Origin of the sequence: Methylopila sp. Yamaguchi, from assembly GCF_002897035.1 — a bacterium.
GTDB lineage: Bacteria > Pseudomonadota > Alphaproteobacteria > Rhizobiales > Methylopilaceae > Methylopila.
Window position 1 is genome coordinate 113,255 of the sequence record NZ_BAUX01000010.1, and the last position, 55,559, is coordinate 168,813.

At 69.9% G+C, this 55,559-nt stretch carries 54 protein-coding genes and 1 tRNA gene (2 of these 55 running past the window's edge); 38 read left to right on the top strand and 17 right to left on the bottom strand.

What is annotated here, in order from left to right; translation table 11 throughout:
• Positions 1-395, top strand: partial view of a DNA-processing protein DprA gene (gene dprA / locus METY_RS13125; RefSeq protein ID WP_103121851.1) — the 3' portion only. The gene continues 730 nt to the left of window position 1, outside the view; the window shows 395 of its 1,125 coding nt (coding positions 731-1,125); its start codon lies off the left edge, out of view; it ends in the stop codon at positions 393-395.
• A 189-nt stretch (positions 396-584) separates the two neighbouring features.
• On the opposite strand, the gene METY_RS13130 is transcribed toward dprA, so the two are convergent.
• Complete coding sequence (locus METY_RS13130) at positions 585-803, bottom strand: hypothetical protein (RefSeq protein WP_146035721.1); 219 nt, start codon at positions 801-803, stop codon at positions 585-587.
• A 191-nt stretch (positions 804-994) separates the two neighbouring features.
• Here METY_RS13130 and topA point away from each other — a divergent pair, with 191 nt between their 5' ends.
• Both topA and METY_RS13140 read left to right on the top strand, forming a co-directional pair.
• Positions 995-3,661: a type I DNA topoisomerase gene (gene topA / locus METY_RS13135; protein ID WP_103121853.1), complete on the top strand. Its 2,667-nt coding sequence runs from the start codon at positions 995-997 to the stop codon at positions 3,659-3,661.
• Positions 3,662-3,687: 26 nt separating this feature from the next.
• Positions 3,688-4,065: a hypothetical protein gene (locus METY_RS13140; protein WP_103121854.1), complete on the top strand. Its 378-nt coding sequence runs from the start codon at positions 3,688-3,690 to the stop codon at positions 4,063-4,065.
• A 48-nt stretch (positions 4,066-4,113) separates the two neighbouring features.
• Here the strand turns inward: METY_RS13140 and METY_RS13145 are convergent, their stop codons facing one another.
• The 9 genes from METY_RS13145 to METY_RS13185 form a co-directional block, all read right to left on the bottom strand.
• Positions 4,114-4,794, bottom strand: a complete 681-nt coding sequence (locus METY_RS13145) for a glutathione S-transferase N-terminal domain-containing protein (protein WP_103121855.1) — start codon at positions 4,792-4,794, stop codon at positions 4,114-4,116.
• 81 nt (positions 4,795-4,875) lie between these two features.
• Positions 4,876-5,673, bottom strand: coding sequence for an MBL fold metallo-hydrolase (locus tag METY_RS13150; protein ID WP_103121856.1), 798 nt, complete (start codon positions 5,671-5,673; stop codon positions 4,876-4,878).
• Positions 5,670-6,488 (bottom strand): TatD family hydrolase, encoded by an 819-nt coding sequence (locus METY_RS13155; protein ID WP_103121857.1) that lies wholly within the window; start codon positions 6,486-6,488, stop codon positions 5,670-5,672. Before METY_RS13155 ends, METY_RS13150 begins: the two co-directional genes overlap by 4 nt.
• Positions 6,485-8,041: a methionine--tRNA ligase gene (gene metG, locus METY_RS13160; RefSeq protein WP_103121858.1), complete on the bottom strand. Its 1,557-nt coding sequence runs from the start codon at positions 8,039-8,041 to the stop codon at positions 6,485-6,487. Before metG ends, METY_RS13155 begins: the two co-directional genes overlap by 4 nt.
• A gap of 30 nt (positions 8,042-8,071) precedes the next feature.
• Positions 8,072-9,130, bottom strand: a complete 1,059-nt coding sequence (locus tag METY_RS13165; RefSeq protein WP_103121859.1) for a DNA polymerase III subunit delta' — start codon at positions 9,128-9,130, stop codon at positions 8,072-8,074.
• Entirely contained in the window at positions 9,127-9,777 is a 651-nt protein-coding gene (gene tmk, locus METY_RS13170; RefSeq protein WP_103121860.1) for a dTMP kinase, read from the bottom strand. The genes METY_RS13165 and tmk overlap by 4 nt, the downstream gene beginning before the upstream one ends.
• Entirely contained in the window at positions 9,778-10,992 is a 1,215-nt protein-coding gene (locus METY_RS13175) for a D-alanyl-D-alanine carboxypeptidase family protein (protein WP_103121861.1), read from the bottom strand.
• Between the two features lie 103 nt (positions 10,993-11,095).
• On the bottom strand, positions 11,096-12,403 hold the full coding sequence (locus METY_RS21235; protein WP_200819674.1) for a septal ring lytic transglycosylase RlpA family protein: 1,308 nt from the start codon (positions 12,401-12,403) through the stop codon (positions 11,096-11,098).
• Positions 12,404-12,590: 187 nt separating this feature from the next.
• Positions 12,591-12,974, bottom strand: a complete 384-nt coding sequence (locus tag METY_RS13185; RefSeq protein ID WP_103121862.1) for a hypothetical protein — start codon at positions 12,972-12,974, stop codon at positions 12,591-12,593.
• 159 nt (positions 12,975-13,133) lie between these two features.
• On the opposite strand from METY_RS13185, the gene METY_RS13190 reads away from it, so the two are divergent.
• Positions 13,134-13,223, top strand: a tRNA-Ser gene (locus tag METY_RS13190).
• Between the two features lie 112 nt (positions 13,224-13,335).
• Entirely contained in the window at positions 13,336-14,166 is an 831-nt protein-coding gene (locus tag METY_RS13195; protein WP_103121863.1) for a TrmH family RNA methyltransferase, read from the top strand.
• Between the two features lie 33 nt (positions 14,167-14,199).
• On the opposite strand, the gene METY_RS13200 is transcribed toward METY_RS13195, so the two are convergent.
• Entirely contained in the window at positions 14,200-14,607 is a 408-nt protein-coding gene (locus tag METY_RS13200) for a hypothetical protein (RefSeq protein ID WP_160147356.1), read from the bottom strand.
• Positions 14,608-14,883: 276 nt separating this feature from the next.
• Here METY_RS13200 and METY_RS13205 point away from each other — a divergent pair, with 276 nt between their 5' ends.
• From METY_RS13205 to METY_RS13215, 3 genes are all read left to right on the top strand, one after another.
• On the top strand, positions 14,884-16,593 hold the full coding sequence (locus METY_RS13205) for an MFS transporter (protein ID WP_103121865.1): 1,710 nt from the start codon (positions 14,884-14,886) through the stop codon (positions 16,591-16,593).
• A gap of 166 nt (positions 16,594-16,759) precedes the next feature.
• Positions 16,760-17,671, top strand: a complete 912-nt coding sequence (locus tag METY_RS13210) for an ATP-grasp domain-containing protein (protein WP_103121866.1) — start codon at positions 16,760-16,762, stop codon at positions 17,669-17,671.
• A complete protein-coding gene (locus tag METY_RS13215) occupies positions 17,661-18,494 on the top strand; it encodes a triphosphoribosyl-dephospho-CoA synthase (RefSeq protein ID WP_103121867.1) in 834 nt (277 codons plus the stop codon). The genes METY_RS13210 and METY_RS13215 overlap by 11 nt, the downstream gene beginning before the upstream one ends.
• Here METY_RS13215 and METY_RS13220 read toward each other — a convergent pair.
• Positions 18,448-19,209, bottom strand: coding sequence for a HisA/HisF-related TIM barrel protein (locus METY_RS13220; RefSeq protein ID WP_346433157.1), 762 nt, complete (start codon positions 19,207-19,209; stop codon positions 18,448-18,450). The two genes, METY_RS13215 and METY_RS13220, sit on opposite strands and share 47 nt — an antisense overlap.
• Positions 19,210-19,343: 134 nt before the next feature.
• On the opposite strand from METY_RS13220, the gene METY_RS13225 reads away from it, so the two are divergent.
• From METY_RS13225 to folK, 4 genes are read left to right on the top strand one after another with little or no spacing between them, the layout of a single operon-like run.
• Positions 19,344-20,210 carry an ATP-grasp domain-containing protein gene (locus METY_RS13225; protein WP_103121868.1) on the top strand — a complete coding sequence of 289 codons (867 nt, stop codon included), beginning with the start codon at positions 19,344-19,346 and terminating at the stop codon, positions 20,208-20,210.
• Complete coding sequence (locus tag METY_RS13230; RefSeq protein WP_103121869.1) at positions 20,207-21,241, top strand: hydantoinase/oxoprolinase family protein; 1,035 nt, start codon at positions 20,207-20,209, stop codon at positions 21,239-21,241. The genes METY_RS13225 and METY_RS13230 overlap by 4 nt, the downstream gene beginning before the upstream one ends.
• A 35-nt stretch (positions 21,242-21,276) precedes the next feature.
• A complete protein-coding gene (gene folB, locus METY_RS13235; RefSeq protein ID WP_103121870.1) occupies positions 21,277-21,648 on the top strand; it encodes a dihydroneopterin aldolase in 372 nt (123 codons plus the stop codon).
• An 8-nt stretch (positions 21,649-21,656) separates the two neighbouring features.
• On the top strand, positions 21,657-22,154 hold the full coding sequence (gene folK / locus METY_RS13240; protein WP_103121871.1) for a 2-amino-4-hydroxy-6-hydroxymethyldihydropteridine diphosphokinase: 498 nt from the start codon (positions 21,657-21,659) through the stop codon (positions 22,152-22,154).
• A 16-nt stretch (positions 22,155-22,170) separates the two neighbouring features.
• Here the strand turns inward: folK and METY_RS13245 are convergent, their stop codons facing one another.
• Positions 22,171-23,100 carry a LysR family transcriptional regulator gene (locus METY_RS13245; RefSeq protein WP_103121872.1) on the bottom strand — a complete coding sequence of 310 codons (930 nt, stop codon included), beginning with the start codon at positions 23,098-23,100 and terminating at the stop codon, positions 22,171-22,173.
• Between the two features lie 136 nt (positions 23,101-23,236).
• Between METY_RS13245 and METY_RS13250 the strand changes: the two genes are divergently transcribed.
• The 4 genes from METY_RS13250 to METY_RS13265 all read left to right on the top strand — a co-directional run bounded on the left by METY_RS13250 (position 23,237) and on the right by METY_RS13265 (position 26,663).
• On the top strand, positions 23,237-24,259 hold the full coding sequence (locus METY_RS13250; protein ID WP_103121873.1) for a class 1 fructose-bisphosphatase: 1,023 nt from the start codon (positions 23,237-23,239) through the stop codon (positions 24,257-24,259).
• A 23-nt stretch (positions 24,260-24,282) separates the two neighbouring features.
• Positions 24,283-25,167, top strand: a complete 885-nt coding sequence (locus METY_RS13255; RefSeq protein WP_103121874.1) for a phosphoribulokinase — start codon at positions 24,283-24,285, stop codon at positions 25,165-25,167.
• Positions 25,168-25,248: 81 nt separating this feature from the next.
• Positions 25,249-25,917 (top strand): ribulose-phosphate 3-epimerase, encoded by a 669-nt coding sequence (gene rpe, locus METY_RS13260; RefSeq protein WP_103121875.1) that lies wholly within the window; start codon positions 25,249-25,251, stop codon positions 25,915-25,917.
• Entirely contained in the window at positions 25,917-26,663 is a 747-nt protein-coding gene (locus tag METY_RS13265) for an HAD-IA family hydrolase (RefSeq protein WP_200819675.1), read from the top strand. The genes rpe and METY_RS13265 overlap by 1 nt, the downstream gene beginning before the upstream one ends.
• Here METY_RS13265 and fhuF read toward each other — a convergent pair.
• Positions 26,660-27,409: a siderophore-iron reductase FhuF gene (fhuF, locus tag METY_RS13270; RefSeq protein WP_146035722.1), complete on the bottom strand. Its 750-nt coding sequence runs from the start codon at positions 27,407-27,409 to the stop codon at positions 26,660-26,662. The genes METY_RS13265 and fhuF overlap by 4 nt on opposite strands.
• A 328-nt stretch (positions 27,410-27,737) precedes the next feature.
• Here fhuF and METY_RS13275 point away from each other — a divergent pair, with 328 nt between their 5' ends.
• Genes METY_RS13275 through METY_RS13290 form a run of 4 tightly spaced genes read left to right on the top strand, consistent with a single transcriptional unit; the run spans position 27,738 to position 36,585 of the window.
• Positions 27,738-29,180: an efflux transporter outer membrane subunit gene (locus METY_RS13275; protein WP_103121878.1), complete on the top strand. Its 1,443-nt coding sequence runs from the start codon at positions 27,738-27,740 to the stop codon at positions 29,178-29,180.
• Entirely contained in the window at positions 29,177-30,385 is a 1,209-nt protein-coding gene (locus METY_RS13280; protein ID WP_200819676.1) for an efflux RND transporter periplasmic adaptor subunit, read from the top strand. Before METY_RS13275 ends, METY_RS13280 begins: the two co-directional genes overlap by 4 nt.
• A 16-nt stretch (positions 30,386-30,401) precedes the next feature.
• On the top strand, positions 30,402-33,500 hold the full coding sequence (locus tag METY_RS13285; protein WP_103121879.1) for an efflux RND transporter permease subunit: 3,099 nt from the start codon (positions 30,402-30,404) through the stop codon (positions 33,498-33,500).
• 13 nt (positions 33,501-33,513) lie between these two features.
• Positions 33,514-36,585 carry an efflux RND transporter permease subunit gene (locus METY_RS13290; RefSeq protein ID WP_103121880.1) on the top strand — a complete coding sequence of 1,024 codons (3,072 nt, stop codon included), beginning with the start codon at positions 33,514-33,516 and terminating at the stop codon, positions 36,583-36,585.
• Between the two features lie 22 nt (positions 36,586-36,607).
• On the opposite strand, the gene gnd is transcribed toward METY_RS13290, so the two are convergent.
• The gene (gene gnd / locus METY_RS13295) at positions 36,608-37,609 is read right to left on the bottom strand and encodes a phosphogluconate dehydrogenase (NAD(+)-dependent, decarboxylating) (protein WP_103121881.1); all 1,002 of its coding nucleotides are present in this window, start codon (positions 37,607-37,609) and stop codon (positions 36,608-36,610) included.
• Between the two features lie 278 nt (positions 37,610-37,887).
• On the opposite strand from gnd, the gene METY_RS13300 reads away from it, so the two are divergent.
• From METY_RS13300 to METY_RS13330, 7 genes are read left to right on the top strand one after another with little or no spacing between them, the layout of a single operon-like run.
• Positions 37,888-38,892: an AAA family ATPase gene (locus tag METY_RS13300; RefSeq protein WP_103121918.1), complete on the top strand. Its 1,005-nt coding sequence runs from the start codon at positions 37,888-37,890 to the stop codon at positions 38,890-38,892.
• 16 nt (positions 38,893-38,908) lie between these two features.
• The gene (locus tag METY_RS13305; protein WP_103121882.1) at positions 38,909-39,811 is read left to right on the top strand and encodes a DUF58 domain-containing protein; all 903 of its coding nucleotides are present in this window, start codon (positions 38,909-38,911) and stop codon (positions 39,809-39,811) included.
• Positions 39,798-40,253, top strand: a complete 456-nt coding sequence (locus METY_RS13310; RefSeq protein ID WP_103121883.1) for a DUF4381 family protein — start codon at positions 39,798-39,800, stop codon at positions 40,251-40,253. Before METY_RS13305 ends, METY_RS13310 begins: the two co-directional genes overlap by 14 nt.
• 4 nt (positions 40,254-40,257) lie before the next feature.
• Positions 40,258-41,217 (top strand): VWA domain-containing protein, encoded by a 960-nt coding sequence (locus METY_RS13315; protein ID WP_103121884.1) that lies wholly within the window; start codon positions 40,258-40,260, stop codon positions 41,215-41,217.
• A complete protein-coding gene (locus METY_RS13320) occupies positions 41,214-42,143 on the top strand; it encodes a VWA domain-containing protein (RefSeq protein ID WP_103121885.1) in 930 nt (309 codons plus the stop codon). Before METY_RS13315 ends, METY_RS13320 begins: the two co-directional genes overlap by 4 nt.
• The gene (locus METY_RS13325) at positions 42,140-42,976 is read left to right on the top strand and encodes a tetratricopeptide repeat protein (protein ID WP_103121886.1); all 837 of its coding nucleotides are present in this window, start codon (positions 42,140-42,142) and stop codon (positions 42,974-42,976) included. Before METY_RS13320 ends, METY_RS13325 begins: the two co-directional genes overlap by 4 nt.
• Complete coding sequence (locus tag METY_RS13330) at positions 42,976-44,247, top strand: BatD family protein (RefSeq protein WP_103121887.1); 1,272 nt, start codon at positions 42,976-42,978, stop codon at positions 44,245-44,247. Before METY_RS13325 ends, METY_RS13330 begins: the two co-directional genes overlap by 1 nt.
• 19 nt (positions 44,248-44,266) lie before the next feature.
• Here METY_RS13330 and METY_RS13335 read toward each other — a convergent pair whose 3' ends face one another.
• Positions 44,267-45,454 (bottom strand): pyridoxal phosphate-dependent aminotransferase, encoded by a 1,188-nt coding sequence (locus tag METY_RS13335; protein ID WP_103121888.1) that lies wholly within the window; start codon positions 45,452-45,454, stop codon positions 44,267-44,269.
• A gap of 140 nt (positions 45,455-45,594) precedes the next feature.
• Here METY_RS13335 and METY_RS13340 point away from each other — a divergent pair, with 140 nt between their 5' ends.
• The 6 genes from METY_RS13340 (at position 45,595) to trpD (ending at position 51,455) form a co-directional block, all read left to right on the top strand.
• Positions 45,595-47,013, top strand: coding sequence for a M48 family metalloprotease (locus tag METY_RS13340; protein ID WP_103121889.1), 1,419 nt, complete (start codon positions 45,595-45,597; stop codon positions 47,011-47,013).
• Positions 47,014-47,347: 334 nt separating this feature from the next.
• Positions 47,348-48,139, top strand: coding sequence for a DsbA family protein (locus METY_RS13350; RefSeq protein ID WP_103121891.1), 792 nt, complete (start codon positions 47,348-47,350; stop codon positions 48,137-48,139).
• Between the two features lie 114 nt (positions 48,140-48,253).
• Positions 48,254-48,757: an RDD family protein gene (locus tag METY_RS13355; RefSeq protein ID WP_103121892.1), complete on the top strand. Its 504-nt coding sequence runs from the start codon at positions 48,254-48,256 to the stop codon at positions 48,755-48,757.
• Positions 48,758-48,831: 74 nt separating this feature from the next.
• Complete coding sequence (locus METY_RS13360; RefSeq protein WP_103121893.1) at positions 48,832-49,581, top strand: arginyltransferase; 750 nt, start codon at positions 48,832-48,834, stop codon at positions 49,579-49,581.
• 223 nt (positions 49,582-49,804) lie between these two features.
• Complete coding sequence (locus tag METY_RS13365) at positions 49,805-50,425, top strand: anthranilate synthase component II (protein WP_103121894.1); 621 nt, start codon at positions 49,805-49,807, stop codon at positions 50,423-50,425.
• Positions 50,426-50,438: 13 nt separating this feature from the next.
• Positions 50,439-51,455, top strand: a complete 1,017-nt coding sequence (gene trpD / locus METY_RS13370) for an anthranilate phosphoribosyltransferase (RefSeq protein ID WP_103121895.1) — start codon at positions 50,439-50,441, stop codon at positions 51,453-51,455.
• A gap of 67 nt (positions 51,456-51,522) precedes the next feature.
• Here trpD and METY_RS13375 read toward each other — a convergent pair whose 3' ends face one another.
• A complete protein-coding gene (locus METY_RS13375; RefSeq protein ID WP_103121896.1) occupies positions 51,523-52,155 on the bottom strand; it encodes a LysE family translocator in 633 nt (210 codons plus the stop codon).
• A gap of 131 nt (positions 52,156-52,286) precedes the next feature.
• Here METY_RS13375 and trpC point away from each other — a divergent pair, with 131 nt between their 5' ends.
• The 5 genes in view from trpC to METY_RS13400 are tightly spaced (at most 27 nt apart) and all read left to right on the top strand, a layout consistent with a single transcriptional unit that may run on beyond the window.
• A complete protein-coding gene (gene trpC, locus METY_RS13380) occupies positions 52,287-53,093 on the top strand; it encodes an indole-3-glycerol phosphate synthase TrpC (RefSeq protein WP_103121897.1) in 807 nt (268 codons plus the stop codon).
• Between the two features lie 27 nt (positions 53,094-53,120).
• On the top strand, positions 53,121-53,684 hold the full coding sequence (locus tag METY_RS13385; protein ID WP_103121898.1) for a DUF1003 domain-containing protein: 564 nt from the start codon (positions 53,121-53,123) through the stop codon (positions 53,682-53,684).
• 4 nt (positions 53,685-53,688) lie between these two features.
• Complete coding sequence (locus tag METY_RS13390) at positions 53,689-54,066, top strand: hypothetical protein (RefSeq protein ID WP_103121899.1); 378 nt, start codon at positions 53,689-53,691, stop codon at positions 54,064-54,066.
• The gene (gene moaC, locus METY_RS13395; RefSeq protein WP_103121900.1) at positions 54,045-54,557 is read left to right on the top strand and encodes a cyclic pyranopterin monophosphate synthase MoaC; all 513 of its coding nucleotides are present in this window, start codon (positions 54,045-54,047) and stop codon (positions 54,555-54,557) included. The genes METY_RS13390 and moaC overlap by 22 nt, the downstream gene beginning before the upstream one ends.
• A protein-coding gene (locus METY_RS13400; RefSeq protein ID WP_103121901.1) for a molybdopterin molybdotransferase MoeA crosses the window boundary here: on the top strand, positions 54,554-55,559 show its 5' portion. It continues 212 nt past the right edge of the window; only the first 1,006 of its 1,218 coding nucleotides appear in the window; the start codon lies at positions 54,554-54,556; the stop codon falls past the right edge of the window. Before moaC ends, METY_RS13400 begins: the two co-directional genes overlap by 4 nt.

The following is a 55,559-nucleotide window of genomic DNA, read 5'->3' on the forward strand; positions in this document are numbered from 1 at the left end:
GCGAAGTGATGGCGGCTCCGGGCTCTCCGCTCGACCCACGCTGCGAAGGCTCGAACGGCCTGTTGCGGGACGGGGCCACCTTCATCACCCGCTCCGACGACGTCATCGAGGCGCTCCATCACCTGCTCGGGCGGGACCAGCCGAACCCGCCGCCGATCGGGCTCGCCCAGGCCGGAACGGCGGGCCTTCACGGCGCGGAGCCCGACGAGGACGAGCGGACGCGCATCATGGATCTGCTCGGCCCGACGCCGGCGGCGGTCGACGAGATCGTACGGCAGTCCGGCGGCGACGCCCGCGCGGTGCAGCTGGTGCTGCTGGAGCTCGAGATTGCCGGTCGGCTCGAGCGTCGCCCCGGCGGGGCCGTGTCTCTGCGCCAGCCCGAGCTCTGGCTCTGATCGTCCCGTCGACGGCAAGTCTGCGTCGCCACGATCCGGGTCTGTGATCCATCGTCGCTCTGGCGCCAACCCCCGGCGCCCACGAGATCGACGTCGCGTTGGCGTGGCTGAGGGTGCAGGAACCCGGCGCGTGGGCCGGGACGAGCAGGAGCGCGCTTGCGACGGACTGCCAATTGCCGCAAACGCGCTCTAGCGGCGGTTCGGGCGCTCCCCCTGCCGCAGTGCGGGCTCACGCGCTTGGGTCTCGGCTTCGAGCCTCGCCATGTCGAGGAGGTAGGCGAGCGTCGGAAGGGCGTTGGTGCGCGCGATCCGCGCGAGTTCGACCGTTATCGTGGCGACATAGTTGGCCGCCTCGGCGCGCGCCGCCGGATCCAGCCGCTGCAATGGGGCGCCCGCGGGGCTCGTCATGGTTCGACCGCTTCTACAGTGGGGATGCGTTAAACCTACACCGATGATTGCACGAAACGCAATATAGCGCTGACAGGTTGTATTCCTCGCTTGAGCGTTGTGACGCGGGGCGATTTGACAGGCTGAACCCGGTTCCCCATGTTCGCCGCCGCCGTCGCCCGGACTGGCGTCAGCTCAGAGACCCACGACTGATGAACAATGTCGTCATCGTCGAATCGCCTGCGAAGGCGAAGACGATCAACAAGTATCTTGGTTCCGATTATGAGGTTCTCGCCTCGTACGGCCATGTGCGAGATCTCCCTGCGAAGGATGGCTCCGTCGATCCGGACGCCGACTTCCGCATGCTGTGGGAGGTGGACGGCAAGTCCGCCCAGCGGCTGAACGAGATCGCGCGCGCCGTCAAAGGCGCCGACAAGCTCATCCTCGCAACCGACCCCGACCGCGAGGGCGAGGCGATCTCGTGGCACGTGCTCGAGGTTCTGCGCGCCAAGAAGGCCATCAAGGACCAGCCGGTCGAACGCGTGGTGTTCAACGCGATCACCAAGCAGGCGATCCTCGACGCGATGAAGAAGCCGCGCGAGATCGACGTCGGGCTGGTCGACGCCTACCTCGCCCGCCGTGCGCTCGACTATCTCGTCGGCTTCAACCTGTCGCCTGTGCTGTGGCGCAAGCTTCCGGGCGCCCGTTCCGCCGGCCGCGTCCAGTCTGTGGCGCTGCGCCTCGTCTGCGACCGCGAGATCGAGATCGAGCGCTTCGTTCCGCGTGAATACTGGTCGCTGATCGCCCAGCTCGCGACGCCCAAGGGCGAAACCTTCGAGGCGCGAATCTCCTCCGCCGACGGCAAGAAGATCGGTCGTCTGGACATCGCCGACGGCGCCACCGCCGCCGCGCTGAAAAGCGCGATCGAGGCGTCCGACCTCAAGGTCTCCAACGTCGAAGCGAAGCCCGGCCGGCGCAACCCGGCCCCGCCCTTCACCACCTCCACGCTCCAACAGGAAGCCAGCCGCAAGCTCGGGCTGGCCCCGAACCGGACGATGCAGATCGCCCAGCGGCTGTATGAGGGCGTCGACATCGGCGGCGAGACCACCGGTCTCATCACTTATATGCGGACCGACGGCGTCGACATGGACCCGAGCGCGGTCACGGCCGTGCGCTCGCTGATCGGCGCGGACTACGGCGCCCGCTACGTGCCGGGCAGCCCCCGCAAGTACACGGTGAAGGCCAAGAACGCTCAGGAGGCCCACGAGGCCATCCGCCCGACCGACCCGCGGCGGACCCCGCGCGAGATGGCCCGCCGCCTCGACGACGACCAGGCCAAGCTCTACGAGCTGATCTGGAAGCGCACGGTCGCGAGCCAGATGGAATCGGCCGAGGTCGAGCGGACCACCGTCGACATCCTGGCGACCGGCTCGGGACGGCCGATCGAACTCCGCGCCACCGGCACGGTCGTGACCTTCGACGGCTTCCTCGCCGCCTACCAGGAAGGCCGGGACGACGAGGAGGACGAGGAGGCCCGCCGCCTGCCGGCGATGGCCGCGAACGACCCGCTCAAGCGCGTGGGCCCCGTCGCCTCGACCCAGCATTTCACCGAGCCGCCGCCCCGCTACACCGAGGCCGCGCTCGTCAAGCGCATGGAGGAGCTCGGCATCGGCCGCCCCTCCACCTACGCCGCCACGCTCGGCGTGCTGCGCGACCGCGAATATGTGAAGCTCGACAAGAAGCGGCTGGTGCCGGACGACAAGGGCCGGCTTGTCACGGCTTTCCTGGAAAGCTTCTTCGACCGCTATGTGGAGTACGACTTCACGGCGGATCTCGAGGGGCAGCTCGACAAGATCTCGAACCACGAGCTCGACTGGAAGGAGGTGCTGCGCGCCTTCTGGAAGGAGTTCACCGGCGCAATCGACGCGACCAAGGAGCTGCGCGTCACGCAGGTCCTCGACGCCCTGAACGAGATCCTTGGACCCTACATCTTCCCGGCCAAGGCCGACGGCTCCGATCCGCGCGTCTGCCCGACCTGCGGCACGGGCCGGCTCTCGCTCAAGCTCGGCAAGTTCGGCTCCTTCGTGGGCTGCTCGAACTATCCCGAGTGCAAGTTCACCCGTCCGCTCGGCGGCGAGCTTGGCGGCGAGGACGGCTCGGCCGCCGGCCCTGACGGCGTGAAGGCGCTCGGCACGGATCCCGAGACCGGTCTCGAGGTGACGCTGCGCGCGGGACGGTTCGGTGCCTATGTTCAGCTCGGCGAAGGCGCGGACAAGGAGAAGCCGAAGCGCTCCTCCCTGCCAAAGGGGTGGTCGGCGGCGGAGCTCGATCTCGACGGCGCGCTCAAGCTCTTGTCGCTGCCGCGGCTCGTCGGGCTGCATCCGGAAAGCGGTAAGCCGATCGAGGCCAATATCGGTCGGTACGGGCCCTACGTCAGCCATGACGGCTCCTACGCCAACCTCGATTCGCCGGAAGAGGTCTTTACCGTCGGCCTCAACCGGGCCGTCACGGTGATCGCCGAGAAGAAGGACAAGCGCGGCGCAGGCCGCGGCGGCGCGCCGGCGGGGCGCACCGTCGGCGACCATCCCGACGGCGGCCCCATCACGGTCCACGCGGGGCGCTACGGCCCCTACGCCAAGCACGGCAAGGTCAACGCGACCCTGCCGAAGGGAGTCGAGGCCGACGCCCTGACGCTCGAAGAGGCGATCAAGATCATCGACGCCCGCGCGGCGATGGGCGGGTCCAAGAAGCCGGCGCGGAAGGCGGCCGCGAAGAAGCCCGCCGCCAAGGCGGCCACCGCAAAGGCCTCTCCAAAGGCGGCGGCGAAGAAGCCGGCCGCGAAGAAGACGGTCAAGCCGGCGAGCAAAGCCGCGGAGTGACCGCGGGGTTGAAGGGCGGAAGACCCATGGCGAGGACCACCACCAGCTTGACCGCGCTGGCTTTGGCCGCGGCCCTCGCCGCGGGGCTGGCCTCGAGCGCCGCAGCCCAGGCCTACGTGGTCTGGGGCCTCGGCGCGAAGACCTGCGGCGCCTGGACAGACGCACAGCGCACGGACGAGGCGAAGGCGGAGGCGTATCAGTCCTGGGTCCACGCCTTCCTCACCGGCGCCGCCTTCGGCCGGAACGGGCTCGCCCTGAAGCCGTACGCCGACATCAATCCGGAGGCGCTGACCAGATGGGTCGACGCCTGGTGTGAGGCGAACCCGCGGATGACGGTCGAGCGCGCCGCTGTGGCGCTGCTCGACCACGTCGCCGCCGCCGGCGTCCAATCCGGCGGCAAGTGACGGCGGACGCGACCGCCAATCGCCGGTTAGCTGGGAATTGACCCCGCGTTAACCTGCCGTCGCCCCAAGCGTCGCTCCGTAGCGCTCTTCGAGACGCCCGAACCAGGGGCCGATGCGGTCCTCCCCGGCGAGGTAGTCGACCGCGCCGACGACCCGCGCCCACTGGAACAGGCCCGCAATCAGGAAGTCCGCGAACAACGGCTCGTCGCCGCCGATAAATGGCTGGCTTCGAAGGAGAATCCGGAGCGGCGTCATCGCCTCCCGGGCCGCGGCGATGGTGACCTCGGGCTGGGCTGAGACCTCCTCCAGCGGCGCTTTGAACATGCGCTCCCGCGACGACCGGAAGTAGACTTGCGTCTCCGCATCCAGGCCATCGTGGATCGCCAGCGCCATCGGCCGCGACATCTTGCCGAGCAGGTAAGCGCCCTGCGCCGCAGCCGCCCGGGTCAGCGCGACGCCGCCTTCGCCGGCGAAAAGCGTAGGCGAATCAACGCGCGTGCGCTCGAGATGCAGCGCCAGCTCGAACGAATCGCCGATGGTGGTCCCGTCGATCTCGACGATCGGCACCGTCTTGAAGCCGCCGCCCGCGACCTTTCCGATGTCCACGAACCGCGTCGCGGTGGTCTCGAACGCCACGCCCTTGTGCGCGAGCGCGAGCTTCGCCGCCCAGCAGTAGGGGCTCAGCCGGCGGCCGTCGGCGAGCGTCAGATCATAGAGATGGGCGGTCACGGGCGTTCGCTCCTGAGCAGGTTATTGCTTGCGCCCATTCTGGCATGCCAGACGCCGTCGAGGCGAGCCGCCTCGCAACGCCTAGTGCGTCTCGATCCGCATGCCGTCGAAGGCGACGTCCACATGGGCGGGAACGCGGCGTTTCAGGGTCGCGTAGTCGAGGTCCGTGTGGAGATTGGTCAGGATCGCACGCTTCGGCTTCAGCCGTTCGATCCAATCCAGCGCTTCGGCCAGCGAGAAATGGCTGGGATGGGGCGAATCGCGCAGCGCATCGATGATCCAAACGTCGAGCCCCTCCAGCAGCGGCGCGGAGGCGGGAGGGATGTCGTTGACGTCGGGCGTGTAGGCGAGGCCGCCAAACCGAAAGCCGAGCGCCGCCTCGGACCCATGCTGGAGCTCGATGGGAAGCGCCTCGATCGCGCCTCCCCGGCCGGAAATCGCAACGGGCTCGCCGGGAAGAAGCCTGTGCTCGTTCAGGATCGGCGGATAGTCCGAGCCGGGCGGCGTCTCGAACACATAGGCGAAGCGCCGCCGGAGAAAATCTCCGGTCCGGGCGTCCGCCCATACGTCGACCCGCGACCTCGTGTGAATGGCGATTGGCCTGAGGTCGTCGATGCCGTGGGTGTGATCGGCGTGCTCATGGGTGTAGAGCACGGCGTCGAGCTGCGCGACGCCGGCGTCGATCAGTTGCTCCCGCAGGTCCGCCCCAGTATCGACGAGCACCTGGGTCGCCCCGGCGGAGCCGTCGCGCTCGACCAGAATGGAGCACCGGCGGCGGCGGTTGCGAGGCTCGGTGGGATCGCAGCGGCCCCAACCGCTGGCGACGCGCGGCACGCCGCCCGAGGACCCGCACCCGAGAATGGTGACCCGAAGGCTCACGCCGCGTCCGCGCCTTGCAGCGTCACGAGAGCAGACCTTGGCGTCTTGTTGAACAGTCTAAAGAAATTGTCCGTCGTAATGCGCCGAGCTTCGTCCTCGCTCCAGCCGCGCACCTTGGCGAGAACGGACGCCGTCTTCGCGGTGTAGGCCGGCTCGTTGCGCTTGCCGCGGAAGGGCTCGGGGGCGAGATAAGGCGCATCGGTCTCGACCAGCAGCCGGTCGGCAGGAACCTCGGCCGCGATTGCGCGCAGTTCGTCTGACCGCTTGAAGGTTAGAATGCCGGAGAACGACACGTAGAGCCCGAGCGCGACGCCCCGGCGGGCGAGTTCGGCGCCCGACGAGAAGCAGTGCAGCACCGCCGGGAAGGCGCCCTTCGCAGTCTCCTCTTCGAGGATCGCGATCATCGCCTCGTCGGCCGAACGCGCGTGGATGACGAGCGGAAGCTGGGCGATGCGGGCCGCGGCGATGTGGGCGCGGACCCCCCGCTCCTGCGCCTCCGGCGGGCTCGAATCGTAATGGAAGTCCAGCCCGGCCTCGCCGAATCCGACGATCTTCGGGTGCTCCGCCAGGCGCACCAGTTCATCGGTGGTGACGTCTAGCTCCTCGTGGGCGTTCTGCGGGTGGGTGCCCACCGTGCCGTAGACCGAGGGGTAAGCATCGACGAGTTCGAGGACGCGGTCGAACCGGCGCACCCGGGTCGAGATCGTCAACATCAGTCCGACGCCCGCTTCATGCGCGCGTTGAACGACGGCGTCGCGCTCCGGCGCGAACTGGTCGAAGTCGAGATGGCAGTGGCTGTCCACAAGAGCGGTCACGCGGCCGCCTCCGGCTCCACGTAGCGGGGGAACACCGGCTGCGGCGCGGGGAAGACCGTCCCTGGCGACAGACGGCCGGTCGCGCCGAGCACGTCGAAGCTTCGCGCGTCGTCGGCCACGCCGAGCAGATCGAGCAGCTTGGCCGCCGCGGCAGGGGTGAACGGCTGCACCAGGATCGCGACGTTCCGGACCGCTTCCGCCGTCACATAGAGCACCGTCGCCATGCGCTCCGGGTCAGTCTTCTTCAGCGCCCAGGGCTCCGCGTTGGCGAAGTAGCGGTTGGTCTCCGCCACCACCTGCCAGATGGCGCCGAGCGCCTGATGCAGCGCGAGGTCGTCGAAGGCGGCGCGCACCGTCCCGGCGAGACCATCGACCGCCGCCAGGATCGCCTCGTCGGCGGCGGCGAGGGCTGCCGGCGCAGGCGCCCTGCCCTCGCAATTCTTGCCGATCATCGACAGCGACCGCTGCGCCAGATTGCCGAGATCGTTGGCGAGATCGGCGTTGATGCGGCCGACGATCGCCTCGTGGCTGTAGGAGCCGTCCTGTCCGAACGGGGCCTCGCGCAGCAGGAAGTACCGAACCGCGTCCACGCCGTAGCCCTCGGCCAGCGCGAAGGGGTCGACGACGTTGCCGACCGACTTCGACATCTTCTCCCCTCGATTGTAGAGGAAGCCGTGCGCGAACACCCGCTTCGGCAGGGGCAGTCCCGCCGACATCAGGAAAGCCGGCCAGAACACCGTGTGGAAGCGGATGATGTCCTTGCCGATGACATGTAGATCCGCGGGCCACCACTTCGCCGCAGCCTCCTCGTCCGCGGGAAAGCCTGCGCCGGTGAGGTAGTTCGTCAAGGCGTCGACCCAGACATACATGACATGCTTTGGGTCGTTCGGCACCGGCACGCCCCAGTCGAACGTGGTGCGGCTGATCGAGAGGTCCGATAGGCCGCGCTTCACGAAGGCCAGCACCTCGTTGCGCCGCGCGTCCGGCCCGATGAAGCCGGGCTGGTCCTCGTAGAGCTTCAGCAGCCGATCCTGATAGGCGGAGAGCCTGAAGAAGTAGCTTTCCTCCACCACCCATTCGACCGGCGCGCCGGTGGGCGCCTTGCGCGTTCCGTCAGGGGCGAGCGTCGTCTCGGCCTCGTCGAAATATGCCTCGTCGCGGACGGAGTACCAGCCTTCGTACTTGCCCAGATAGATGTCGCCGGCGGCCTGCATCCGCCGCCACAGCTCCTGGCTCGCGGCGTAATGGTCGGCGTCGGTGGTGCGGATGAAGCGGTCGAACGAGACGCCGTAGAGTTCGTCCATGGCCTTGAAGCGCGCCGCGTTCCGGGTCGCCCAGTCGAAAGGGCTGACGCCTTCGCGCGCGGCCGTCTGGGCCATCTTCAGGCCGTGCTCGTCCGTGCCGGTCAAGAAGCGCACTTCGCGGCCGTCGAGCCGGTGGAACCGCGCGACGGCGTCCGTCGCGATCGCTTCGTAGACATGGCCGATGTGCGGCACGCCGTTCGGATAGGCGATTGCGGTCGTGACGTAGTAGGGGCTCTTGGACGTCGCCATCGCTCGTCAGATGTCTTGCGCCGGCCGCCGTCAGCGGCGCGCGAGGCCGGCGAGTTGGGCGAGCGTCTCCAGAACGAAGGGCCGGCGGTCGAGGTTGAAGGTCTCGGTGTCCCGCGCGGCGCGGGCGGTTTTTTCCCACACCTCCGCAAACCGCGCAAGGCGCGCCTCCCCCGCCGCGGCTCCGGCGCGCACCCGAGCGTGGAGCCAGTCTCCGACCAGCGACACGAACAGACCGAAGCGCTGCTCGGCGCCGCGCTTGGCGAGGTCCTCGGCCAGCGCGTGGCTCGCCTTGACGTCGACGTCGGGGAGGCGGTCGAGCAGGCTGGAGACCACGCGGTGCAGGGACGCGCCGTCGCTTGCGAGCAGCGACAGGGCGTGCGCAACGCTGCCTTCGCTCAATGCCGCGGCCGTGTCGAGCGCGTCGTCGTCGTGCTCTTCGGCGATCTCGGACAAGCGGCCGAGGACGGCGCGCACTTCGGACGAGGCGAGCGGCGCCAAGGGCAAGGCGCGACAACGCGAGCGCACCGGCGCGGGCAAGCCGCGCGGGGCGGCGGAGAGCAGGACGAAGATCGCCCGCGGCGGCGGCTCCTCCAGCACCTTGAGCAAAGCGTTCGCCGCGGCGCCGTTCATGTCGTCGGCCGTGTCCACAATTGCGACCCGCCAGCCGCCCTCGCCCGCCGTCGACCCGAAGAATCCGGTGGCGCGCCGGACGTCGTCCACTCGGATGTCCCCGTAAAACGCCTTGCGGTCCGCGTTCCAGCCGCGGCGCAGCACGAGAAGATCGGGATGCGACAGCCGGGCGACCCACCTCGCCGCGGGATGGTCCATCGACACGGCGAGGGATGCGGCCCCCGCGGCCTCCGCCGGATCGGGGTGCGCCAAGACAAAGCGCGCAAGTCGGTAGGCGAGCGTCGCCTTGCCGATCCCCTCCGGTCCCGAGACCAGCCACGCGTGATGCATGCGGTTCGAGCCGTAGGCCGCCGCGAGCTCGTGCTCCGCCGCCCGATGGCCCACGAGCCCCTCGGTCTCGCGGGGGTGCGGGCAGCCCTCGCGACGGTCGGACTCGGGGGCGCCGTCGGCGTCGCTCATTGGACGATTCCGGCCATCAGCAGCCGGCGCTCGACCGCTTCCCACACCCGCTGCTCGACCGCGTCGGCGTCGCCGCCCGCGTCAATCAAAAGGCAGCGCTCGGGCTCGGACCGCGCGATCTCGACAAAAGCGCGGCGCAGTCGTTCGTGGAACGAGCCGCCCTCTGCCTCGAATCGGTCCGGCGCGGCCAGCGCGCCCGCCCGCAGCCTCGCACGCTCAAGCCCGACCGCGGCCGGCGCGTCGAGGATCAGGGTCAGGTCCGGCCTGGTCTGGCCCGCCGCGACTTTCTCGAAGGCCCGAATCAGCTCCGGCTCGACTCCTCCAAGCGCGCCCTGATAGGCGCGGGTCGAATCGATGAAGCGGTCGCACAGCGCCCAGACGCCGCGCTCGAGCGCTGGCCGGATGGTGCGCTCCACGTGGTCGGCGCGCGCAGCAGCGACCAGCACCGTCTCCGCCAGCGGACCGAACCGCTTGGCGCCGCCCGACAGCAGCACGTCCCTGAGCGCCTCAGCGCGCGGCGAGCCGCCGGGCTCGCGCGTGACGATCACCTCGACGCCTCCCCGCTCGAGAGCCGCAGCCAGACGCTTGAGCTGAGTCGACTTGCCGACCCCCTCCCCGCCTTCGAACGTGATGAAGCGTCCGCGCATTCAGATTTTCGCGGCCACCTGGCCGAAGAGGTCACCGACAAGTTCGAGAGCGCCGTCGATCGCCCGACGTCCGAGATCGCCGACGGGAACGTCCTCTGCCGCCGTCAGGGCGGTCTCGACGGTCAGCGTCTCGCCCCGCCACACCCGCAGCGTGCCGACGCGGGTCCCGCGCGCGATAGGCGCCTGCAGCGGGCCGTCGTAGGTCACCCGCGCCACGATTCGCGCGTCGTCGCCCTTCGGCGTCAGCAGCGCGACCGGCCCCGGGGCTACCAGCGGCACGTAACGGCGCTCCCCGCCGAAAACCCGCGCCTCGGCCACGGCCTCGTCGGCGGCGAAGATCTGGCGCTCTTCGAACGCCGTGAAGCCCCAGTCCAGCAGCTTCCTCGCCTCGTCCGACCGCGCCTTCGCCGTCTCTAGGCCCATCAGCACCACGATTAGCCGACGCCCGTCGCGGAACACGGAGCCCACGAGGCTGAAGCCGCCGTCCTCGGTCCAGCCCGTCTTGAGTCCATCGGCGCCGGCGTAGTCCGCTAGCAAGGGGTTGCGATTGCGCTGGGAGATCTTGTTCCAGGTGAATTCTGGCTCTCGGAAGGTCGGATACCGCTCGGGATAGGATCGTATGAGATGCTCGGCGAGCTTCGCCACGTCGCGCGCCGTCATGCGCTGCTCCGGGTCGGGCTGGCCGGTCGCGTTGCGAAAGGTCGAGCGGGCGAGCCCGAGCTCCCGGGCGCGCGCGTTCATCAACTCGGCGAAGGCCGGCTCGGACCCGGCGAGGCCGGCCGCGAGCGTGATCGCGGCGTCGCCGCCGGATTGCACGATCACGCCGCGCAGCAGATCGGCGACGGCGACCTCCGAGTTGAGCTTCGCGAACATCGCAGAACCGCGCGAGGGCGCACCGCCCCGCCGCCAGGCGTCCTCGGTGATTTTGAACGTTTGGTCCGGCTTCAGGCGCCCGTCGTCCAGCGCCTGAAACACAAGCTCGACGGTCATCAGCGTGGCCATGCTGGCGGGCGGCGACGGCAGGTCGGCCTGCTTGGCGTAGAGCACCGAGCCGGAAGTCACGTCATAGAGATAGGCGATGGGCGCCGCTGTCTTGAAGTCCTTCGCGGCGGCGGACGCCGCCTCAGCCGCGCCGGCGGCGGCCACGGAGAGCGCGAGACCGGCGCAGACGCCCTTCAGCGGCGACGCAAGCCGGGCCAAGATTCGGATCAACATCGTCACGCCCGTCGTTCGCGCTCGTCGAGCCTCACGATACGCCGGAGGCACAGGGGGCACAATCGACCGATCCCCCGCGCGACGTTCACGTCACGCGACAGGGTTAGCGGAGATTGGAGTACGCGCTGGCGGCGCCGAGGCTCGGCTCCTGGCTGCGGACGAAAGCCGGCGTGTCGCCAAAACCTTCGAAGCTCGCGGCGATCCGCGCGGCGACGGCCGGATTCTGCGCCGGCCGAAGCGTCGGAGCGGGTTCGTCAGGCGTCTCGGTCCCGGGGAGCTGCGGGGCGACGGCGGCAAGCACCGGCTCCTCCGTCGGCTTCACCACACGCTTGGCCGTCGTCTTCGGCGCCGACGCGTGCGCGGCAGGAGCCGGCGCCGCCGCGGTCGCCGCCAGCCGGGCCTCCGCCGTGCTCGCGGGCGCCTTGGCGTCGAGCGGCTTCACCTCCGCCAGCTTGGCCTTCGGCTCCGCCGCGACGCGCGGCGCGGCCGCGATCCGCGGTTCGGTGTTCGGCGTTCCGGCCAAGCCCTCAGGCGCCGCCTGCCGGGCGACGACGGTCGGCTTCGCCGCCGGGATCGGAACCAGGGCGGCCGCCTGCGCCGGCGCGTAGGCCGTCGTCAGATTGGTCTCGACCTTCGAAGCGGGAGCCTCGGCGCTCGCCACAACCGTCAGATCGGCGGAAGGCGCGGCGCGGCCCAGTAGCTCGGCGTCGGACACCGGCTTCAGGCTCGCAAGCTGCACGCCCTCGGGCGCGGCGGGGCGGCCGAATTCCTTGTAGGTCGCGAGCAACTGCCGATCGTCGGTGCCCGCCAGAGGGGCGAGCCCGACATAGTCGATCTTGACCGCCCCCACGCCCGCGCGGCGGAAGCCGAGCACGTCGGCTGTCCGCTGCGAGACGTCGATCAGTCGCCCTTTGTGGAACGGTCCGCGGTCGTTGACGCGCACGACGACCGATCGCCCGTTGGTGACGTTCGTCACGCGGACGTAGGAGGGCAGCGGCAGCGACGGATGCGCGGCGCTGAGCGAGGCCGAATCGAAGACCTCGCCGTTGGCCGTGCGGCGGCCATGGAACCGGGCGCCATAGAAGGACGCCAAGCCGACGCCGACCGGACCGGGCTTGCGCGCCGCCGGCGAGTAAACCTTCCCGGCGACCTGGTACGTCTTGCCGACGCTGTAGACCCCGCCGCCTTTCGGCACGGGCTTGCCGGCGGCGACGACCTGCGGGCTGACCGCGACGCCAAGCGCCGGGTCGACCGTCGGCGCCACGGCTGCGGTCTTGGTCGGCTGGGTCTGCGCCGAACAGGCGGCGAGCGCGGCGCAGGCGGCGATAACGGCGACCTGGGGAATGCGGAAGGCGAATGGAACGACCGATCGACGGTTCTGCGCTCGGGTGACCGTCGCTGCGTCGTTCATGCCGTCCGTCCTCGCATGCGCCGGGGACGCAGACACGAAGGCGCATGAAGCGCTTCCCCATCCGTCAGCGCTGTCGCGCCGCCCGCCCCCGTTCGATGGCGCGCCAGAAGCGCGCCGGGATCACAGTTATGAACGAAGCTTCGTAAAAAAGGCAAGAGTGGGGCGTTTGCGCCACATTTCCTACCGATCACTTCGCGATGCGGGCTGTTCCCTTCAGCCCGTCATCGCGCACCCAGGCGATCTTGTCGCCGCCCAAGCTCGCGACCGTGAAGCAAAACGCTTTGCCGTCGTACCAGGTGCGCCACTTCTGGCAGAGTTTCGCGCCGTCCACCCACCAGCGCCCGCTGTCTTTCGGCTGCATGAAGCGCCCGAGCCCGACGGCGTCGCCGGACCCGTCGACGACCCCATCCTTCCGGTAGTTCAAGGGAAACTCGCCGCCGAGCGGCGTCGCGAGATAGACCGTGCGTCCGGCGATGGCTTCGGACAGCGCGTCGCCGGCGAGGCTTTGCGCGAGAGAGCTGGAGCCGGCCAGAACAACGAAGATACCAGAGACAATGGACGTGACGCGCATCTCGAACTCCCGCGACGTGGCGCGTTAAGGCTTGTGACGGCGAGATACGCGGAGGGAGGGGTTTCGGTTGTCGCGGCGTTCGCCGCTGTTGCGACGCAGCGCGCTCTCCGCCATCATCGCGCCGCTTCGGCGCCCCGATCGGCGGCGTCTGGCGTCCGCGGAAGGGTGGCCGAGCGGTTTAAGGCAGCGGTCTTGAAAACCGCCGTGGGGGCGACTCCACCGTGGGTTCGAATCCCACCCCTTCCGCCACTTGGTTCGCGGACGGCGCCCTGCGCTCCGACACGCTCGGCCTGCGCGCGTTGCCAGGTCCAGGCGCACGTGAGAAGAGACCGGGCGAACGTCTAACCGCCGATTGGTCTCCATGCGCCCTCCCCGCCCGCCCCGCGACGCCGCCTCCACGCCGTGGGAGAAACGCGGTCCGCGGCCAGGCCCGCAGAAGTATGGCCCGCGGGATTTCCCCCGCGACCATGACGGCCCCGTCACCCTCTACGGCTTCCATTCCGTGGTCGAGGCGCTGTCGAACCCGAAGCGCAAGATCATCAGGCTGATGGCGACGGAGAACGCCCTCGCCCGGCTGGCGGAGGCGAACGTGCCGACGCGGGTGGAGCCGGAAATCGTACGGCCCGGCGCCATAGACCGGCTGCTGACTCCGGATTCGGTGCATCAGGGGCTCTACCTCGAAGCCGAAGCGCTGCGCATTCCGACGCTCAAGACGATCCCGGCCGACGGCCTCGTGCTGGTGCTCGACCAGATCACCGACCCGCACAACGTCGGCGCGATCGTACGCACCGCCGCCGCCTTCGCTGTGGACGCGATCGTCACCACCGCACGCCACAGTCCGGAGGCGACCGGCGTGTTGGCGAAGAGCGCGAGCGGCGGACTGGAGCATGTGCCGCTGATCCTGATCCAGAACCTCGCCCGCGGCTTGGAGGACCTGGAAGCCCGCGGCTACCTCAGGATCGGCCTCGACTCGGAGGGTCCCGCGACCCTGGACGACACGCCGCTCGGCTCAGGCGGCGTGGCTCTGGTTCTTGGCGCGGAAGGCAAAGGGCTGCGGCAGCTGACCCGTCAGACCTGCGACGTGCTCGCCCGGCTCGACATGCCGGGCGCCATCAAGAGCCTGAACGTGTCGAACGCGGCGGCGATTTCGCTGCATTGCGTGAGGCGGAGCAAACCCGCGCGGTCCGGCTGAAGGTCGGGACGTATCGTCCGACTCTCTTCCGCCTCAGCGTGGCGGAAACTGGTTGATCCGCGTGCCGATGTCGCTCTGCACGCGCGGCGTCGAGACGCTCGGCGCCGGTTGCGAACGATAACGGCGGGCGCGGCCAATCGCGTCGTAGGTCTCGGGACGCCCCGGCACGTTCAGGCGGCGTCCGTAGCCGTCGTAGCGCGGAGGCTCGTAGCGGGGCCGCCGAGCGGGCTGCGCCTGCATCTCGACGCGGGGCGCGGCCCTGCCGCGCCGCCACTCCCGATCCGCCTTCGTCGCCGGCCGCGTGATAGTCCGCGGGTTCTGATCGTAAGGCTCGCCGATGATCGACTTGGGCCGCTCGACCGCGTCAACCGGCACGGCGCCCATCAGCGCGCCCGTCGATAACAAAAGCGTGCACAAAGCTTTTCTGAACGCGGCATTCATCTTTTAGCCAATCGACGGGGGGTTTCGACGACTTGTACGTATGGCGTGGGCTTTTGTGCGCCACCCTGACAACGATTCCGTCCGGCGCACGGATCCCGATCCAATTGACGACGTCTGCGGAGGTCCCGGCGGCTTAGCTGGGCGAAACGGGGCGAAAGCAAAAAGAGCGCGAAGGCCGCAAGGGATCGAGCGGCCGGCAAAACACGTCAACGCAACGCCGTCCGCGGGCGGCGATCGCCTGCGCGCCGCGCGAGGCGGTGAACGAGGGGAACGCTCATGTCCGTCGCAAGTGCGACCACCGCAATCGACGCCAAACGGCCGATGTCCAGGGAGGAGAAGAAGGTCATTCTGGCCTTCTCGCTTGGCACCATTTTCGAGTGGTACGATTTCTATCTCTACGGCACGCTCGCCGTGATCATCGGCAAGCAGTTCTTCTCATCCTTTCCGCCTGCGACGCAGGCGATCTTCGCGCTCCTGGCGTTTGCGGCGGGCTTCCTCGTGCGTCCTTTCGGCGCCCTGGTGTTCGGACGGCTGGGCGATCTCGTGGGGCGGAAGCACACGTTCCTCATCACGATCGTGATCATGGGCGCCTCGACGTTCCTCGTCGGCCTGCTCCCCGGCTATGACGCGATCGGCTGGGCCGCGCCGGTCATCCTCATCGCGCTCCGCATGCTCCAGGGCCTCGCCCTGGGCGGCGAGTACGGCGGCGCGGCGGTCTATGTCGCCGAGCACGCCCCGGTGGGGCGCCGCGGCTTTTACACTGCGTGGATCCAGACGACCGCCACTCTCGGCCTGCTGCTCTCGCTCGGGGTGATCGTCTCGCTGCGCCTCTGGATGGGCGAAGAGGCGTTCCAGACCAACTTCCCGCTGTTCTTCGGCCTCCAGGGCGGCTGGCGTCTGCCGTTCCTGGGCTCGATCTTCCTGCTCGCGATTTCGATCTACATCCGTCTGCAGATGAACGAATCCCCGGCCTTCCTGAAGATGAAGGAAGAGGGCACCCGCTCAAAGGCGCCGCTTTCGGAAGCGTTCGGCCAGTGGAAGAACGGAAAGATCGTCCTGATCGCGCTGTTCGGCCTTGTGGTCGGACAGGCCGTCGTCTGGTACACGGGCCAGTTCTACGCCCTGTTCTTCCTGCAGAACATTCTGAAGATCGACCTCCTGACGGCGAACGTGCTGATCGCGTGGTCGCTCATCATCGGAACCGGCGGCTTCCTGTTCTTCGGCGCGCTGTCTGACAAGATCGGCCGCAAGCCGATCATCCTGGGCGGCTGCCTGGTCGCGGCCATCACCTACTTCCCTCTGTTCGGCGCGCTCACCTCGATCGCCAACCCGAAGTACGAGCGGGCGCTTGAAAGCGTGAAGATAGAGGTCGTCGCCGATCCGGCGTCCTGCGGGAACCTGTTCGACCCGGTGGGCATCCGGAAGTTCACGGCGCCCTGCGACGTCGCCCGCCGCACGCTCTCGCAGCAGGCGCTGCGCTACACCAAGGTGGACGCCCCCGCCGGCTCGCCGCTGCGGGTGACGGTGAACGGGACCGAGGTTCCCTTCACCGACGCCGCGGCCTTCCCGAAGGCGGTCGGCGATGCGGCGGTCGCCGCCGGCTATCCGGCTGCGGCGGACCCGGAGAAGGTCAAGATCACCGGCTTCTTCGCCGCGCTCGGCAACCTCCAGGCTCTCAAGATCATCGCGATCCTGACCGTGATGGTGCTTTACGTCACCGCGGTGTACGGGCCGATTGCGGCGGCGCTGGTCGAGTTCTTCCCGACTCGTATCCGCTACACGGCCATGTCGCTGCCCTACCACATCGGCAACGGCTGGTTCGGCGGTCTGCTTCCCGCGACCTCGTTCGCGATCGTCGCGTCGACGGGCGACATCTACTCGGGCCTCTGGTACCCGATCGGCTTCGCGCTGCTCACGGTGGTGATCGGACTGATCTTCGTCCGCGAAACCAAGGACCGTGACCTCAACACCTACGAGCACGCCTGATCGCTTCAGGCTGAGCGCCGCGACGATCGCCCCCGCGTCCGCAAGGATGCGGGGGTTTCGCGTTCGGGGGGCGGCCGCGTCGCGGAGTCGCGACGGCAGGCGGTCGTGCTAAGACGGCGCGGTCGCTATGGTCCGCCCGCCCGTGTCCCTTGTTCGCCGAGCCTGCATGATCGCCGAGAACGCCGTCGTCATCTTCACCGAGAAAGCCGACTGGCACAGCCACGGGCTCGCCGGCGCGATCGAGCGCGAAGGATTGCGGCCGCTGATCCGGTCCATGACGGAGTGCGGCTTCGATCTCGTGACCGGACGGCCCGGCCTGATCATCCCGGGCCTCGAGGGGCGGCTGCCGGCCGCGATCTTCGTGCGGCTGATACCTGCGGGCACGACCGAGCAGATCACGGCGCGGCTGGGCTTTCTCCATGCCGCACGCGCCATGGGGGTCGCGGTCGTCAACGACGCCCGCGCGATCGAGGTTTGCGTCGACAAGAGCATGACCACCGCCATGCTCGCGATGACTGGCCTGCCCACGCCGCGCACCATGACCGCTGAGCGCGCGGCCGACGCCGAACGCGCGCGAGCCGCGATCGGGGGCGACGTGGTGCTGAAGCCGCTGTTCGGCGCTCAGGGCAAGGGACTCATGCGCCTCAAGCCCGAGGAAAAGCTTCCCGCCCCCGAAGAGGTCGGCGGCCTCTACTACCTTCAGGAGTTCGTGCCGAGCCGCGGCTCGGCCGCAGCCGGCGGCGCGCACGACTGGCGGGTGTTCGTGCTTGGGGGTCGGGCGATCGGCGCCATGATTCGACGCTCGGACGGGTGGGTGACGAACATCTTCCAAGGCGCCCAGGGCGAGGCCGCGCCGATCGACGGCGAGGCGGCCGCGCTCGCCGTCCGCGCCGCGGCGGCGGTCGGCGCGGATTACGCCGGCGTCGACCTGATCGAGGCCGAGGACGGACGATTCCTCATCCTTGAGGTGAACTCCATGCCCGCTTGGAAGGGACTGACGACCGCGACGGGGATCGACGTGGCGGCGGCGCTCGCGCGCGATCTCGCCAGCCGGCTGGCGCGCGCCGATGCCGCCTGAGGGCGGCCTGACGCTCTCGGAGGTCGCGGAGGAATTCCGGGCGGCGTGCCAGGCGGAGCTGAACGCCTTCAAGCCGGGCAACGTCCACGTCTTCCGGGCCGGCCACGGCATGACGGTCGCGACCTTCGAGCGCGCGGCCGAGGTCGCCGCGGTGCGCCTCGTCGCCGGCCGGACCGTCGGCGAACGAATCGAAAGCGCGGTCAAGGCGTCGCTCGGCGCCGTGGGCTGCAACGCGAACCTCGGCATTCTGCTGCTGGCGGCGCCGCTGGTCGAGGCCGCTTTCACGTCCGGCCCCGACGAGCCTCTACGAAGCGCTCTCGCCCGCGTGCTCGGCCGCCTGACCGTGGACGACGCAGCCGCCGCCTACCGCGCCATCGCCGCCGCGAACCCCGGCGGCCTCGGCCGTGCGGACGAGCACGACGTGGCGGCCGCGCCGACGATCACGCTCCGCGAAGCCATGGCGGCGGCCGCCGACCGCGACCGGATAGCCCTGCAGTACGTCACGGACTTCGAAGACGTTTTCGCCGCGGCGGCGGCCTACGACAGCCACAGCGAAACGCGCGAGACGGTGGAGGATGTCTATCTCGGACTGCTCGGCTTGTTCCCTGACAGCCATGTCGCGCGCAAGTTCGGACCCGAGGTCGCCGAGCGCGTCCGCAAGGAGGCGTCCGCGTTCGCAACGCGCCTCGACGTGGAACTCGACCGCGACCGAGCGCTCGACGCCTTCGATCTGCACCTCAAGGCCCAGGGGATCAATCCCGGTACGACCGCAGACCTTACGGTTGCGGCCGTATTCGCCGCGAAGCTGCAAGCCCGCGGATGAGCGTCGCGCCGTCGAGCCGCCCGTCGTGCAGCGCGCTCGCGACCAGTACGCCCGCGACGCCGAGGCCGGTCAATGCGTCGAGGTCGCTCGGGTCGCGCACGCCGCCCGCCGCATAGACCCTCCGACCCTCGGCCCGCTCTAGCACGTCGGTCAGTCGCTCGATGTCCGGTCCTGCGCCGGCGCCGACACGCGCCAAGGTCATGACGATCACCCGATCGGGCCAGAGCTTGGGGCTCTCATGGATCTCGATCGGCCCCATGCGCCCGGACGCGTCGTGATCGAGCGAGAGCACGGATGGACCCGCGGCGAGAGCCCGCTTCAGAGCGAAGATGTCGGAGAAGGACTCGGAACCGATGACGCTGACGCCCGCCGCGCGCTCGCCCCGCCGCCGCAACGCCAGGACGTCGGTTTCGCCGCGGTCGACCCAGATCTCAAGATCCCGGAAGGCCGCGCGCAGGCCGTCGATGACGGCGTCGTGCGACCCGCGCCGCCGAATGGCGTCGAGGTCGGCGATGTAGAGGGTCCGAAACGGCGCGAGCCCTAAAAGCGCGGCGACGATCGCCAAGGGATCCGAGCCCGCGACCAGGCTCGACTGGATCGGACGGTAGGCGTCGCGCTCGCCGCGCCGGGCGTGCACCACCTGCCCGCCCATCAGGTCCAGCACCGGGATGACCTCCAATGTCGCAGCGCCTCCGAGCCGCTCATGGTTCCACACGCGCGCCGCCGCCTCTATGGTCCGGCCGACTCGGACCGAGGACCAAGGACGTGCGCGTCTTCCTGTGCGAATTCGTAACGGCCGGCGGCCTTCGGGGCGAGCCCCTACCCGCGTCGCTTGCGCGGGAGGGCCGGATGATGCGCGACGCGATGCTTGTCGACCTTCGCGACATCCCAAGCGTATCGGTCGCAATGACGGTGGACGACCGCCTGCCCGCGCCTGACGGGGTCGACGCTCGCCTGATCGCCGCCGGCGACGATCCCTGGACGCAATGGCGCGCCATGGCCGCGGCGGCTGACGTCGCGTGGATCGTGGCGCCTGAAACCGACGGCGCGCTGTTCAGCCTCGCGACGCTTTGCGCGGACGCAGGGGCGCGCGTGCTGGGGCCGACGCCCTCGGCGATCGCCCTGACCACATCCAAGCGCGAGACTGCGCGAAGGCTCGCCGAAGCGCGCATAGCGACGCCCGAGACCTATCCGCTCGGCGCGCTGCCAAAGGGTCTGGTCGGCCCCTTCGTCAGCAAACCGGACGACGGCGCCGGCTGCGACGACACCCGGCTCTGGGAGGAGCGACCGTTCGCGCTTCCCGGCGACCATGTGGTTCAGCCCTATGTCCATGGGGTCGCCGCCAGCCTTACGGTCCTCGGCGTCGGCGGCGGCGCCCGGCTTCTGGCGGCCAACCGCCAGCATGTGACGCTGGACGAGGGAGCCTTCGCTTTCGAGGGCTTGGCGGTCGGCGCCCTCACCGACGAAGACGGCGCGCTCGCCGAGCTCGCGGACGCCGTGGCGGCGGCGATACCGGGCCTCGACGGCCTATTCGGCATCGACGTGGTGCTGACCGGGGACGGCCCTGTGGTCATCGAGGTAAATCCACGCGTGACCACCGCCTACGTCGGCCTGCGGCGCTCGCTCGGCGTCAATCCCCTGCGCCTGCTGCCGCCCTTCGCGGACGGCTCGGTGGCGCCGCCCGCGAGCACACAGACGGTCGAGGTGCGACCGTGACGTCGATCGTCGGGCTCGACGTCGGCGGCGCGCATCTGAAGCTGGCCCGGCTCGGGGCCGACGGACGGCTGGAGGCCGTGCGCATCGCCGCCTGCCCGCTTTGGAGGGGTCTCGACCGGCTGGAGGCGGCCCTGGACCAGGCGGCCGGCGACGTTCCGCCGGACGCCGCCTGCGTTGCCACCATGACCGGGGAACTGGTGGATCTCTGGGCCGACCGCGCGTCCGGCGTCGCCGCCATCGCCGGAACGCTTGCGGCCCGGTTCGGGACGGAGCGACTCAGGATCTATGCAGGCGCCGCGGGGTTCATCGCCGCCGCCGCCGTAGGCGCGCATGTCGATCGTGTCGCCTCCGCCAACTGGCGCGCGACGGCGGAGGCGCTGGCGCGCGACGGCGAGGCGGGCCTTCTGATCGATGTGGGATCGACCACGAGCGACCTCATCCCCTTCGCGGAAGGCGTCGTGCTGTCCCGCGGCGCGACCGACGCCGCCCGCATGGCGGCGGACGAACTCGTCTATCAAGGCGTCGCGCGCACGCCGGTCATGGCTCTGAGCTCCCGCCTGCCGTTCGCGGGGGCCTGGGTGACGCCGATGGCCGAGCATTTCGCCACCAGCGCCGACGTCCATCGCCTGACCGGAGACCTCCCCGAGGGCGCCGACCTTCACGCCGCGGCGGACGACGGGCCGAAGACGCTGGAGGCCAGCGCCCGCCGGCTGTTGCGGATGGTCGGAGCGGACCTCGACGCCGCGACCCGACCCGCCGCCGAAACACTCGCGGGCTTTCTCGCCGAAGCGCAGTTACGACGGCTCCATGACGCCGCGCTCGGCGTGCTCACCCGTCCGGAGGCCCAGTCAATCCGCGTCATCGTCGGGGCGGGCGTCGGGCGTTTCCTTGCGAAACAGGTAGCGGAGCGGCTCGGTGTCGGCTATCGCGACCTCGGCGCGACTTTCGCGGATGCGGACGTCCTGGCGGATGCCGCCGCCGATTGCGCGCCCGCGGTCGCCGTCGCCCGCCTCTGGGCAGCCCGCGACTGATGAAACCGGACGCCGCTCCTACGAGTTCGAGACATATGAGCGATCGCATCTTCCTCCGCGGCGTCCAGCTGCACGCCCGCCACGGCGTGTTCGAGGAGGAACGGCGCCTCGGTCAGCGTTTCATCGTCGACGTCGATTATTGGGTCGACACGGCCGGCTACGCGCAGACCGACGATTTTCGCAGCGCCGTGTCCTACAACGACGTCTATCTGACCCTGATGGAGATCGCGGCGGGCGAGCCGGTCAACCTGATCGAGACGCTGGCGGACAGGATCGCCGCAGCCCTGCTCGCGCGCTTCGCTCCGATCGAGGTGGTCCGCGTGCAGGTCCACAAGCCCTCCGCGCCGATCGCGGGCGTGTTCGGCGACGTTGGCGTCGACATCACGCGTCGTCGCGGCGAGGCTTGAGGGCCGCCGTGGTTGAGATCGGACTCGGGTTCGGCAGCAACGTGGGCGACAAGGTCGACAACCTGCGCGCCGCCATGGCCCAGGCCTTCGACGGGTCAAAGATCCGCTTCGTCGCCGCGTCTTCGATCTGGCGCACCGCGCCCTGGGGCTATGTCGACCAGGACTGGTTCGCGAATGCCTGCGCCGTGGGCCAGACGGAGATGAGCCCCGAAGAGGCCCTGGCCTGGACACAGAGCGTCGAGCAGGACCTTGGCCGCGCCAAGACCTTTCGCTGGGGCCCACGAACGATCGACGTGGACATCCTGTACCTGGGCGACGCTAAGATCGCCTCGGAGCGGCTGATCGTGCCGCACAAGGAGATGTTCAACCGGGCCTTCGTGCTGGCGCCCCTAGCGGAGATACGGCCCGAACTGGTGCTGGACGGCGTCTCGATCGCAACCGCCACCAGCGCGATCGACCGGCAAGACCTCGAGATCATCGCGCCGCCCTGGAGGCCCGCGGGCTGAGGGGACAAGGGCCGCGCTACTCCGCGGCCTGGGGCAAGAACCTCGGACCGCGCTCGGCGAGGAAGGCGCACATGGCCTCGGCAGGCGGAGTCAGGCGCTTGCCGGTGCGGCGGACGACGTACCACTGCCGGATGATCGGCAATCCCGCCACATCCAGCCGCGCAATCCGCCCGTCCGCGAGCTCCGCCGCGACCGTGTGCGCGGAGATGAAGGCCAGACCCAGCCCCGCGATCACCGCCTGCTTTATGGTCTCGTTCGAGCCGATCTCCATTCCGATCTTCGGCTTCACCCCTTCGGCCTCAAACAGGCGCTCCATTAGCCCCCGCGTACCAGAACCCGGCTCCCGCATCAGGAAGGTCTGACCGGTCAATGCCGTTGGCTGCAGCCCGGCCCGGCCGACGAGAGGATGGTCCGGCGGCGCGATCACGATGTGGGGGTGATCGCCGATCACCGTGCGAACGACGTCGAGATCCTCTGGCGGACGCCCCATGATCGCGACGTCGACGGCGTCGGCTCGCAGGAGATCGAGCACGTCAGCGCGGTTGCCGACGGAGAGCGTTACGTCCACGCCGGGATGGGCGCGGCCGAAGGCCCCGAGCGCCATCGGCGCGAAGTACTTTGCGGTCGACACGATCGCCACCGACACGCGGCCGCCCGCCAGCCCCTTCATCGATTCGATCGCGGCCATGCAGTCGTTGATCGCGCCTTCGATCCGCGAAACGGCGGCGACAACCTCGCGGCCGGCGTCCGTCGGGCGGAACCGGTCGCCGCTGCGGTCCAGCAGCGGCACGTCGAGCGACGCTTCAAGAAGTTGCACCTGCATGGTGACGGCCGGCGGGGTGACGTTCAGCTTCCGCGCCGCCGCGCTCACGGATCCGCTCTCCGCGACCGCGGCGAGGGCCCGAAGCTGCTTCAAGGTCAGAGCGCGGATCAGGTTTTCAGACATGCTGAAGGCGACATTTAGTTTGTTCGCCTTTTCTGAGCAATGCGCTAGACGATCTGCTGCCGCACGACGCCTGTCTCATGGACGTGGGAACGGGCATCATGCGAGAAAGACGCATCAGCCGGAGCGGAAGACGCCTGTGACCGAACGCACGACCCTCGACGCCTATCTCAACGCCTGGGCCGGCGCGGACGCCACGCGTGCGGCGGTGTCTGAAACGATTCGCGCCCTGATGGGCGCCTGCACGACGATTGCGGACATCGTCGGTCGCGGCGCGCTCGAAGGCGCAATGGGGGCCGCTACCGAAGCGACGAACGCCGGCGGCGATTCGCAGAAAGCTCTCGATCTTCGCACCCATGACATCGTCGTCGAGGCGCTCAAGGACGCCCCGGTGGCCCGCATCGGCTCCGAAGAAGCGGACGACGAGGTCGTGTTCGACGACGCGCGCCCGCTTGTGGTCGCGACCGATCCGCTCGACGGCTCGTCCAACATCGAGACCAACGTGTCGATCGGCACGCTGTTCGGAATTCTGCCCAACGCGGGCGAGGCGTCCTTCCTGCAGCCCGGCTCTAAGCAGCTGGCGGCGGGCTTCGTGGTCTACGGCCCGGCCACGGTGCTGGTGCTGACGGTCGGCGCCGGTACGCAGGTCTTTACGCTGGAAAGGGAGAGCGGCGACTACGTTCTCACGGGCGCCGACGTCGCTATCCCGCGGGAGACTAAGGAGTACGCCATCAACGCCTCGAACCAGCGGCACTGGGACGCGGCGATGCAGGGCTACGTCATGGACTGCCTCGCCGGCGCCGAGGGGCCGCGTGAGAAGAACTTCAACATGCGCTGGGTTGGCTCGCTGGTCGCGGACGTGTTCCGCATCCTGGTGCGCGGCGGCGTCTACCTCTACCCGGGCGACGAGCGCAGCGGCTACGGCCAGGGTCGGCTTCGGCTGGTCTACGAGTGCAACCCGATCGCCTTCGTCTGCGAACAGGCTGGCGGCGCGGCGACCACGGGCACCGAGCGCGTACTCGACGTGATCCCCGCATCGCTCCACGTTCGCTCGCCGCTGGTGGTCGGCTCGGCCGAAGAGGTCGAGCGCGTCACGCAGTACTACGCGGAGCCGCCGCGCCGCTCGCCGCTGTTCGCGAAGCGCGGTCTGTTCCTGGCCTGAGCGGCCGATCGCCGGAACGCCCAATGTCCGTCAGACATCCGATCATCTCGGTCACGGGATCGTCCGGGTCCGGCACGACCTCGGTGCGCGACACTTTCGAACAGATCTTCCGCCGCGAACACATCGAGGCGGCGTTCATCGAGGGCGACGCGTTCCATCGCTATGACCGGGTGGAGATGAAGCGCGAGGCCCGGAAGGCGGCTGCCGGCGGCGATCCGCATTTCAGCCACTTCGGACACGCCGCGAACCTGCTCGAGGAGCTCGAACAGACCTTCGCGAGCTACGCCCAGTGCGGACAAGGGCGGACTCGGTTCTATGTCCACGACGAGGCCGAGGCGCAGAAGCACAAGGCGCTGGTGGGGACCTTCACGCCCTGGGAGGACCTCCCCGCCCCCACCGACGTGCTGTTTTACGAAGGCCTGCACGGGGCGGTGGTCGCGGACGGAGTCGACATCGCGCGCCATGCGGATCTCAAGATCGGCGTCGTGCCGGTCATCAACCTCGAGTGGATCCAGAAGATCCATCGCGATAAGCGCGACCGGGGGTACTCCACGGAGGAGGTCACCAAGACCATCCTTCGCCGCATGCCGGACTACGTGAAGTACATCTGCCCGCAGTTCTCGGCCACCGACATCAACTTCCAGCGCATCCCGACGGTCGACACGTCGAACCCGTTCATCGCGCGCGCCATCCCGACCGCCGACGAATCCATGGTGGTGATCCGGTTCCGCGATCCGCGCGGCATCGATTTCCCGTACCTGCTTTCGATGGTGCACGACAGCTTCATGTCGCGCGCCAACTCCGTCGTCATCCCGGGCAACAAGCTCGACCTCGCGATGCAGCTGATCCTCACGCCGATGATCCATCATCTGGTGGACCGGCGTCGCCGTGCGCTCTGCGGGGCCTGACGGCCGCAACGGCCTGTACGCCGCAGGCCCGGCGGTCTAAGGGGATGCCGCATCGCAGCGAAATCTGATCCGAGACGTCCCATGGCCGCCATCACCATCGCCCCCTCCATCCTCTCGTCCGACTTCTCCCGGCTCGGGGAGGAGACGAAGGCGGTGGTGGCCGCGGGAGCGGATTGGGTCCATCTCGACGTGATGGACGGGCACTTCGTGCCGAACATTACCTTCGGCCCGGAGGTGGTGAAGCGGCTCAGGCCCTGGACCGACGCGGTGTTCGACTGCCACCTGATGATCGGGCCCGCGGACCCCTACCTCGAGGCCTTCGCGAAGGCCGGCTGCGACGTCATCACCGTGCACGCGGAGGCCGGGCCGCACCTTGACCGTTCGCTGCAGGTGATCCGTGGTCTTGGCAAGAAGGCCGGCGTGGCGATCAACCCGGCGACGCCGGAAAGCGCGGTCGCCTATGTCCTCGACAAGGTCGACCTGATCCTGGCCATGACCGTGAACCCCGGGTTCGGCGGCCAGGCGTTCATCCCCGAGGTTCTCGAGAAGATCAAGCGGATCAAGGCGATGATCGGCGATCGTGACATCCGGCTTGAAGTCGATGGCGGCGTGACGCCCGAGACCGCGGCGCTCTGCGCAGCTGCAGGCGCGGACGTCCTGGTCGCGGGCTCCGCGGTGTTCAAGGACGGCCCGGAGGCCTACGCCGGCAACATCGCCGCGATCCGCGCCTCGGCGGACGCCGCCGCCTGATGCCGCTCGAGGCCCTGATCTTCGACGTCGACGGCACCCTGGCCGAAACGGAGGAGACCCACCGTCGCGCGCTCAACGACGCCTTCAGGACCTTCGACCTCCCATGGAGCTGGGATCAGCCGACCTACCGGCGTCTTCTGCGGGTCATGGGCGGAAAGGAGCGGCTCCGGCACTTCATCCAGCACGACCGCCCCGAGAAGGCGGAGGATGCGTTGGCCCGACTCGACGACCTGCACGCCGCGAAGAACCGGAGGTACGCCGAACTCGTCCACGAAGGCGGCGTGACGCTTCGGCCGGGCGTCGCGCGGCTGATCGCCGAAGCGCGCGCGAAGGGCGTGACCCTTGCGATCGCTACGACCACCAGCCAGGCGAACGTGGAGGCGCTGCTCCGGAAGACGCTGGGCGCCGAAGCGCTCGGCTGGTTCTCGGCGATCGCAGCCGGCGATCTCGCGCCGGCGAAGAAGCCGGCGCCCGATATCTTCCTGCTCGCGCTCCGGCAGTTGCGGCTGCCCGCGTCGGCCTGCGTCGTGCTCGAGGACACGGTCTACGGGCTTCGGGCGGCGAAGGCGGCGGGTCTCGCCACGCTCGTGACCCCAAGCTTCTATACGGACGACCAAGACTTTTCGGCCGCCGACGCGGTCTTCGACACGCTCGGCGAACCTGGCGCGCCGGCCCGCCATCTCGCTGGCGCTGGCGTCGGCCAGCCGCTCGTGACGGTCGACTTTCTGCGGAGCCTCGTCGCCTAGAGCTCGACCGCCGTCGCGCAGCTTGGGCGGCCTTGCAACTGCTTCAGACGGTGCGGGCAGTTGGCGCAATAGCCCTCGAACTCCGGCAGCAGGTGCCGCAAGCAGCAGACGTTGCGCCAACGGGCGATCGGGTCGCCCACCTCGACGTAGCGGACGGGCGCGAAGAACCGGTTGCGAGTCCCGTCGGGGCGGAGCGGCTCGGCGATCAGCGGCCGTCCCCTCGCCGAGGCGGCGGGGCACAGGTCCGGCTGCTTCTCCAACTCCTGCAGCACATACTCGAACAGGTTCGCCGCGTTGTTCCAGAGCACCTTGGGCGAAATCTTCGCGTAGGCGCTCAGACCCGAGATCACCGGCGCCAACTGCCCCTCGATCAACTGCTCGAACCGGCGGAAGGCGCAGTCGTGGGATCGGGTTTCGCCGGCGTGCGGCACGACGATAGCCGCGGGAAGACCATCCTCGAGCACCACACGTGTCTCGTCGATGCCGACGGGAAGGTCCAGGTCGAGAGCGAGGCTCGCCACCATCGCCCCGCTCATGGCGACATAGGCGTGGTGCATCGACCAGAGCGAGATCAAGGCGCGGCGTTCGTGGCCGTGGCGCTTCGCCGCGATCGCCAGCGCCGCGTCCAGATTGGCCGGCGAAACCGCTTCGCGCATCGGGATCGACGGGCGGTCGTCTGGCAACAGGGTCAGCGCCAGGAACGGCTCCCACGGCCCCGACAGGATCGGCCTCAGAGCCTCGATCACCACGGCGCCTCCAGAACGTCAGGTCGTAAAGAGATCTGCCGGCGCATGTTGCTCCTCGGTATCACGAGCGCCGATAGCAACCGCGTCATGTCCTGGCAATCCACGCGGCGAACACTGTGATCGCTTCAGAAACGTTCCAGTCCTGAAACGCCATCCCTCCGCCGCGTTTGCGCCTTGATCGAGGCCGATGGCGTAGCGGCGCAGGGACGCCGCCCGCCCGACGTGAAAGGCTCGCCGATCTGGTGAGCGTTTGTCGCGCGTAGGCGACAGCGGTCGTCGCCCGGACGTGCGAAGACTGTGGCGTGACGCGTCAGGAACGAGATCGCATTTGCGTACCATCACCGCTTCTGGAAAGGCCGCCGCGATCCTCGTCGGAGCGCTCGCTCTCTCGGGCTGCGCCGACAGATGGGACCGTCCCGCGCTCGGCGTCGACGCGCCCGGGCGGTGGAAGGACTCAGCGGCGAACCGGCCGGTCTGGCCGGCCGCCGATTGGTGGCGCGGCTTCGGCTCCGCCGAGCTCAGCCGCCTGATCGAGGAAGCCGAGAGGTCGAACCAGGACATCGCCCAGGCCAAGGCCCGCATCGAACAGGCGGATGCGCAGGTGCGCATCAACGGCGCCTCGCTCATTCCCCTGATCAGCGCGTCGGGGGACAGCAGCCTCCAGAGATCAGCTGGCGCGGACCGGGTCGTCGGCGGCCTCCAGGCTCAAGGATCGGCCAGCTACGAAATTGACTTCTGGGGCAAGAACCGCGCGAGCGTGATCTCCGCCAAAGCCTCCGCGCTCTCCAGCCGCTTTGCGGCCGAGGTCATCGCGCTCTCGACGGTGACGAGCGTAGCCGACACCTACTTCGCCCTCATGGGCGCGCAGGAGCGGTTGGCCATCGCGCGCGGAAACGTCAAAAGCGCGCAGACGATCTTCGACGCGATCCAGGCGCGGGTCGAGGTCGGCACCGCGAACGCGCTCGACCGCGCCCAGCAGCGGAGCGTGCTCGACCAGCAGAAGGCGACGATTCCCGCCATCGAGCAGGAAATCCGGACCAACGAGACCGCGCTCGCCCTGCTGCTCGGGCGGCCGCCGGTCCGCGTCGACATCAAGGGCGGGCGGCTCGCCGCCCTCAAGACGCCGAAGGTCGCGCCGGGCATCCCCTCGCAGGTGCTGGCGCGCCGGCCGGACGTCCGCGAGGCGGAGGCCAATCTCGCCGCGACCGACGCCGACGTGACGGCGGCCCGCGCCGCCTTCCTGCCGTCGTTCAATTTGACGGCCCAGGGCGGCTTCGAGAGCGTCGCGCTTCGTACGCTGTTCTCCTCGCAGTCGACGTTCTACTCGCTCGGGGCCGGACTGACGCAGCCGATCCTGAACCCGCAGCTTCCCGGGAACCTGGATCTCGCAAAGGGCCAGTACCGCGAAAACCTGTTCGCCTACCGCCAGACGACGATCCAGTCCTTCGTCGACGTGGAGAACGCGTTGATCTCGGTGCGCAAGACGACCGAGCAGGAGCGGCTGCAGCAGGCGGCGGTGAAGAGCGCCCGGGAGGCTTACGACATCGCGCAGGCTCAGCTCCGCGAGGGCGCGGTCGACATTACCACCGTGCTCGCGACCCAGCAGACGCAGTTCTCCGCGCAGGACACGCTCGTCGACGTACGGCTCGCCCGCTTCCAAGCCATCGTCTCGATGTTCTCGGCGCTCGGCGGCGGCTGGGCCGCGTCCGGCAAACCGCCCGGCGCCGGCCCGGTGATCGCGGCGGCGACCGCAGGAGCTTCGGCCCGATGAAGCGGTTTTTGACCTTCGTCCTCGTCGCCGCGCTCGGGGTCGCGGCCTGGATCTACTGGCCGAAACTGACCGCCCTCGTCGGCGGCCAAGGCGAGCAGGAGCAGGCGGTGCGCCGCGGCGGCCGGCGCGGCGGCGACCAGCCGACGCCCGTGATCGCAGCCGTGGCCAAGCGTGAGAACGTTCCTGTGACGCTCGACGGGGTCGGGACCTTCCAGGCGCAAAACACCGCGACCGTGCGGGCCCAGGTCGACGGCATCATGATCGAGGTCGCCTTCCGCGAGGGGCAAGACGTGAAGGCGGGCGACGTGCTCGCGCGAATCGATCCCTCAACCTACCAGGCCCAATACGATCAGGCGGTCGCTCAGAAGGCGCAGTACGAAGCCCAGCTCGCCAACGCCCAGCGTGATTTCGAGCGCTACCAGCGGCTGGCGAAAAACGACTTCGGCTCGCAGCAGCAGGCGGAGACCGCGAAGGCGAGCGTCGCCCAGCTGCAGGCGCAGGTGCGCTACTACGCGGCGACCATCGACCAGGCGAAGGCGACGCTCGACCGCACGGTGGTGCGCGCGCCGATCGACGGCCGCACCGGCGTGCGGGGCGTCGACCAGGGCAACTACGTCACGGCCGGCGACACGACGGGCATCGTCACGATCACCCAGCTGAAGCCGATCTCCGCCGTGTTCACCATGCCGCAGCAGAACATCCCGACCGTCGTTCAGGCGATGGCGCGGGGGAAGGTGGCTGTGGAGGCGGTCGCGGGCGACGGCGCGTCGCTCGACGCCGGCACCCTCGACGTCATCGACAACCAGGTCGACCAGACGACGGGAACCGTGAAGCTGAAGGCGAGCTTTCCCAACGACAAGATGACGCTCTGGCCGGGGCAGTTCATCACGGTGCGGGTGTTCGCGGACGAGCTGAAGGACGTGGTGACGACCCCCGGCGCCGCGGTCCAGCAGGGGCCGGACGGGCCTTACGTATTCGTCGTTCAGCCGGATGCGACGGTGACGCAGCGCGAGGTGACCGTCGGCCGGCAGAGCGCCGAACTCGCCGTGATCGAAGCCGGCGTCGAGCCCGGCGACAAGGTGGTGACCACCGGTTTCACCCGCCTGCGCGACGGCTCGAAGGTGACGCTCGGGGACGGCGCGTCCGGCGCCCCGTCCGCTTCGGACCGTAGGCCGAACCGCCGGGCGGCGGCGGGCGAGCCGTGACGGCCGGCGGCGCGCGATGAACATCTCCGCGCCCTTCATCTCACGGCCGGTCGCCACGACGCTGCTTGCGATCGCCGTGCTGATCGCAGGCTTGCTCGGCTATTGGAAGCTCCCGGTCTCGTCGCTTCCGCAGGTGGACTTCCCGACCATCCAGGTCTCGACACGCCTGCCCGGCGCCAACCCGCAGACCATGGCGACGCTCGTCACCGCCCCGCTGGAGCGTCAGCTCGGACAGATCCCGGCGCTGACCGGCATGACGTCGACGAGCTCCTTCGGCCTCAGCCAGATCACACTGCGCTTCAACCTCGACCGCGACATCGACGGGGCCGCGCAGGACGTGCAGGCCGCCATCAACGCGGCCAACTCCACGCTGCCGAAGACCCTGCCCTATCCGCCGGTGTTCTCGAAGGTGAACCCGGCGAACGCCCCGGTTCTCACGATCGCGCTGACGTCCGACACGATCCCGATCCGCGACGTCTCGGACCTCGCCGACACCCTCGTCGCGCAGCGGCTCGCGGAGGTGACGGGCGTCGGCCGGGTGACGGTCGGCGGCGGGGTGAAACCTGCGATCCGGGTGCAGGCGGACATTCCGCGCCTCGCCTCCTACGGGCTTGGGCTCGATTCGGTGCGCACCGCGATCGTCGCCGCCAGCACCTCGGGACCAAAGGGCTCGATCGACGGCGCCCGACAGTCCTTCACCATCTCGGCCAACGATCAGATCACGACGGCCGCCGCCTACCGCGAGATCGTCATCGCGACCAAGAACGGCGCTCCGGTGCGGCTGAAGGACGTGGCCGAGGTCGTCGACGGGCTTGAGGACAACGCGGTCGCCGCGACCTACCAGGGCAAGCCCGCGATCGTGATCGACGTCCTGCGGCAGCCCGGCGCGAACACCGTCGAAACCGTGACGGCGCTCCGCCGCGCGCTCCCGCATCTCCAGCAGGCGATGCCCGCAGGCGTCCTCGTCCATGTGGTCGACGACCGGACGGACACCATCAAAGCTTCGATCCACGAGGTGCAGCTCACGCTCGCGCTCTCGGTCGGCCTCGTGGTGCTGGTGGTGCTGCTGTTTCTCCGCACTTGGCGGGCGACGCTGATCGCCGGGGTTGCCCTGCCGCTGTCGCTGATCGCGACCTTCGCGGTGATGTGGGCCTTCGGCTTCTCGCTCGACAACCTGTCGCTGATGGCGCTCGTGATTGGCGCCGGCTTCGTCGTCGACGACGCGATCGTCATGATCGAGAACTGCGCGCGCCACATCGAGGAGGGAGCCTCGCCGCTCAAGGCGGCCTACGACGGCGCGCGCGAAATCGGCTTCACCATCGTCTCGCTCACCGCCTCGCTCATCGCGGTGTTTATCCCGCTGCTGTTCATGAGCGGACTGATCGGCCGGGTGTTCCGCGAATTCGCGGCCACGCTGTCGATCGCCGTCGTGGTGTCCATGGTCATTTCGCTGACGCTGACGCCAATGATGTGCGCGCGGCTGCTGAAGCCGCACGTGTCGTCTAAGGTCTCGCGCATCGGCCACTGGGCGGAACGGGCTAACACGAGGTTAATCGAAGGTTACCGCCGCTCGCTTCTGGTCGTGCTCCGCCACCAGGCGCTGACGCTGCTGGTGACGCTGGGGACGCTCGCCGCGACCGCCGGCCTCTACGTCGTCGCGCCGAAGGGCTTTCTGCCGGAGCAGGACTCCGGCCTGATCACCGCCACGCTGGAGGCGGGGCAGGACGTGTCCTTCGCCGAGCTGAAGCGGCTCGACGGCGCCGCGATCGCCGCGATCGAAAGCGATCCGGACGTACGCAGCGTCGTCTCGGTGCTGGGCGTCGGCGAAAACATCCCGACCCCCAACGCCAGTCGACTGAGCATCGTGCTGCAGCCCTTCGGCGAGAGGGACGCGCGCGCCACGGACGTGATCGCCAGGCTGCAGGAGGCGGTCGCGCCGATCGCAGGCGTCTCGGTCGTGTTCCAGCCCGTGCAGGACCTGGAGATCACGACGCGCGCCAGCCGCGCGCGCTACCAGTACACGCTGACCGACGCCGACGCGGGCGAGCTGGCGCGCTCCGCCGCGGCGCTGGTCGATCGGCTGCAGGACGAGCCGGCGCTCCGCAACGTCGGCTCCGATGCCCGCTCGGGCGGCGTGCAGGCGCGTGTCGAGATCGATCGGCTCGAGGCCGGCCGCCTCGGCGTCACCGTCCAGGCGATCGCCGACGTGCTGAACGACGCCTACGGCCAGCGCCAGATCGCGACGATCTACGGCCAGTCGAACCAGTACCGCGTCATCCTGGAGGCCGCGCCCGGCCAGCAGAAGGACCCCGACGCGATCGGCCGGCTCTACGTCGCAGGCGCGGACTCCGTGCCGGTGCCGCTCGCGTCCGTCGCGCGGATCACGCTGGAGCCGGCGCCGCTGGTGGTTTCCAACGAAGAGCAATTTCCAGCCACCACCATCTCCTTCGATCTCGCCGAGGGCTACGCCCTGAGCGACGCGGTCGCGGCGATCGAACGCTCGGAGGCTGAGGTCGACCTTCCTCCCACCGTGGTCGGCGCCTTTTCCGGCGACGCGGCCGAGTTCTCGGAGTCGCTGGCCGGTCAGCCCTGGCTGGTGCTGGCTGCGATCGTCACGATCTACATCGTGCTCGGGGTGCTCTACGAGAGCTTCATCCACCCCTTCACGATCCTCTCCACCCTGCCCTCCGCCGGCGTCGGCGCGTTGATCGCGCTCAAGCTGTTCGGGCTCGACCTGTCGATCATCGCCTTGATCGGGATCATCCTGCTGATGGGCATCGTGAAGAAGAACGCGATCATGATGATCGACTTCGCGCTCGACGCCGAACGCGAACGCGGGCTTTCGCCGGAAGACTCGATCGTCGAGGCGGCGGCGCTCCGCTTCCGTCCGATCATGATGACGACGCTCGCCGCCTTGCTTGGCGCGCTGCCCCTGGCGCTCGCCACGGGCCCCGGCGCGGAGCTGCGCATCCCGCTCGGCGTCGCGATCATCGGCGGCCTGCTCCTGAGCCAGCTGCTGACGCTCTACACGACGCCGGTGGTCTATCTCGCCATGGAGCGGCTGCGCGCGGCCCTGACGCGCCGTCCGGCGCCCGCCGCGGAGCCGGCGGAGTGAGGGAGGAGACGTAATGTCCTTCTCCACGCCGTTCATCCTGCGGCCCGTCGGAACCACGCTGCTCGCCGTTGCGCTGCTGCTCATCGGCCTCACCGCCTATATGCGGCTTCCCGTGGCGAGCCTGCCGAACGTCGAGTTCCCCGTGATCTTCGTCACGGCGAGCCGACCGGGCGCGGATCCGAGCACGATGGCCTCCACCGTCGCGGCCCCGCTCGAACGCTCGCTCGGCGCGATCGCCGGCGTGACGGAGCTGACGTCGGCCTCCTCGCTCGGCTCGACGCGGATCGCAGTCCGGTTCGACATCGGCCGCAACATTGACGACGCCGCGCGGGACGTGCAGGCGGCGCTCAACGCAGCTGCCGCCGACCTTCCCTCCGACATTCCGACCCTGCCGACGTTCCGCAAGATCAATCCCGCGGCGGCGCCCGTGCTGGTGCTCGCCCTCACCTCCGAGGCGCTGCCTGCGAGCCGCATCTACGACGCCGCCGACAGCGTGCTGGTGCAGCGCCTGTCTCAGGTGGACGGCGTCGGCGAGGTCAACGTGCAAGGCGCAGAGCAGCCGGCGGTCCGGGTCCGTCTCGACCCCGACCGCCTCGCCGCCATGGGCATGTCCCTCGACGACGTGCGGACGGCGGTCGCAAACGCCAATGTGCTGTCGCCCGTGGGCGCCATCGAGACGGACGAGCGGACGGTCGCGATCTCCCTCGACGGCGAGTTGGGCGCCTCCGCCGCGCCCTACCGCGACGTGGTGGTGCGGGTCTCGAACGGCGCCACCGTGCGGCTCGGCGACGTGGCCGAGGTCACCGAAGGCACCCGCAACGCCCGCACCGCCGGCTTCTTCAACGGCAAGCCCGCGGTGCTCGTCAGCATCACCAAGCAGCCCGACGCCAACGTCATCGAAACCGTCGACGCGGTGAAGGCCCTGCTGCCGGAGCTTTCGAACTGGGTTCCGGCGGCGATCGACGTCACGGTGCTTGCGGACAGGACCACGACGATCCGGGCGAGCGTCGCCGACATGCAGCTGACGCTCGCGCTGTCGATCGCGCTCGTGATGCTCGTGGTCTTCGTCTTCTTGAAGCGCGCCGCGCCGACCTTCGCCGCAGGCGTCACGGTGCCGCTCGCGCTCGCCGGCTCCTTCGCCGGCATGTGGGCGTTCGATTTCTCGATCGACAATCTCTCGCTGATGGCGCTCGCCGTCGCGGTCGGCTTCGTCGTCGACGACGCCATCGTCATGATCGAGAACGCCTACCGCAACCTTGAGCTCGGCCTCAGCCCGCGCGAGGCCGCGCTGCGCGGCGCGCGCGAGATCGCCTTCACGGTCGTCGCCATCTCGGTCTCGCTGGTCGCGGCCTTCACGCCCCTGCTGTTCATGGGCGGACTCGTCGGACACCTCTTCTACGAATTCACGATGACGCTGGTGTTCGCGATCGCCGTCTCCACGGTGGTCTCGCTCAGCGTCACGCCGATGATCTGCGCGCAGCTCCTTAAGGCGGAGCCCGCGAAGGAAGGCCGGGGGCTGATCACCCGGATCGCCGACCGCTACGCCGCAAGCCTCTGGCTGTCCGTGCGCGCGCCGTGGCTGATGGCGCTGCTCGTGGTAGGCGCCATCGCGTGGTCGATCCACGCCTACATGGTGATCCCGAAGGGGTTCTTCCCGCAGGACGACACCGGGATGCTGAGCGCCTTCACGCAAGCCTCGCCCGACATCTCCTTCAGCGCCATGGTCGCGCTCCAGCAGAAGGCCGCCGACGTCATCGCGGCCGATCCAGCGGTCGAGTCGGTCGCGCCCTCGGTCGGCGGCGGCCGCGGCTCGGTCAACGAAGGCCGCATCCAGATCGCGCTGAAGCCGCTCGGCGATCGCCCGGCGGCCCAGGCGGTGATCGAGCGGCTTCGACGGCCGCTGTCGCAGATCCCGGGCCTGCGCGTGTTCGTCTCCGCCCAGCAGGAGATTCGCGCCGGCTCGCGGGAGGGGCGCTCGCCCTACCAGTTCACGCTGTGGTCGTCGGATCTCAATTTGCTGCAGGAGACGGCGCCCAAGGTGGTGGCGCGGTTGTCCTCCATCCGCGCGTTGCGCGACGTGGCGACCGATCGCGAGGCGAACGGCGTCGAACTGCTGGTGGACATCGACCGCGAACTCGCCTCCCGGCTGGGCGTTTCGATGTCGGCGGTCGACGCCGCGTTGAACAACGCGTTCTCCCAGCGGCAGATCTCCGTCATCTACGGCCGGCGCAACCAGTACCGCGTGGTGATCGAGGTCGATCCGCGCGCCGCGAGCGACCCCGGCGACGTGCTGAAGGTGCACGTTCCGACCAGCTCAGGCTCGGAAATTCCGCTCTCGACGATCGCGACCATGCGGCGTCAGACCGCGCCGCTCGTCGTCAACCATCAGGGCCAGTATCCCTCCATCACGGTCACCTACGACATCGCGGACAAGGCCTCGGCGGGGGAGGCCATGGCGGAGGTCGAACGCGCGGTCGCCGACATGCGTCTGCCGGACGCGGTGAACGCCGCCTTCGCCGGCGACGCCGCGGAGTTCGCCTCCTCGGCGGGCAGTCAGCAGATCACGATCCTTGCGGCTCTCGTCGCGATCTACATCGTGCTGGGCGTGCTATACGAGAGCTACGTCCACCCTCTCACCATCCTGTCGACGCTGCCCCCCGCCGGCCTCGGCGCCTTGCTGGCGCTCCAGATCACCGGGACCGACCTTAGCGTTACGGCGCTGATCGGGATCATCCTGCTGATCGGCCTGGTCAAGAAGAACGGCATCATGCTGGTCGACTTCGCGCTGGAGGCGGAGCGCCATCGCGGCCTGGCGCCGCGGGAGGCCATCGTCGAAGCGGCGCGCGTGCGTTTCCGCCCGATCCTCATGACGACCTTCGCCGCTCTGCTGGGAGCGCTGCCTTTGGCCTTCGGCGAAGGTCCGGGCTCGGAGCTGCGCCGTCCGCTCGGGATTACCATCGTCGGCGGGCTGATCGTCAGCCAGGCTCTGACGCTCTACACGACCCCGGCGATCTACCTGCTGCTCGACAAGCTTCGGCGGCGACGGAAAACGGCATCGGAACCCGCCGCCCAGCCTGCCGAATGAGACGAAGGCCCGCGCTGCAGGCTCAGGTTTTCGTCTTCTTCGCCTCCGGACCCGGCGCCTCCTTGTGGCCGCCGAACTGGAAGCGCATCGCGGAGAGCAGGCGGTCGGAGAAGGGATGATCGGTGCGCGAGCGGAACCGCGCGAACAGCGCCGCAGCGAGCACGTCCGCCGGCACCGCCTCCTCGATCGCGGCCTCGATCGTCCAGCGGCCCTCGCCCGAGTCCGCGACGCGGCCCTCGAAACCGTCGAGGTCGGGGTCGCCGGCGAGCGCAGCCGCCGTCAGATCGAGCAGCCAGGACGACACGACGCTGCCGCGCCGCCAGACCTCGGCGACGTCGGCGACGTCGATGTCGAACCGCCTGTCTTCCGGCAGCTCCTTTGATCCCCGATTCTTGATGATGTCGAAGCCCTCGGCGTAGGCCTGCATCAGGCCGTACTCGATGCCGTTGTGGACCATCTTGACGAAGTGGCCCGAGCCGACGGGTCCGCAGTGCATGTAGCCTTCGGCGACGCGGGGATCGCGGCCGTCGCGCTTCGGCGTGACCGGGATGTCGCCGGCGCCGGGCGCGAGCGTCTTGAAGATCGGGTCGAGCCGCTCGACGACCGCGGTCTCGCCGCCGATCATCAGGCAGTAGCCGCGCTCGCGGCCCCAGACGCCGCCCGAGGTGCCGACGTCGACATAGTGCAGGCCCTTGGGGCGCAGATCCTCGCCGCGGCGGATGTCGTCCTTGTAGAAGGTGTTGCCGCCGTCGATGATCACGTCATCCGCCGCGAGCTTGCCCGCCAGGGCCGCGATGGCGTCCTCGGTGATCTTGCCTTCGGGCAGCATCACCCAGACCGCCCGAGGCGCGGACAGCGCGGCGATCAGGTCGTCGAGCGAATGAGCCGGGGTCGCGCCCTCGCCCGCCAGCGCGTCGACCGCCTTCGGGTCGACGTCATGCACGACGCACGTGTGTCCGGCGTCCATCAGCCGCCGCGCAATGTTTCCGCCCATGCGGCCGAGGCCGATCACTCCGATGTTCATAATGCGATCCTGCGTCCGTCCGAAGGAGGCCCGCGGACGGGCCCGGCGACGAGTGGCGACATAATCCCTCCGGCGCGGACGCCAAGAGGCGAGCGGCATGGCCGCCATGCGACGCCGAGGCTCGGACTAAGACGGAGGTCCGGGATTGACGGCGGCGCGTAGACGGGGCGAGATCACGTCGAGCAATAAGTAATCAAAATAATAAGCGACATCGGAGGATTCATGCCGTCGGCTCATTTGACGTGCGAGCGCTTTCGCGCGCGGCAGGCCCGCTCCTCATGAACGTGCAGGACACGGCGATCCGCGCGCAGCAGCCTGCGACCGACGCCGCGCTCCAGGCGCGCGTCGGAGAACTGCGGGCTGGCCTCGAACACGGGCTCATCGGTGCGGGCGTTCTGATCGAGCGGCTGCTGATCGGCCTTCTCACCGGCGGCCATGTGCTCGTCGAAGGCGCGCCGGGCCTTGCGAAGACGCGGGCCGTGAAGCGGCTCTCGGCAGGCCTCGACGCCACCTTTGCGCGCATCCAGTGCACCCCTGACCTGATGCCCGCCGACCTCACCGGCACCACCGTGTGGCGTCCGGACGAGGGCAAGTTCGAGTTCCTCGCCGGCCCGCTGTTCCACTCGCTGGTGCTGGTGGACGAGATCAACCGCGCTCCTCCGAAGGTGCAGTCCGCGCTGCTCGAGGCCATGGCGGAGCGGCAGGTGACTGCGGGCGCGAACACCCATGCGCTGCCCGATCCCTTCATGGTGGTCGCGACCCAGAACCCGATCGAGCACGAGGGCACTTTTCCCCTGCCCGAGGCGCAGCTCGACCGCTTTCTGCTGCACGTGGTGGTCGGCCTGCCGGACGCGGCGTCCGAGCGGCGCATCCTGGACCTGGTCGAGCGCGAGCAGGTGTCGGGCGAAGACGCCATGCCGCTGCGGCTCTCGGCGGACGAGGTCCGGCGCGCGCGACGCGACGTGGCCAACGTCCACCTCGCGCCCGCGCTCAAGGACTACATCGTCCGGATCGTCACCGCGACCCGCGACGCGGACGCCGCGCCCGACGTGCGGCGCGCCATCGAGTACCCCGTCTCGCCGCGCGGCACGCTCTCCCTCGCCGCGGCCGCCAAGGCGCGCGCCTATCTCCACGGCCGTGATTACGCGACGCCGGACGACGTCGCGGAGCTGGCCGCCGACACCCTCGCGCATCGGCTCGTCCTGACCTGGCGCGCCGCAGCGGACGGGCGCACGGCGCGCGACCTCGTCGCGCCGCTGCTCGACGCGGTGCGGCCGCTCTAACGGGGCGAGACCGGCCATGGACGCGCTTCCCGTTCCCGGCGTCGACCTCGACGCCGCGGCTTTGCTCGGCCTGCGCCATCTGACGCGCCGGGCAGCGCCGTCGCGCGCGACGAGGCTCGCTGCGCGCCCCGGCGGAATCGTCACCCGCCGCCGCGGCCGCGGCAGCGAGATCGACGATGTCCGTCTTTGGGCCGACGGCGACGACATCCGGCACATCGACCGCAACTCGACCGCCCGCACCGGCGTGCCGCACGTCCGGACGTTCCGCGACGAGCGCGAGCGGGCCGTGCTCCTGGTCGCGGATTTCCGGCCGTCGATGCTGTTCGGCACCAAGCGCGCCTTTCGCTCGGTCGCGGCCGCGGAGGCCCTGACGCTGGTCGGCTGGCGCGCCTCCGGCGAGGGCGGCCGCATCGGGCTGCTCGCCGCGACCGCCGACGGCGAGCCCGATTTCGTGCGGCCGAAAGGCGGCGAGCGCGCGATGACCGGCATGGTCGGCGTGATGGCGCGCGCCCACGCCCGCGCCCTCACCCAGTCCGACCGGGCCGACCCGCCGCTCGACGCGCTGATCGAGACCGCCGTCGGCGCGCTGCCGCGCGGCGGCCATCTCGTGCTCGCGAGCGGTCTCGATGGTCCCGGCGCGAGGTTCGACGAGGTGGTGAAGGCGGCCATGTCGCGGGTCTCCGTCAGCGTGCTGCTGATCGCCGACGCGTTCGAAACCCGCGCGCCGAAGGGGGTCTACGCCTTTCTCACCCGCGAGGGGCGCAGCGGCTGGCTCTCGGGCCGCGACGAGCGCCCGGCCGGCCCGGACCCTCGGGTGGAGCGCCTGAACGCGCTCGGCGTCCCCGTCTTCCCGATCGACTCGGACCTCGGCGCCGAACGCGTCGCCCCGCTGCTGGAGCGCCTCGATGCCGCCCGCTGACGAGCTCGCGAACCTGCGCGGCATTCGCCTCCCTCCGATGGAGACCTGGTTCTGGGCGGACATCGGCTTCGCGGTCGCGCTCGGGCTAGCGGCGGCGTTGCTGGTCGCGCTGCTCCTCCGGCTCGTCCGGCGCCCGAGGAAGCCCTCGTTGCAGGCCGAAGCCCTGGCCGAGCTCGCCGCTGCGAAGGCGCTCCCCGTGCCGGAGCGACGCGCCGCCCAGGCGGCCTTGCTCCGACGGATCGTCCGCACCGTCGAAGGCGACGACGCCGCGCGGGCGACGGGTCCCGCCTGGGCGGCGACGCTGGACCGCACGCTCGGCGTCGACCTGTTCGAGCGGCGGTCCGGCCGCGTGCTGGTGGACGGCCTCTACGCCCGCGAGCTGTCCGACGATCCGACGCTCGACCATGAATTGGAAGCGGCCGTCGCCAAGGTGGGCCGCTGACGCCATGTGGACCTTCGCGACGCCCCTCGCCTTCCTATTTCTGCCGCTGCCTTTCGTGGTCCTGCGTTTCGCGCGCGCGGACCGGCGTTCGGGTGGCGCGATCAGGGTGCCCGGCACGATCGTCGGCTCCGGCGGAGAGGCGCCCGCCACGGCCTCCGCGACCGGCGGCCGCAAGATCTTCGCCTGGGTCGCCTGGGTCGCGCTCGTCGCGGCGCTCGCCGGCCCCCAAATCGTGCTGCCGGTGCAGGCGCTGCCGACCACCGGACGCGACCTGTTCCTGGCGCTCGACCTCTCCGGCAGCATGGAGCGCACCGACTTCTCAATGGACGGCGCCACGCGCCGCCGGCTCGACGTGGTCCGCAAGATCGGCTCCGACTTCGTACGCCGCCGGGCCGGCGACCGCGTGGGCCTCGCGGCCTTCGCCGATCGGGCCTATGTGGCGGCGGAGCCGAGCTACGACGTGGAGGCGGTGGCGGAGGCGCTCGACGCGCTCGCGATCGGCCTCGTGGGCCGCTCCACCGCCATCGGCGAAGGCTTGGGCCTCGCGCTGCGCCGCCTCGCCGACGCGCCGGGCAAGAGCCGCGTCGTCGTGTTGCTTTCCGACGGAGCGAACAACGCCGGCGCCGCCACGCCGAAGGACGTGGCGCGTCTGGCGAAGGAACTCGGGGTGCGGGTTCACACCATCGCCATGGGTCCCCGCGACACCACCGAGATTACCGGCTACGATCCCGATGTGGTCGACGCCGAGACGCTGAAGGCGATCGCCGACGCCAGCGGCGGCCAGTTCTTCCGGGTGCGGACCACGGAAGACCTTCAGGCTGCGATCGCTTCGATCGATGAGATCGAGCCGACGCGGACGCTGGCGCCGCCCGCCAACGCCTGGCGCGAACTCTGGCCCTGGCCCGCGGGGCTCGCCCTCCTCGCCGCAGCCGCCACCGCGATCGGCGGGAGGCGCTTCTCATGATCGAGCTGGATGGGTTCGGCCTGCTGCGCCCGCTTTGGCTGCTGGCGATCCCCGCCGCGCTCGCCCTCGGCTTCGTCGCCGTGCGCCGCGCCGGCGGGGTCGGCGACTGGCGCCGCGCGATCGACCCCCACCTGTTCGACGCCCTCGCCCGGCGCGGGGTCGTCGTCGCCGGCCGTGGCCGGAGCGGGCTTCTGGCCGCGCTCGCGGCGGCCCTCATCGCGCTCGCCCTCGTCGGGCCGGCGATCGAGCGGCCCGGCGTCCAGAACTTTCGCAATCTCGACGCCGCCATCGTCGCGATCGACGTCTCGCGCTCGGTCGCAGACAGCGGCGAGTTCCAGGACGCAAAGATCGCGGCGCTCGGGGCCGCGCAGGCGGCAGGCTCGCGCCAGATCTCGGTGCTGGTCTTCGCCGGGGACGCCTATCTGGCGAATCCGCCCACGACCGACCGCCGCACCATCGAGACGACGCTCGCCGCGCTGGACGCCCAGACCGTTCCGGACGTGGGCAGCGCGCCGTCGCGAGCGCTCGCTTTCGCCCACCGCACGCTGCGGGACTCGGGCGTCGTCGGCGGCGACGTCGTGCTGATCAGCGACGGAGGCGGGCTCGACGAAGGCGCGCAGAACGAGACGCGCTCCCTGGCCGCCGACGGGCACCGGGTAAGCGCGATTTACGTCACGCCGGCGCCCGCTACCCCGAAGCGCGCGATGGAGACGGGACGGCCAGAGCTGGAGGCCCTCGCCGCGCTCGGCGGCGGCGCCTTCGCGACCGTCGGCGCGCCGGACGCGGTCTACGCCGAGGTGCAGCGGTCGACGGCCGGGCGGCTGGGGCCCAGCCCCTACGCCTCTCTCGCCTGGCTCGATTTGGGCCGTGCGCTGCTGCTGTTCGCGGCTGCGCCTCTCTTGCTGATGTTCCGGAGGGGCGGATGACGCGCATCGTCGCCGTGCTCGCGCTCATCCTCGTGGCGATCGCTGCCACCGACCCTCGCGAGCGGATCGGCCGCGCGCTCTACCACGCGGGTCTCCCGACGCTGGCCGGCATGATGCTCGACGGGCCGGCCTGGCGCGCGGCGATCTACTACGCGCAGGGGCGTTACGCCGAGGCCGCCGAACTTTTCCAGGGCGAGACCTTCCGGAGCGCGCACTACGATTTCGGCACGGCGCTCGCCAAGGCCGGTCGGCTGAAGGAGGCGGAAACGGCGCTGAACGAGGCGCTGATGTTCGATCCCAACGACGAAGACGCGCGCTATAATCTGGCGATCGTCGAAGCCCTGCGCGCGAAGCGGGAAGACCAGAAGCGCGACGCCCGCAACGCCGCCAACGCCAATGCGGCCAAGCAGAAGCGGGGCGGCGAGGCGCCGACCGACGCCGAGAACGACGTCAACTCGACCGGGGACGGCATGGCCGGCGACCGCGACTCAGGCCGCGAGGCCTCTACGCCCGGCGGCAGCCAGGTGGCGCGCGTCGGGCGCGCCGAGCAGACCCGCATCGATTCGGGCCGCGGCGCGGCGCGAGGTTCGATCGGCGCGGCGGAGGGCGGCGGTCGCACCGGAGCCGAGCAGGCGAGCGTCGCGAAGCAGATGGAGCAACCGTCGCTTCGCCTTCAAAAGAGCTACCAGCAGCAGGCCGTGAGCGCCTCGCGCCAATGGCTGGAGACCGTGCCGGACGATCCCGGCCGCTACCTCAGGCTGAGGCTTGCCGCCGAACGCGCCCGCCGGGCCGAACGCGGTCTGGCTGCGCCCAGCGGAACGGAGCAGTGGTGATGCGCTCCCTCCTCGCGGCTCTCGCGCTTGCGGTTCTGATCGCGCTCCGTCCCGGAGCGGCGGTCGCGGACACGTCCGAGTTCGACGACGTGCGGCTGGAGGTCACGCCGCTCAACAAGGCGGCGCCCTACCCCCGCGAGCTGGTCCTGCTGCGGATCCGAGGGGTCTACCGGCCGCTGGTGAACCGCGAGAAGCTCGTCCAGCCGCCGCTGACGAACTTCGCCTGGCAGGAGCTCGGCAAGGACACCGTCTCGGTCGTGGAGGACGACGGCTACACCAAGCGCCTGTTCGAGCGCACGATCGCGATCTACCCCGAGAAGAGCGGTCCGCTGGTCATCGAGCCGTTCGTCCACAAGCTGACCGTGGTGGACGGCGCCCGGCAGCGCGAAATCGAGGTGAAGTCCAAGCCGATCACGCTTGACGTGGCGGAGTGGCAGGGGCCGCGTGGTCCCGATGACCCAAAATTCTGGTGGCTGCCGGCCGGCAAGGTCGAGGTGATCGACGACTGGTCGATCGACCCGGAGCGCGTGCCGCGCGGCCTGACCGCCAAGCGCACGGTGACCATCCTCGCCGAGGGCGTGCCGGCCGACGCGCTGCCGCCCACCCCGCTGATGACCTCCTCGGGCATCATCAGCTTCCGCGGGCCGGAGACGCGGGAGACCAAGATCACCGAGAACGGCCCGGTCTCGCGCGCCAGCTACAGCTGGGAAATGCGGCCGATTACGGCTTACCCGGCGACGGTGCAGGAAATCCGCTTCCAGTGGTTCGACACCGGCGCCCGCACGATGCGCGAGGCGGTCATCCCCGCGCGCCGAATGGCCTGGGCCGCCGCTAATGTCACCGAGGCGGCGCCGCCGCCTCCGCCCGAACGGCCGACCCTCGCGCTTCTCGCCGGAGCCGGCGGCGCGGCCTTTCTCGCGGGCATCGCCGTGATGCTGCTTGGCGTCGGCCGCGAGACGCTGCGTTTGCCCACGCGACCTCCGCGCGACGAACGCGCGATGAAGCGCGCTGCGCGCCGGCGGGACCCCTCCGCCTTCCGCGCCGCCGTGACGGCGCTCGCGCGGCATGACCCGGGGTCCTGGCCAGCGGCGCCGGAGGTGCGCGAGGGACTGGCTGCGCTCGACCGGCATCTGTTCGCCGGCGCAGGCTCCGCGCCGTGCCCCGACCTCCGGGCGCTCGCACGCACGATCGTTCAGGCGCGGCGGGCCGCCGCCGTCAGGGCGCCCAGCACATCGGCGCTGGCCCCCCTCGACGGGCCGATCACGCGGTAGGGTCGACGTCGCTCACGCCTCAGCGCTTCGGCAGCCACCGCGCGACGCGGTCGAGCGCGTCGGCGATCTCCGCTTCAGCGCCCGCAAAGGACATCCGCACATAGCCGTGGCCGCGCTCGCGGTCGAAGTCTACGCCGGGAGTGAGGGCGACGCCTGCTTCCGCCAGCAGCGCCTTCGCGAAGGCGGTGCTGTCGTTCGAGAAGCGGCCGACGCCCACATAGGCGTAGAACGCGCCGTCGACCGGCAGGATTTCGTCGAGCCCCATGCGCGGAAGGCGCTCCAGGAGCATGGCGCGGTTCACGGCGTAGGCCTGCCGGTAAGCCTCGCAGGTTTCCCGGTCGTCGAGCGCGGCCTCCGCCGCGCCCTGGCTCAGAGTCGGCGCGGAGATGAAGAGGTTCTGGGCCAAGGGCTCCACCACGCGCACCAGCCGCTCCGGCAGCACCAGCCAGCCCACGCGCCAGCCGGTCATGGCGTAGTACTTCGAGAAGCTGTTCACGACGATGGCGTCGTCGTCGAAGGCGAGCGCGGTGGCGGCCGGCGCCTCGTAGGTGAGGCCGTGGTAGATCTCGTCCGACACGAGCCAGATTCCGAGCCTACGGCAGGTGTCGGCGAGGTCCGCGAGATCAGGCGCTAGGGTCATCACCCCGGTCGGGTTCGCCGGGCTCATGGCGAGCACGCCGGCGAGCGGCGCCTCCGCGTGCGCCGCGGCCACCATCTCCGCCGTCAGCGCCCAGCGCGAGCCGGGGCCGGTGGCGAGCTCCACGGGCGTGAGGTCGAGCGCGGTGAGGATGGCGCGGTAGGCGGGATAGCCAGGCGACGGGATCGCGACCCGCGCTCCGGGTTCGAACGCCGCAAGGAAGGCGAGCGCGAAGCCGCCGGAGGATCCCGTCGTCACCACCACGCGCTCCGGCGCCACCGCAACGTCGTAGGTCTCGCGGTAATGCCGCGCGACTCGCGCGCGCAGCGAGGGGCGGCCGAGCGCCTCGGTGTAGCCGACGTCGCCGGCCGCGATCATCCGCATGGCGGCCTCGCCCGCGGCCTTCGGCGCCGGCGCGCTCGGTTGGCCGACCTCGAGATGACGGATGGTCTCGCCGGCCGCGACGCGGACGCGGGCGTCGCGCATCACCTCCATCGCGAGGAACGGCGGCACGGCGAGCGCGCGGCGCGACGGCGTGGTGAGAGCCGGGCGGCGATCAGGAATGGTCATCGGGGCGGCGTCGCTCGCAGGTGGTGGGTCATAGCTCGCGTCACGGCTCGGTGACGGCCGGCGCGTTGACCCGGCGTCGGCGCGGCCCTTAAGTGACCGGCGCAACAATCGGTCCTCCTCTTAGCGAGGCGCCTCGCCGCATGGAACCCCGCCTGCAGACCCCCCGCCTCCCGCTGCTGCGCCGGCTGGCCCGCGCCGGAATGGCCGCGTTCTGCGCGCTTGCGCTTTTGGCGTCCTCCCTGCCCCAGCCCGCGCAGGCCCAGGGGCTTGGCGGCTCTATCATCCGGGACGCCGAGATCGAGGGCCTGCTGCGCGACTACATGCTGCCGATCTACCGCGCGGCCGGCGTCGACGCGGGCGCGGTCGAGATCGTGCTGATCAACTCCAAGGTGTTCAACGCCTTCGTGGCCGACGGGCGGCGGATCTTCGTTAACATCGGCGTGCTGCTGGACGCCAAGACGCCGAACGAGGTGATTGGCGTGCTGGCGCACGAGACCGGCCACATCGCCGGCGGACATCTCGCGCGGCTCAGGCAACGTCTCGACAGCATGCAGACGATGGCGATCGTCGCCATGCTGCTCGGCGCCGGAGCGATCGCGGGCGCCGCCGCCGGCGGCGGCCTCAACAACGGCTCCGGCGGCGCGGCGCTCGGCGCCGCCATGGCGCCGCAGGAAATGATGCGCCGGACCCTGCTGTCCTACCAGCGCGCGGAGGAGCAGGCGGCCGACCGCGCCGCCGTGAACTACCTCTCCAAGACCGGGCAGTCCGCCAAGGGCATGCTGGTCACCTTCAAGCGCTTCGCGGACCAGACCGCCTTCTCTCAGCGCTTCATCGATCCGTACGCCCAGAGCCATCCGATGCCGCAGGACCGCATCGCGAACCTCGAGGACCTGGCGAAGAAGAGTCCCTATTACGACAAGCTCGACCCTCCCGCCCTTCAGGCGCGCCACGACCTGATGCGGGCGAAGCTCGTCGGGTTCGTCGACGGACCGTCCGGCGTCATGAGGCGCTACCCGATGTCGGACCAGAGCCTCCCCGCGCGCTACGCACGTGCGATCTCGACCTACCGTTCCGCCGCGCTCTCCAGCGCCATCGCGCAGATCGACGGCCTGATCGCGGCGCAGCCGCAGAACCCGTGGTTCCAGGAGCTGAAGGGGCAGGCCTATCTCGAGAACGGCCGCGCGGCGGACGCGGTCCCCCCGCTCCGCCGGGCTATCGCGCTCGCGCCCAACGCCACATTGATCCGGACCATGCTCGGCCAAGCGCTGGTCGCGAGCGGCTCGACCCGCGACAGCGACGCCGCGATCTCGGAGCTCGTGCGCGCGACCGCGCGCGATTCGAAGAACGCCGACGGCTTCCGCCAGTTGGCCCTCGCTTACGCCCGCAAGGGCAAGATCCCGGAGGCCGACCTCGCCTCCGCCCAGGCGGCCTTCGCCGCGGGCGACTTCGGCACCGCCCGCCAGATCGCCGAGCGCGCCAAGACCGGCTTCAAGCGCGGCACGCCCGGGTGGCTGAAGGCTGACGACATCGCGAGCTACACGCCGCAGAAGATGAACTGAGCGCAAGTCGGCGATGGTCGAAGATGGATATCCTGAGCGCGCTCTACTGGCTTCCGCGGCTGGCGCGCTTTCTGCGTGAGGCGGCCAGGGGCGAGCTGAGCTTGCGGACGACACGGCGGCGCGAGCTCGGAGACGACCGCGTCGCGACGGCCCTTGCCGCCCGCGATGGGTACATCCCAGAAGCGACCGTCTCGCCGACCCAGATGTCGCCCGCGCCGGCCGCCTGGCCGGAAAGCGCCACATTGCCCCGCCGTCGTTCCGCCACGGATTCGACCGACAAGGGTCCGAACGGGCGCCTGACGCGTAAGCCCTGAGACCACGACCGAGGACGCCCATGCCCCGCTCCTTCCGCAGCATCGCCCTCGCTGGCGCAGCGCTCGCCGCTCTCGCCAGCCTGGCGCTCGTCGATCTGCCGTTCGAGACGGCGACCGCGCAAACCGCGACGACCACGCTCGACAAGCCCGCGATCGAGAAGATCGTGCGGGACTACATCGTGAATAATCCCGAGATCCTGATCGAGGCCCAGAAGGAGCTGACAAAGCGTCAGGAGGCCGCGCAGGCCGCCGCGGCGCGGCAGAAGCTCGCGGAAAAGCCGGCCACCCTTGAGAACTCCAAGCTGCAGGCGGTGCTCGGCAATCCCAACGGCGACGTCACGCTCGTCGAGTTCTTCGATTACAACTGCGGCTACTGCAAACGGGCGCTCGGCGACGTCAACGAGCTGATCGAGGCCGACCCGAAGCTGAAGGTGGTGCTCAAGGAGTTCCCGATCCTCGGCCGCGGTTCGGCGGAGGCGGCGCAGGTGTCGGCCGCGGTAAACGTGATCGCTCCCGCGAAGTACCGCGCCTTCCACGACAAGCTGTTGGCGGCCCAGGGCCAGGTCGACGGCGCCGCCGCGATCCAGGCGGCGAAAGATGTTGGGGTCGATCAGGCCGCGTTGAAGAAGGCTTTTTCGCACCCCGACGTGAAGGCGACGATCGAGGAGAGCTACGACCTCGCGAACCAGTTCGGCGTCGAGTCGACCCCGACCTTCATCCTCGCCGACGCGATCCTGCCCGGCGCGGTGGGCGTGGACGCTCTCAAGAAGCGCATCGCCGCCGTGCGCGAATGCGGCAAGGCGACCTGCTGAGAGCTGGTTGGGCGCTCAGGAGCCCACTGGATCTTGCGAAGGCCTCTGCCCCGCACCACGTTTTTACCGCGGCGCTGACGCCGCGAAAGAGGTTCTGCGAGGCGTGCCGTCCTGATGTCGACCACTCCGCTTTCTCCCGCCCGGCCGATCCAGCGGGAGGCGCTTGATCCGCTCGCCGATCCGCGGCTCTACGAAGGCGTGCTCAGCCGGCGCGTCCTGGCGTTCTGCGTGGACTTCGGCGTCGTCTTCACGCTGACGGCGATCGCGTGCGTCGTCATCTTCATCCTCGGGATCGTCACGTTCGGGCTTGCCTGGCTGCTCTACGGCGGCGTCTTTCCGGCGATGGCGATCCTCTATTCCGGCGCCACGCTAGGCGGCGACAAGGCGGCGACCTGGGGCATGCGTCTCACCGGCCTGACCGCCCGGATGACCGACGGCGCAAAGCCCGGCTTCCTGATCGCGGCCGCCCACGTCGTGTTCCTCTATGTGTCTTTCACGTTGCTGACGCCGTTCGTCCTGCTGGTGGGGCTGTTCACGCGCCGCAAGCAGCTTCTGCACGATCTCGTGCTGAGCACGGTGCTGCTGGACCGCGGCCGGCTGGAAGGTCGCAGCTACTGACCGACTTGCCGCGCGTCGCGCCGCTGCTATCCTGATCCGGAAAGCGGCGGCCGGCCGCTTCGCAGGGGCCTCCCGTGACCGCCCATTCGCGCGACACGCCGCAGTTCTACCTCACCGCCCCGTCGCCCTGCCCCTATCTCAAGGGGCAGTTTGAGCGGAAGGTCTTCACCCACCTTGTCGGCGAGAACGCGGCGCACCTGAACGACCTGCTGACCCACGGCGGCTTTCGCCGGAGCCAGACCATCGCGTACCGCCCGGCCTGCGAAAGCTGCCGCGCCTGCGTGTCCGTGCGGGTGCGTGTCGACGACTTCGTGTGGACCAAAGCCTTCCGCCGAAACCGCGCGCTCAACGCCGACCTCGTCGGCGCGGACGTCGGCGCCAATCCGACCTCCGAGCAGTACTCGCTGTTCCGCGCCTACCTCGACCACAGGCACTCGGACGGCGGCATGGCCGACATGACGGTGCTCGACTACGCCAGCATGGTCGAGGACAGCCACGTCCGCACGCGGCTGACGGAGTACCGCCGCCGTGGGCCCGACACCGCCATCAACGGCCGCGGCGCCGGTCCGCTGCACGCCGTGGCGCTTGTGGACCGGCTCTCCGACGGCCTCTCCCTGGTCTACTCGTTCTACGATCCCGAGCAGCGCGACCGCGGCCTCGGCACCCACGTGATCCTCGACCACGTCCGCCGCGCCAAGGCGCTCGGCCTGCCGTACCTCTACCTCGGCTACTGGGTCTCGGGCTCCAACAAAATGGACTACAAGCGCCGCTTCCGCCCGCAGGAGCATCTGAGTCCCATCGGCTGGACCCTGATGAACGACTGAGCGCCGGCGAACGCCCGCTCGTCATGCCCTGGCGTGTTCAGGGTCACGTTGATCCCGCCCGCTCCGCTCGACGCCTAGCCTGTATTTCCCGGATAAACTGGGGAATCACGACCCGCTGATGAACCGCCGCGACGTGTCCAAAGAGCTCTGGGCGGATTCGCATTCCTCGCTGGCTTGACGCCGCGCCTGCGCTTCAGTTCAGTGCGCCGCGCTGGAGGCCCCGATGACCGCCGTCACCCTGATCGACAATTACGACAGCTTCACCTGGAACGTGGTGCACGCGATCGGATCGCTCGGCGCCGAGGTCTCCGTGCGCCGCAACGACAAGACGACCGTCGACGAGGTGATGGCGACGCGGCCCGACGCCATCGTCATCTCGCCCGGTCCATGCACGCCGCATGAGGCCGGGGTCTCCTGCGCGCTGATCGAGCGCGCGGCGGCGGAAAACGTTCCGGTGTTTGGCGTCTGCCTTGGCCATCAGGCCATCGGCGAGGTGTTCGGCGGCACGGTGGTGCGCGCGCCGGCGCCGGTGCACGGGAAGCTCGCCCGCGTCAATCACGCGAACCGCGGCGTCTTCCGTGGCATCAACGGTCCGCTGCGCGCCACCCGCTACCACTCGCTGGTGGTCCGGCGCGAGGACCTTCCGGAGGCTCTCGAGGTGACCGCCGAGACCGACGACGGCCTGATCATGGGCCTGTCCCATCGCACCCTTCCGATCCACGGCGTGCAGTTCCACCCCGAGTCGATCGCTTCCGAGCACGGCGCGACGATCTTCGCGAACTTTCTCGAGGACGCGCGCCGCTGGAACGCCGAGCGCCATCCTCCGACCCGTCTCGCCGGCTGACGGGCGCTCGCCGATGGACAACTTCAAGGCGGTCATCGCCCACGTCGCCGATGGCCGCGCGCTGGATCGGGCCGGAGCCGAGGCCGCCTTCGACCACATCATGTCCGGCGAGGCGACGCCGGCGCAGATCGGCGCCTTCCTGATGGCGCTGCGCCTGCGTGGCGAGACGGTGGACGAGATCGCCGGCGCCGTCGCGACCATGCGGGCCAAGATGACGACGGTCGACGCGCCCGCCGACGCGGTCGACGTGGTGGGGACCGGCGGGGACGGCGCGGGCTCCGTCAACGTCTCCACCTGCGCCGCCTTCGTTGTCGCGGGCTGCGGGGTCACGGTCGCCAAGCACGGCAACCGCGCCCTATCCTCGAAGTCCGGCTCGGCCGACGTGCTGAAGGCGCTCGGCGTGAACGTCGACGCCTCACCGGAGCTCATTGGCCGCTGCATCGCGGAGGCGGGCGTCGGCTTCATGTTCGCGCCGAACCACCACGCCGCAATGCGCCACGTCGGCCCGGCCCGCACCGAACTCGGCGTGCGCACGATCTTCAACCTGCTGGGCCCTCTGTCGAACCCCGCGGGCGTAAGGCGCCAGATGGTCGGCGTGTTCGCGGCGAAATGGGTCGAGCCTATCGCTGAGGCCCTCGCAAGGCTTGGGTCGGAGCGCGCCTGGGTCGTGCACGGCTCGGATGGGCTCGACGAGATCACGACCTCGGGCGCGACGAAGGTCGCCGAGCTGCGCGACGGCGCCGTCCGCACCTTCGACGTCTCGCCCGAGGACGCCGGCCTGCCACGGCATTCGCCCGAAGCGCTCAAGGGCGGCGACGCCGAGGCCAATGCGGTCGCGCTGCGCGCGGTGCTGGACGGCGACAAGGGCGCCTATCGCGACGTGTCCATCCTCAACGCGGCGGCGACGCTCATCGTCGCCGGCCGCGTGAACACCCTCGAGGAAGGAGCGGCGCTCGCGGCGGACGCCATCGACAGCGGCGGCGCCTACTCCCGCCTCGACGCCTTGGTCCGGGTGTCGAACGAGGGCTGAACGCTCCGTTCTGTCTCGGCCTTGCGCCGGGACCGGGGCAGTGTTCGATCGCCAGACGGCCCTGCTCTCAGCGCCGGCTTTCGAGCGCGAGCCGCACGGCGAGCCCGCCGAGCACCAGCCCCATCAGCCAGCGCTGCGCCGTGACCCAAAGCGGATGCCGCGCGAGGAACGCCGCTATGCCGCCGGCGGTGAGCGCGAACATCGCGTTGCCGGCCATGCTGATCGTGATCTGGATCGTTCCCAGCGCCAGCGTCTGGGCCAGAACGGAGCCCGCCGCGGGGTCGATGAACTGGGGAAAGAGCGCGAGATAGAACATCGCGACCTTCGGGTTCAGAAGGTTCGTCACGAGGCCCATCATGAACAGCCTGCGCGGGCTGTCCGGCGCAAGCGCCCGCACCTCGAACGGCGAGGCGCCGCCGGGCTTCACCGCGTTCCAGGCGAGCCACGCGAGATAGGCCGCGCCTGCGAGCCGCAGCGCGTCGTAGGCGAAAGGCACCGCGAACAGCAAGGCGGTGATGCCGAAGGCGGCGCAGAGCATGTAGCACAGGAAGCCGAGCGCGACGCCGCCGAGCGAGATTAGACCCGCCTTCGGCCCCTGGCAGAGCGAGCGCGAGATCAGGTAGAGCATGTTCGGCCCCGGCGTCAGCACCATGCCAAGCGCGACGGCTGCGAAGGCAAGAAGCGTCGCGGTGGAGGGCATGGGCGACCTCTCGGGCAGGGCGGTTGCAGGTGCGTTCGGATCGGCTCATAGAAAGTCGCCGATCCTGCCGCCTACGCCTAGACGCCGCCGCGGGGGTTCAGGAAAAATCATGAGGCATCAAGGGCCTTGATATGACCGACATCCTCGCCCGGATCGAAGCCTACAAGCGCCGCGAGATCGCGGAGGCCAAAGCCGCGCGGCCGTACGACGTGGTCGCCAAGGCCGCCGAAGACGCCTCCCCGCCCCGTGGGTTCGAGGCCGCCATCCGTCGACGCATCGACGCCGGCGGGGTGGCGCTGATCGCCGAGATCAAGAAGGCGAGCCCGTCCAAAGGCCTGATCCGCGCGGACTTCGATCCGCCGGCGCTCGCTCGCGCCTACGCCGACGGCGGCGCGACCTGCCTCTCCGTGCTGACCGACGGGCCGTCGTTCCAAGGCGCGCCAGAGTACCTCGTCGCGGCCCGCGCGGCGGTCGATCTGCCGGTCATCCGGAAGGACTTCCTCTACGAACCCTATCAGGTGGCGGAGGCGCGCGCGCTGGGCGCCGACTGCATCCTCGTCATCATGGCGGCGGTCACCGACGGCGAAGCCCGCGATCTCGTCGCCGCCGCCGGCGATTTCGGCATGGACGCGCTGATCGAGGTGCACGACGCCGAGGAGCTCGACCGCGCGCTCCCGCTCGGCAGCGCGCTGATCGGCGTGAACAACCGCAACCTGCGCACCTTTGAAGTGACGCTGGAGATGACGGAACGGCTGAGCGAGCGGGTGCCGGACGATCGCATCCTGGTCGGCGAGAGCGGCATCTTCACGCCTGACGACGTGGCGCGGCTCGGCGCGGTCGGCTGCCGGGCGCTGCTCGTCGGCGAAAGCCTGATGCGGCAGGCCGACGTCGCCGCGGCGACGCGGGCGTTGCTCGCGCCCGCCCACGCCGCAGCCTGACCCGTCCAGACGCAAGGCTTCGCGCCCATGACCGACCACGCCTCCGAGGTGCAGGCCGCCGCCCGGCGCTGGTTCGGCAAGGCGACGGAGGCGCTCGAGGAGAGCGAGGCGCGGGCGTTGCGTCACGCCAAGGCGCGCACGATCCTCTCGCGCGATCCGAACGAGGTGTTCGACGACAGCATGTCGTTCGGCGATCGCCTCGCCGACCGGGTCGCGACCTTCGGCGGTTCGTGGACCTTCATCATCCTGTTCTGCGTTTTCCTCGCGCTGTGGGCCGGGTTGAACGTCTGGCTTCTCACCCTGCCCTTCGATCCCTATCCCTTCATTTTTCTCAATCTTTTGCTGTCGATGATCGCCGCGCTGCAGGCGCCGGTGATCATGATGAGCCAGAACCGGCAGTCGGCGAAGGACCGGCACAACGCGCAGCTCGATTACGAGGTGAACCTCAAGGCCGAGATCGAGATCATGGCGCTGCACGACAAGCTCGACCGGCTGCGCGACGAGCACATCGTCTCGCTGCTTGCGAAGCAGCAGGAGCAGATCGATCTTCTCACCCGTCTGGTGAGCGACGATCGGGGCCGGCGGGGATAGCGCAATGGACGTTGACGGCGACGCGCAGGCGGCCCCGGCCGGGAGCCGCGGCGAGCACCTGATCGAGGCCGTCTTCCGGAACGGCACGATCACCGCTTTCGGCATCACGGTGTCGTTCTCGCTCGGGTTCCTGTCCCAGTGGGCGTCGAGCCCTGGGGCCTGGCGTCTCTACGACTTGCCCCCGGTCATCGCGATCTTCGGCGGCGCCCTCCTCCAGATCCGCGCTCTGGCCCTCCTGCTTCCTCTCGAAGGACTGAGGAAACGCGTCTACGACCGGGCGACCCGGCTCTACCTCATCGGCTTCGGGCTGACGGGCTGCGGCGTCTTCGCCGCCGTCGCGCTCGACATCGGCCACGCCCTATGGATTGGAACCCCGCAGTGACCTCAGACGCCTCGCTCACCCATCTGTCGTCCACCGGAGAAGCCCACATGGTCGACGTCGCGGACAAGGCCGCGACGTCGCGCGAGGCGACGGCCGAGGGTCGCGTCGTGATGGCGCTCGAGACGTTCAAGCTGGTGGAGGCCGGCGACGCCAAGAAGGGCGACGTGCTGGGGACCGCGCGGCTCGCCGGCATCATGGCCGCCAAGCGGACCCACGAACTGATCCCGCTGTGCCATCAGTTGCTGCTGTCGAAGGTCTCGGTGGAGTTGACGCCGGACTCTTCGCTCCCGGGCGTCGTCGTGACCGCCACTGCGCGGACCACCGGCCCCACGGGCGTCGAAATGGAGGCGCTGACCGCCGTCGCCGTGGCCTGCCTCACGATCTACGACATGACCAAGGCGGTCGACCGCGGCATGCGGATCGAAGGCGTACGGCTGGTCGCGAAATCCGGCGGCCGCTCCGGCGACTTCCGCGTCGAGGAGTTCTCGTGAGCGATCTGCTGCCGGTGGCGGAGGCGCGGTCGCGGATCCTCGCCGCAGTCGCGCCGAAGCCGGCGGAGACCGTCCTCCTTGGCGACGCTCTTGGCCGCACCCTGGCGGCGCCGGTCGCCGCCCTGCGCACCCAGCCGCCCTGGGACTGCTCGGCGATGGACGGCTACGCGGTGCGCGCGGACGACGCGACGCTCGGCGCGCGCCTCGCCGTCGTGGGCGAATCGGCGGCGGGCCGGAGCTTCGGCGGGACGCTAACGCCGGGGCAGGCTGTGCGCATCTTCACCGGCGCGCCCGTCCCCGCCGGCGCGGACGGCGTGTTGCTGCAGGAGGATGCGAGCCGCGAGGGCGACGCGATCGTCGTCGGAGAGACCGTCCAGCGCGGGCGGCACATCCGCAAGGCCGGCATCGACTTCACCCTTGGAGAGGCGCTCCTGCCTCCCGGCCGCAGGCTTGGCGCGCGAGATCTGGCGCTCGTCGCGGCGCTCGGGCATCCGACGGTTGAGGCCGCGGCGAGACCGCGCGTCGCCATTCTCGCCACCGGCGACGAACTGGTGCTGCCCGGCGAGCCGGTCGGACCCGACCAGATCGTTGCGTCGAACGCCTTCGCGATCGCTGCGGTCGTGGCGGGGGAAGGCGGGATCGCGCTCGATCTCGGCGTCGCGCCCGACGACCGCGCGGCGATCGGGGCCGCCGTCGGCCGCGCGTTCGCCGACGAGGTCGACATCCTGGTGACGCTCGGCGGGGCCTCCGTCGGCGACCACGATCTCGTCCGCCCAGTACTGGAGGAAGCGGGCGTCGCGCTGGACTTCTGGAAAATTGCGATGCGGCCGGGAAAGCCGATGATGGCGGGCCGCCGTGGCGGAACACTGGTGCTCGGTCTCCCCGGCAATCCGGTGTCGGCGATCGTCTGCTCGCTGTTGTTCCTGACGCCAGCGCTGCGACGGCTGTCCGGCCGGAGGGACCTCGAGCCGCCGTTGATCGTCGGCCGGCTTGGGCGTGACA

Excerpts from the sequence above, each read along its gene's own strand:
- METY_RS13335 (WP_103121888.1), bottom strand. The coding sequence starts at position 45,454 with ATGACCATTCCTGATCGCCGCCCGGCTCTCACCACGCCGTCGCGCCGC.
- trpD (WP_103121895.1), top strand. The coding sequence starts at position 50,439 with ATGGACAACTTCAAGGCGGTCATCGCCCACGTCGCCGATGGCCGCGCG.
- METY_RS13245 (WP_103121872.1), bottom strand. The coding sequence starts at position 23,100 with ATGTCTGAAAACCTGATCCGCGCTCTGACCTTGAAGCAGCTTCGGGCC.
- METY_RS13355 (WP_103121892.1), top strand. The coding sequence starts at position 48,254 with ATGTCGACCACTCCGCTTTCTCCCGCCCGGCCGATCCAGCGGGAGGCG.
- metG (WP_103121858.1), bottom strand. The coding sequence starts at position 8,041 with ATGGCGACGTCCAAGAGCCCCTACTACGTCACGACCGCAATCGCCTAT.
- trpC (WP_103121897.1), top strand. The coding sequence starts at position 52,287 with ATGACCGACATCCTCGCCCGGATCGAAGCCTACAAGCGCCGCGAGATC.
- METY_RS13215 (WP_103121867.1), top strand. The coding sequence starts at position 17,661 with ATGCCGCCTGAGGGCGGCCTGACGCTCTCGGAGGTCGCGGAGGAATTC.
- gnd (WP_103121881.1), bottom strand. The coding sequence starts at position 37,609 with ATGAACATCGGAGTGATCGGCCTCGGCCGCATGGGCGGAAACATTGCG.
- METY_RS13385 (WP_103121898.1), top strand. The coding sequence starts at position 53,121 with ATGACCGACCACGCCTCCGAGGTGCAGGCCGCCGCCCGGCGCTGGTTC.
- METY_RS13390 (WP_103121899.1), top strand. The coding sequence starts at position 53,689 with ATGGACGTTGACGGCGACGCGCAGGCGGCCCCGGCCGGGAGCCGCGGC.
- METY_RS13185 (WP_103121862.1), bottom strand. The coding sequence starts at position 12,974 with ATGCGCGTCACGTCCATTGTCTCTGGTATCTTCGTTGTTCTGGCCGGC.
- METY_RS13375 (WP_103121896.1), bottom strand. The coding sequence starts at position 52,155 with ATGCCCTCCACCGCGACGCTTCTTGCCTTCGCAGCCGTCGCGCTTGGC.
- METY_RS13305 (WP_103121882.1), top strand. The coding sequence starts at position 38,909 with ATGGACGCGCTTCCCGTTCCCGGCGTCGACCTCGACGCCGCGGCTTTG.
- rpe (WP_103121875.1), top strand. The coding sequence starts at position 25,249 with ATGGCCGCCATCACCATCGCCCCCTCCATCCTCTCGTCCGACTTCTCC.
- METY_RS13280 (WP_200819676.1), top strand. The coding sequence starts at position 29,177 with ATGAAGCGGTTTTTGACCTTCGTCCTCGTCGCCGCGCTCGGGGTCGCG.
- METY_RS13290 (WP_103121880.1), top strand. The coding sequence starts at position 33,514 with ATGTCCTTCTCCACGCCGTTCATCCTGCGGCCCGTCGGAACCACGCTG.
- METY_RS13175 (WP_103121861.1), bottom strand. The coding sequence starts at position 10,992 with ATGTTGATCCGAATCTTGGCCCGGCTTGCGTCGCCGCTGAAGGGCGTC.
- METY_RS13140 (WP_103121854.1), top strand. The coding sequence starts at position 3,688 with ATGGCGAGGACCACCACCAGCTTGACCGCGCTGGCTTTGGCCGCGGCC.
- METY_RS13340 (WP_103121889.1), top strand. The coding sequence starts at position 45,595 with ATGGAACCCCGCCTGCAGACCCCCCGCCTCCCGCTGCTGCGCCGGCTG.
- METY_RS13165 (WP_103121859.1), bottom strand. The coding sequence starts at position 9,130 with ATGAGCGACGCCGACGGCGCCCCCGAGTCCGACCGTCGCGAGGGCTGC.
- METY_RS13210 (WP_103121866.1), top strand. The coding sequence starts at position 16,760 with ATGATCGCCGAGAACGCCGTCGTCATCTTCACCGAGAAAGCCGACTGG.
- METY_RS13285 (WP_103121879.1), top strand. The coding sequence starts at position 30,402 with ATGAACATCTCCGCGCCCTTCATCTCACGGCCGGTCGCCACGACGCTG.
- METY_RS13310 (WP_103121883.1), top strand. The coding sequence starts at position 39,798 with ATGCCGCCCGCTGACGAGCTCGCGAACCTGCGCGGCATTCGCCTCCCT.
- METY_RS13330 (WP_103121887.1), top strand. The coding sequence starts at position 42,976 with ATGCGCTCCCTCCTCGCGGCTCTCGCGCTTGCGGTTCTGATCGCGCTC.
- METY_RS13205 (WP_103121865.1), top strand. The coding sequence starts at position 14,884 with ATGTCCGTCGCAAGTGCGACCACCGCAATCGACGCCAAACGGCCGATG.
- METY_RS13325 (WP_103121886.1), top strand. The coding sequence starts at position 42,140 with ATGACGCGCATCGTCGCCGTGCTCGCGCTCATCCTCGTGGCGATCGCT.
- METY_RS13255 (WP_103121874.1), top strand. The coding sequence starts at position 24,283 with ATGTCCGTCAGACATCCGATCATCTCGGTCACGGGATCGTCCGGGTCC.
- METY_RS13365 (WP_103121894.1), top strand. The coding sequence starts at position 49,805 with ATGACCGCCGTCACCCTGATCGACAATTACGACAGCTTCACCTGGAAC.
- METY_RS13350 (WP_103121891.1), top strand. The coding sequence starts at position 47,348 with ATGCCCCGCTCCTTCCGCAGCATCGCCCTCGCTGGCGCAGCGCTCGCC.
- METY_RS13320 (WP_103121885.1), top strand. The coding sequence starts at position 41,214 with ATGATCGAGCTGGATGGGTTCGGCCTGCTGCGCCCGCTTTGGCTGCTG.
- topA (WP_103121853.1), top strand. The coding sequence starts at position 995 with ATGAACAATGTCGTCATCGTCGAATCGCCTGCGAAGGCGAAGACGATC.
- METY_RS13130 (WP_146035721.1), bottom strand. The coding sequence starts at position 803 with ATGACGAGCCCCGCGGGCGCCCCATTGCAGCGGCTGGATCCGGCGGCG.
- folB (WP_103121870.1), top strand. The coding sequence starts at position 21,277 with ATGAGCGATCGCATCTTCCTCCGCGGCGTCCAGCTGCACGCCCGCCAC.
- tmk (WP_103121860.1), bottom strand. The coding sequence starts at position 9,777 with ATGCGCGGACGCTTCATCACGTTCGAAGGCGGGGAGGGGGTCGGCAAG.
- METY_RS13225 (WP_103121868.1), top strand. The coding sequence starts at position 19,344 with ATGATGCGCGACGCGATGCTTGTCGACCTTCGCGACATCCCAAGCGTA.
- METY_RS13300 (WP_103121918.1), top strand. The coding sequence starts at position 37,888 with ATGAACGTGCAGGACACGGCGATCCGCGCGCAGCAGCCTGCGACCGAC.
- METY_RS21235 (WP_200819674.1), bottom strand. The coding sequence starts at position 12,403 with ATGAACGACGCAGCGACGGTCACCCGAGCGCAGAACCGTCGATCGGTC.
- METY_RS13195 (WP_103121863.1), top strand. The coding sequence starts at position 13,336 with ATGCGCCCTCCCCGCCCGCCCCGCGACGCCGCCTCCACGCCGTGGGAG.
- METY_RS13200 (WP_160147356.1), bottom strand. The coding sequence starts at position 14,607 with ATGAATGCCGCGTTCAGAAAAGCTTTGTGCACGCTTTTGTTATCGACG.
- METY_RS13315 (WP_103121884.1), top strand. The coding sequence starts at position 40,258 with ATGTGGACCTTCGCGACGCCCCTCGCCTTCCTATTTCTGCCGCTGCCT.
- moaC (WP_103121900.1), top strand. The coding sequence starts at position 54,045 with ATGGATTGGAACCCCGCAGTGACCTCAGACGCCTCGCTCACCCATCTG.
- METY_RS13265 (WP_200819675.1), top strand. The coding sequence starts at position 25,917 with ATGCCGCTCGAGGCCCTGATCTTCGACGTCGACGGCACCCTGGCCGAA.